This is a genomic window from Duganella sp. BJB476, assembly GCF_003416895.1.
Classification (GTDB): domain Bacteria; phylum Pseudomonadota; class Gammaproteobacteria; order Burkholderiales; family Burkholderiaceae_D; genus Rugamonas.
Genome location: NZ_QVIO01000010.1, coordinates 1 through 57,671, shown reverse-complemented (window position 1 = coordinate 57,671; position 57,671 = coordinate 1). Strand labels below are relative to the sequence as shown.

At 62.8% G+C, this 57,671-nt stretch carries 50 protein-coding genes and 2 tRNA genes (1 of these 52 running past the window's edge); 37 read left to right on the top strand and 15 right to left on the bottom strand.

The window, feature by feature from the left end:
- Positions 1-1,829, top strand: partial view of a DUF3141 domain-containing protein gene (locus D0T21_RS28720; RefSeq protein ID WP_116993395.1) — the 3' portion only. The gene continues 409 nt to the left of window position 1, outside the view; 1,829 of the gene's 2,238 nt are visible here — the last part of the coding sequence; its start codon lies off the left edge, out of view; it ends in the stop codon at positions 1,827-1,829.
- Here the strand turns inward: D0T21_RS28720 and D0T21_RS28715 are convergent, their stop codons facing one another.
- Positions 1,830-2,300, bottom strand: a complete 471-nt coding sequence (locus tag D0T21_RS28715) for a GNAT family N-acetyltransferase (protein WP_229211676.1) — start codon at positions 2,298-2,300, stop codon at positions 1,830-1,832. It lies immediately after the preceding gene.
- 35 nt (positions 2,301-2,335) lie between these two features.
- On the opposite strand from D0T21_RS28715, the gene D0T21_RS28710 reads away from it, so the two are divergent.
- From D0T21_RS28710 to D0T21_RS28685, 6 genes are all read left to right on the top strand, one after another.
- Entirely contained in the window at positions 2,336-2,911 is a 576-nt protein-coding gene (locus tag D0T21_RS28710) for a helix-turn-helix domain-containing protein (protein ID WP_116993445.1), read from the top strand.
- A gap of 34 nt (positions 2,912-2,945) precedes the next feature.
- On the top strand, positions 2,946-3,971 hold the full coding sequence (dusA, locus tag D0T21_RS28705; protein WP_116993396.1) for a tRNA dihydrouridine(20/20a) synthase DusA: 1,026 nt from the start codon (positions 2,946-2,948) through the stop codon (positions 3,969-3,971).
- Between the two features lie 347 nt (positions 3,972-4,318).
- Positions 4,319-6,067 (top strand): methyl-accepting chemotaxis protein, encoded by a 1,749-nt coding sequence (locus D0T21_RS28700; protein ID WP_199538609.1) that lies wholly within the window; start codon positions 4,319-4,321, stop codon positions 6,065-6,067.
- Between the two features lie 102 nt (positions 6,068-6,169).
- On the top strand, positions 6,170-6,508 hold the full coding sequence (locus tag D0T21_RS28695; protein WP_116993398.1) for an energy transducer TonB: 339 nt from the start codon (positions 6,170-6,172) through the stop codon (positions 6,506-6,508).
- Between the two features lie 66 nt (positions 6,509-6,574).
- A complete protein-coding gene (locus D0T21_RS28690) occupies positions 6,575-6,922 on the top strand; it encodes an energy transducer TonB (RefSeq protein ID WP_116993399.1) in 348 nt (115 codons plus the stop codon).
- Positions 6,923-7,061: 139 nt separating this feature from the next.
- On the top strand, positions 7,062-7,433 hold the full coding sequence (locus D0T21_RS28685; RefSeq protein ID WP_116993400.1) for a hypothetical protein: 372 nt from the start codon (positions 7,062-7,064) through the stop codon (positions 7,431-7,433).
- A 14-nt stretch (positions 7,434-7,447) separates the two neighbouring features.
- Here the strand turns inward: D0T21_RS28685 and D0T21_RS28680 are convergent, their stop codons facing one another.
- Genes D0T21_RS28680 through D0T21_RS28670 form a run of 3 tightly spaced genes read right to left on the bottom strand, consistent with a single transcriptional unit; the run spans position 7,448 to position 11,292 of the window.
- A complete protein-coding gene (locus tag D0T21_RS28680) occupies positions 7,448-9,010 on the bottom strand; it encodes a hypothetical protein (RefSeq protein WP_116993401.1) in 1,563 nt (520 codons plus the stop codon).
- A gap of 13 nt (positions 9,011-9,023) precedes the next feature.
- Positions 9,024-9,692, bottom strand: coding sequence for an ABC transporter permease subunit (locus D0T21_RS28675; RefSeq protein WP_116993402.1), 669 nt, complete (start codon positions 9,690-9,692; stop codon positions 9,024-9,026).
- Complete coding sequence (locus D0T21_RS28670; protein ID WP_116993403.1) at positions 9,685-11,292, bottom strand: transporter substrate-binding domain-containing protein; 1,608 nt, start codon at positions 11,290-11,292, stop codon at positions 9,685-9,687. The genes D0T21_RS28675 and D0T21_RS28670 overlap by 8 nt, the downstream gene beginning before the upstream one ends.
- A gap of 162 nt (positions 11,293-11,454) precedes the next feature.
- Between D0T21_RS28670 and D0T21_RS28665 the strand changes: the two genes are divergently transcribed.
- The 22 genes from D0T21_RS28665 to tssA all read left to right on the top strand — a co-directional run bounded on the left by D0T21_RS28665 (position 11,455) and on the right by tssA (position 40,767).
- Positions 11,455-12,093: a hypothetical protein gene (locus D0T21_RS28665; RefSeq protein WP_116993404.1), complete on the top strand. Its 639-nt coding sequence runs from the start codon at positions 11,455-11,457 to the stop codon at positions 12,091-12,093.
- Positions 12,094-16,134, top strand: a complete 4,041-nt coding sequence (locus D0T21_RS32310; RefSeq protein WP_199539644.1) for a hypothetical protein — start codon at positions 12,094-12,096, stop codon at positions 16,132-16,134.
- A gap of 255 nt (positions 16,135-16,389) precedes the next feature.
- A complete protein-coding gene (tssB, locus tag D0T21_RS28655) occupies positions 16,390-16,923 on the top strand; it encodes a type VI secretion system contractile sheath small subunit (RefSeq protein WP_116993405.1) in 534 nt (177 codons plus the stop codon).
- A gap of 49 nt (positions 16,924-16,972) precedes the next feature.
- Positions 16,973-18,466, top strand: a complete 1,494-nt coding sequence (tssC, locus tag D0T21_RS28650) for a type VI secretion system contractile sheath large subunit (protein WP_116994595.1) — start codon at positions 16,973-16,975, stop codon at positions 18,464-18,466.
- Between the two features lie 86 nt (positions 18,467-18,552).
- The gene (locus D0T21_RS28645; RefSeq protein ID WP_116993407.1) at positions 18,553-19,038 is read left to right on the top strand and encodes a type VI secretion system tube protein Hcp; all 486 of its coding nucleotides are present in this window, start codon (positions 18,553-18,555) and stop codon (positions 19,036-19,038) included.
- A gap of 72 nt (positions 19,039-19,110) precedes the next feature.
- Complete coding sequence (gene tssE / locus D0T21_RS28640; RefSeq protein WP_116994594.1) at positions 19,111-19,569, top strand: type VI secretion system baseplate subunit TssE; 459 nt, start codon at positions 19,111-19,113, stop codon at positions 19,567-19,569.
- A 25-nt stretch (positions 19,570-19,594) separates the two neighbouring features.
- A complete protein-coding gene (gene tssF, locus D0T21_RS28635) occupies positions 19,595-21,346 on the top strand; it encodes a type VI secretion system baseplate subunit TssF (protein WP_116994593.1) in 1,752 nt (583 codons plus the stop codon).
- Positions 21,334-22,350, top strand: a complete 1,017-nt coding sequence (tssG, locus tag D0T21_RS28630) for a type VI secretion system baseplate subunit TssG (protein ID WP_229211675.1) — start codon at positions 21,334-21,336, stop codon at positions 22,348-22,350. Before tssF ends, tssG begins: the two co-directional genes overlap by 13 nt.
- A gap of 5 nt (positions 22,351-22,355) precedes the next feature.
- Entirely contained in the window at positions 22,356-25,040 is a 2,685-nt protein-coding gene (gene tssH / locus D0T21_RS28625; RefSeq protein WP_116993446.1) for a type VI secretion system ATPase TssH, read from the top strand.
- The gene (locus tag D0T21_RS28620; protein WP_116993411.1) at positions 25,037-27,028 is read left to right on the top strand and encodes a type VI secretion system Vgr family protein; all 1,992 of its coding nucleotides are present in this window, start codon (positions 25,037-25,039) and stop codon (positions 27,026-27,028) included. The genes tssH and D0T21_RS28620 overlap by 4 nt, the downstream gene beginning before the upstream one ends.
- Before the next feature lies 1 nt (position 27,029).
- Positions 27,030-27,767 (top strand): toxin-antitoxin system YwqK family antitoxin, encoded by a 738-nt coding sequence (locus D0T21_RS28615; RefSeq protein WP_116993412.1) that lies wholly within the window; start codon positions 27,030-27,032, stop codon positions 27,765-27,767.
- Positions 27,767-28,153 carry a DUF4280 domain-containing protein gene (locus D0T21_RS28610; protein ID WP_116993413.1) on the top strand — a complete coding sequence of 129 codons (387 nt, stop codon included), beginning with the start codon at positions 27,767-27,769 and terminating at the stop codon, positions 28,151-28,153. The genes D0T21_RS28615 and D0T21_RS28610 overlap by 1 nt, the downstream gene beginning before the upstream one ends.
- 22 nt (positions 28,154-28,175) lie before the next feature.
- Entirely contained in the window at positions 28,176-28,430 is a 255-nt protein-coding gene (locus D0T21_RS28605) for a hypothetical protein (protein ID WP_116993414.1), read from the top strand.
- Positions 28,427-29,335 (top strand): ABC transporter substrate-binding protein, encoded by a 909-nt coding sequence (locus tag D0T21_RS28600; RefSeq protein WP_116993415.1) that lies wholly within the window; start codon positions 28,427-28,429, stop codon positions 29,333-29,335. Before D0T21_RS28605 ends, D0T21_RS28600 begins: the two co-directional genes overlap by 4 nt.
- A 9-nt stretch (positions 29,336-29,344) precedes the next feature.
- The gene (locus D0T21_RS28595; protein ID WP_229211674.1) at positions 29,345-30,631 is read left to right on the top strand and encodes a dicarboxylate/amino acid:cation symporter; all 1,287 of its coding nucleotides are present in this window, start codon (positions 29,345-29,347) and stop codon (positions 30,629-30,631) included.
- Positions 30,632-30,639: 8 nt separating this feature from the next.
- Positions 30,640-32,064 carry a cation:dicarboxylate symporter family transporter gene (locus D0T21_RS28590; protein WP_116994592.1) on the top strand — a complete coding sequence of 475 codons (1,425 nt, stop codon included), beginning with the start codon at positions 30,640-30,642 and terminating at the stop codon, positions 32,062-32,064.
- 10 nt (positions 32,065-32,074) lie between these two features.
- Positions 32,075-32,581: a hypothetical protein gene (locus tag D0T21_RS28585; RefSeq protein WP_116993417.1), complete on the top strand. Its 507-nt coding sequence runs from the start codon at positions 32,075-32,077 to the stop codon at positions 32,579-32,581.
- An 18-nt stretch (positions 32,582-32,599) separates the two neighbouring features.
- Positions 32,600-33,925 (top strand): type VI secretion system baseplate subunit TssK, encoded by a 1,326-nt coding sequence (tssK, locus tag D0T21_RS28580; protein ID WP_116994591.1) that lies wholly within the window; start codon positions 32,600-32,602, stop codon positions 33,923-33,925.
- A gap of 10 nt (positions 33,926-33,935) precedes the next feature.
- Entirely contained in the window at positions 33,936-34,703 is a 768-nt protein-coding gene (locus D0T21_RS28575; protein WP_116994590.1) for a DotU family type IV/VI secretion system protein, read from the top strand.
- Positions 34,704-34,728: 25 nt separating this feature from the next.
- A complete protein-coding gene (locus tag D0T21_RS28570; protein ID WP_373995382.1) occupies positions 34,729-38,880 on the top strand; it encodes a type VI secretion system protein in 4,152 nt (1,383 codons plus the stop codon).
- Positions 38,881-38,904: 24 nt separating this feature from the next.
- Positions 38,905-39,540, top strand: a complete 636-nt coding sequence (locus tag D0T21_RS28565) for a formyltransferase family protein (RefSeq protein ID WP_116993421.1) — start codon at positions 38,905-38,907, stop codon at positions 39,538-39,540.
- Between the two features lie 12 nt (positions 39,541-39,552).
- Positions 39,553-40,767: a type VI secretion system protein TssA gene (tssA, locus tag D0T21_RS28560; RefSeq protein WP_116994588.1), complete on the top strand. Its 1,215-nt coding sequence runs from the start codon at positions 39,553-39,555 to the stop codon at positions 40,765-40,767.
- Positions 40,768-40,771: 4 nt separating this feature from the next.
- On the opposite strand, the gene D0T21_RS32810 is transcribed toward tssA, so the two are convergent.
- Complete coding sequence (locus tag D0T21_RS32810) at positions 40,772-40,897, bottom strand: hypothetical protein (protein WP_020705285.1); 126 nt, start codon at positions 40,895-40,897, stop codon at positions 40,772-40,774.
- A gap of 127 nt (positions 40,898-41,024) precedes the next feature.
- Complete coding sequence (locus tag D0T21_RS28555; protein WP_116993423.1) at positions 41,025-41,477, bottom strand: hypothetical protein; 453 nt, start codon at positions 41,475-41,477, stop codon at positions 41,025-41,027.
- 178 nt (positions 41,478-41,655) lie between these two features.
- Here D0T21_RS28555 and D0T21_RS28550 point away from each other — a divergent pair, with 178 nt between their 5' ends.
- Entirely contained in the window at positions 41,656-43,167 is a 1,512-nt protein-coding gene (locus D0T21_RS28550; protein WP_116994587.1) for a mechanosensitive ion channel family protein, read from the top strand.
- 72 nt (positions 43,168-43,239) lie between these two features.
- Here the strand turns inward: D0T21_RS28550 and D0T21_RS28545 are convergent.
- The 4 genes from D0T21_RS28545 to D0T21_RS28530 form a co-directional block, all read right to left on the bottom strand.
- Positions 43,240-43,315, bottom strand: a tRNA-His gene (locus D0T21_RS28545).
- A 113-nt stretch (positions 43,316-43,428) separates the two neighbouring features.
- Positions 43,429-44,268, bottom strand: coding sequence for a glutamate racemase (murI, locus tag D0T21_RS28540; protein WP_116994586.1), 840 nt, complete (start codon positions 44,266-44,268; stop codon positions 43,429-43,431).
- The gene (locus D0T21_RS28535) at positions 44,268-45,797 is read right to left on the bottom strand and encodes a fumarate hydratase (RefSeq protein ID WP_116993426.1); all 1,530 of its coding nucleotides are present in this window, start codon (positions 45,795-45,797) and stop codon (positions 44,268-44,270) included. Before D0T21_RS28535 ends, murI begins: the two co-directional genes overlap by 1 nt.
- Positions 45,798-45,824: 27 nt before the next feature.
- Positions 45,825-46,451, bottom strand: a complete 627-nt coding sequence (locus D0T21_RS28530) for a YqhA family protein (RefSeq protein ID WP_116994585.1) — start codon at positions 46,449-46,451, stop codon at positions 45,825-45,827.
- Positions 46,452-46,675: 224 nt separating this feature from the next.
- On the opposite strand from D0T21_RS28530, the gene acs reads away from it, so the two are divergent.
- The 3 genes from acs (at position 46,676) to D0T21_RS28515 (ending at position 50,351) form a co-directional block, all read left to right on the top strand.
- A complete protein-coding gene (gene acs / locus D0T21_RS28525; protein WP_116994584.1) occupies positions 46,676-48,664 on the top strand; it encodes an acetate--CoA ligase in 1,989 nt (662 codons plus the stop codon).
- 168 nt (positions 48,665-48,832) lie between these two features.
- Positions 48,833-48,923 (top strand) — tRNA-Ser (locus D0T21_RS28520).
- Positions 48,924-49,088: 165 nt separating this feature from the next.
- Entirely contained in the window at positions 49,089-50,351 is a 1,263-nt protein-coding gene (locus tag D0T21_RS28515) for an integrase arm-type DNA-binding domain-containing protein (protein ID WP_116994583.1), read from the top strand.
- A 20-nt stretch (positions 50,352-50,371) separates the two neighbouring features.
- Here D0T21_RS28515 and D0T21_RS28510 read toward each other — a convergent pair whose 3' ends face one another.
- Genes D0T21_RS28510 through D0T21_RS28500 form a run of 3 tightly spaced genes read right to left on the bottom strand, consistent with a single transcriptional unit; the run spans position 50,372 to position 52,571 of the window.
- A complete protein-coding gene (locus D0T21_RS28510) occupies positions 50,372-51,049 on the bottom strand; it encodes a hypothetical protein (protein WP_116994582.1) in 678 nt (225 codons plus the stop codon).
- A 2-nt stretch (positions 51,050-51,051) separates the two neighbouring features.
- Positions 51,052-51,468, bottom strand: coding sequence for a hypothetical protein (locus tag D0T21_RS28505; RefSeq protein ID WP_116994581.1), 417 nt, complete (start codon positions 51,466-51,468; stop codon positions 51,052-51,054).
- A 2-nt stretch (positions 51,469-51,470) separates the two neighbouring features.
- The gene (locus tag D0T21_RS28500; protein ID WP_147328205.1) at positions 51,471-52,571 is read right to left on the bottom strand and encodes a hypothetical protein; all 1,101 of its coding nucleotides are present in this window, start codon (positions 52,569-52,571) and stop codon (positions 51,471-51,473) included.
- Between the two features lie 313 nt (positions 52,572-52,884).
- On the opposite strand from D0T21_RS28500, the gene D0T21_RS28495 reads away from it, so the two are divergent.
- Entirely contained in the window at positions 52,885-53,061 is a 177-nt protein-coding gene (locus D0T21_RS28495) for an AlpA family transcriptional regulator (protein ID WP_116994579.1), read from the top strand.
- Positions 53,062-53,267: 206 nt separating this feature from the next.
- Positions 53,268-54,200 carry a hypothetical protein gene (locus D0T21_RS31915; RefSeq protein ID WP_147328204.1) on the top strand — a complete coding sequence of 311 codons (933 nt, stop codon included), beginning with the start codon at positions 53,268-53,270 and terminating at the stop codon, positions 54,198-54,200.
- 218 nt (positions 54,201-54,418) lie between these two features.
- On the opposite strand, the gene D0T21_RS28490 is transcribed toward D0T21_RS31915, so the two are convergent.
- A complete protein-coding gene (locus D0T21_RS28490; RefSeq protein WP_116994578.1) occupies positions 54,419-54,661 on the bottom strand; it encodes a helix-turn-helix domain-containing protein in 243 nt (80 codons plus the stop codon).
- Between the two features lie 124 nt (positions 54,662-54,785).
- Between D0T21_RS28490 and D0T21_RS28485 the strand changes: the two genes are divergently transcribed.
- Positions 54,786-55,415: a hypothetical protein gene (locus D0T21_RS28485; protein ID WP_147328203.1), complete on the top strand. Its 630-nt coding sequence runs from the start codon at positions 54,786-54,788 to the stop codon at positions 55,413-55,415.
- 61 nt (positions 55,416-55,476) lie between these two features.
- On the opposite strand, the gene D0T21_RS31910 is transcribed toward D0T21_RS28485, so the two are convergent.
- Entirely contained in the window at positions 55,477-55,872 is a 396-nt protein-coding gene (locus D0T21_RS31910) for a hypothetical protein (RefSeq protein ID WP_147328202.1), read from the bottom strand.
- 486 nt (positions 55,873-56,358) lie between these two features.
- On the opposite strand from D0T21_RS31910, the gene D0T21_RS28480 reads away from it, so the two are divergent.
- Positions 56,359-57,591 carry an integrase arm-type DNA-binding domain-containing protein gene (locus tag D0T21_RS28480; RefSeq protein WP_116994576.1) on the top strand — a complete coding sequence of 411 codons (1,233 nt, stop codon included), beginning with the start codon at positions 56,359-56,361 and terminating at the stop codon, positions 57,589-57,591.
- The last annotated feature ends 80 nt before the right edge of the window (positions 57,592-57,671 follow it).

The window sequence follows — 57,671 nt, the reverse complement described above, 5'->3', positions numbered from 1 at the left end:
TGCCGCAGCCGGTGCCGGGCCAGACCATCGAGGACGTGTGCCGCGCCGAGGCGCAGTTCATCGCCAAGGTGGCCGAGCTGCATCCGCTGGCCGACGGCAAGCCTGCGCTGATCGGCAACTGCCAGGCCGGCTGGCAGATCATGATGACCAGCGCCCTCAATCCCGACCTGGTCGGCCCGCTGGTGCTGGCCGGCGCGCCGCTGTCGTACTGGGCCGGCGTGCGCGGCAAGAACCCCTTGCGCTACCTGGGCGGCGTGCTCGGCGGCACCTGGATGACGGCGCTGGCGGGCGACCTCGGCAACGGTATTTTCGACGGCGCGCAACTGGTCGCCAACTTCGAGAAAATGAATCCATCGAACACCTTGTGGAGCAAGAACTACAACGTCTATTCGAAGATCGACACCGAGGCCGAGCGCTTCCTGGAATTTGAAAAGTGGTGGGGCAATCCGGTGCTGCTGAACGCCGGCGAAATGCAGTACATCGCCGACTCGCTGTTCGTCGGCAACCGCCTGAGCGACGCCGCGCTAATGGACAGCAACGGCCACCGCATCGACCTGCGCAATATTAAATCGCCGATCGTGGTGTTCTGCTCGTGGGGCGACGACATCACGCCCCCGCAGCAGGCGCTGGGCTGGGTGCTGGACCTGTACGAGGACGACGCCGCGCTGGTGGCCGGCGGCCAGACCATCATCTACTCGATGCACCAGAGCATAGGCCACCTCGGCATCTTCGTCTCGGCCTCGGTGGCCAACAAGGAGCACGAGGAATTCACGGCGGCGATGGACATGATCGACATCATGCCGCCCGGCCTGTACGAAGCGGTGTTCCTCGACAAGGACGAGGAAATGCTGCAGGCGGAAATCGCCTCCGGCGACATGGGGGCGGGCGACTACGTGATGCGCTTCGAGCGGCGTGGCCTGGATGTGCTGCGCGCGCTGGGCGGCAACGATATCGAAGACGAACGCCGCTTCGCCACCGTGGCCCGCCTGTCGGAAATCAACACCGGCCTGTACCGTACTTTCGCCAGTCCGCTGGTCAAGTCCATGGTCACCGAATCGAGCGCCGAACAGCAGCGCGAGACGCATCCGCTGCGCCTGCGCTACCGCATGTTCTCCAGCAAGAATCCTTTGCTCGACGGCATCCCGGAGATGGCCGCCAAAGTGCGCGCCGAACGCCGTCCGGTGGCGGCGGACAACGTCTTCATGCAGATGCAGGAAGCGATGTCGCAGCAGATCGTCGATGCGCTGGACCGTTACCGCGACCTGCGCGACCAGGCCACCGAAAAAATCTTCCTCGACATGTATGGTTCGCCCTTGCTGCAGGCGCTGGTGGGCTTGCGCACCGACGGCGGCCGTCCGCGCCGCATCGGCCGCGACATCGCGCGCGAGGCCATGCTGAACGCGCACCGCGCGGCGGCGGCGCTGAAGACAGCCGAAGGCGGCGTCACCGAAGCCATCATCCGCGGCCTGCTGTATATCTACCGCAGCCCGGAAATGAGCGCCGCCGACGAGCGCGCCTTCGCCACCATCCGCCAGCTGCGCCTGCGCACCTCGGACGACAAGGAGCTCAGCGTCACGCACTTCAAATCCATCTTGCGCGAGCAGTACCTGATGTTGCAAGTGAACGAGGAAGCGGCGGTGCGCGACCTGCCGCTGCTGCTGCCGGACGATCCTGAAGCGCGCGCGACGGCGCTGGCCATCGTGCGCCAGGTGGCCGGCGCCACCGGCACCTTGACCGGCGACGGCGCGGTGCGGCTGAAGCGGATCGCGGCGATGTTCGAGGCGCGCCCGCCGAAGCTGGCGGTGGTGGGCAAGAAGAGCAAGGCGTGATCAGCGGTCGAGCGGCTTGCGCATGAAGACGCTCAGCGGATCGTCCGGATAATCGCCGTAAGGGCCGCAGCGCTGGAAGCCGTGGCGCTCGTACAGACCCAGCGCTTCCGGCTGGGACGGGCCGGATTCCAGCACCAGCTGCGGACAACCCTGGTCCCGCGCCGCCTGTTCCAGCAGGGCCAGCACGCCGCGCGCCAGTCCTTGCCCGCGCGCGGCGGGCTGCACATACATGCGCTTGATCTCGCCATATTCCGGCGTCAGCACGACGGCGCCGCAACCGACGATGGCGCCCGCGGCATCGCGCGCCACCGCAAATTTGACATGCGGCTGCATCAGCGACGGCAAATCCAGCGCGTACACGCTTTCCGGTGGATAAAGGCTCAGCTGATAGGCGTCGAGGTCGGTAATCAGGGCGATGACTCCGGGCTGGTCGGGGGATTCAAAGGCGATCTGCATAGTGGCGTCGGGCATTTTAATGGATATGGAAATCCAGTATAATGGATTTCATGGATATCAACAAACTCATTGCCAGCCGCCTGCTGGCCTTGCGCGACAGTCGCGGGCTGTCGCTGACGGCATTGGCCGAGCGCAGCGGCGTGAGCCGCTCCAATATTTCACTGATCGAGCGCGGCGAAAGCAGCGCCACCGCCACCGTGCTGGACAAGCTGGCCGGCGCGCTCGGCGTCACGCTGGCGGCCTTGTTCGAGGCGGGGGAGGGCGAGCCGGCCGCGCCGTCGCCGCTGCAACGGGCCGCCGACCAGCCGGTGTGGACCGACCCGGCCTCCGGCTATGTGCGGCGGCAACTGTCGCCGGCCGCGCGCTCGCCGCTGCAGCTGGTGGAGGTGGTGTTCCCGCCGGGCCAGCGCGTGACCTACGAGCAGGTGGTGCGTGATGCCGACGTCCACCAGCAAGTCTGGCTGCTCGACGGCGTGATGGACATCAGCGCCGGCGACCAGCAATGGCGGCTGGAAGCGGGCGACTGCCTGGCCATCCGCGAAGACCAGCACATCAGCTACGCCAATCCCGGCAAGCGGCCGGCGCGCTACCTGGTCGGCCTGGTGACGCTGCCGTTTGCGATATAATGTCGACCCCCAAGCGATTCCCATAGTTGCCGCCATGACCATCATCACCCTGCCGACCACCGACACCGCGCCCGTCAAAGCGAGCCGCCGCCTGTCCGTCGCGCCGATGATGGACTGGACTGACCGCCATTGCCGCGTGTTCCACCGTCATATCAGCCAGCACACCTGGCTGTACACCGAGATGGTCACCACCGGCGCGCTGGTCTATGGCGACGTCGAACGCCACCTGCGCTTCAACGATGAAGAGCATCCGGTGGCGCTGCAGCTGGGCGGCAGCGATCCGGCCGACCTCGCCACCAGCGCCAAGCTGGGCGAGAAGTGGGGCTACGACGAAATCAACCTCAACTGCGGTTGCCCGTCCGAGCGCGTGCAGAAGGGCGCTTTCGGCGCCTGCCTGATGGCCGAGCCGCAACTGGTGGCCGACTGCGTCAAAGCCATGCGCGACGCCGTCAGCATCGACGTCACCGTCAAGCACCGCGTCGGCATCGACCAGACCGAAAGCTACGACTTCGTGCGCGACTTCGTCGGCACCGTGGCCGAGGCCGGCTGCAAGACCTTCATCGTGCATGCGCGCAACGCCATTCTGAAGGGCCTGTCGCCCAAAGAGAACCGCGAAGTACCGCCGCTGAAGTATGAATTCGCCTACCAGCTCAAGCGCGATTTCCCTGACTTCGAAATCATTATCAACGGCGGCGTCAAGACCGAAGCCGAGATCGACGAGCATCTGCAGCACCTGGATGGCGTCATGCTGGGCCGCGAGGCCTATCACAACCCCTTCGTGATGGCCGGTTTCGACCAGCGCTACTACGGCGACGCGCGCGCCCCCAAGAGCCGCGAAGAAGTGCTCGAAGCGATGATCCCCTATATTCAAGCCCAACTGGCCCAGCACGGCGCCCGCGGCTTGAAGCTCAACACCATCACCCGCCACATGCTGGGCCTGATGACCGGCCTGCCCGGCGCCCGTGCATTCCGTCAGGTTCTGTCCGACTCCAAAAAACTCGCCCTCGGCGACGCCGATTTGCTGCGCGAAGCCGCTGCCCGCCTACGTATTGCTGCGTAGTTCACAGCATAAACTGGCGTTTCTAGCAAACAATATATTGGACTGTTGGTATTTCCACGCAGAAAGTTCGTTTGCGTATTTTTTAGGCGGGTTTTGCTTGCTTTGAGGCAAAATTTGCATCTATAATTCATGAATATACACACATATCCACCTTTATTTCACGTTTGTATAGTGCGGTAAAACTACATGCATGCTGCTGGTGGAGCCGCAAGTTTTTGCATTCGCAGTCATTGTTTGCTACTGTCATAGATATTACCTAGCAGCAAGGGCCGGGTGGATGGTGTCGTGCACGAGACGAGACTTTCCAGGGCACTCTTATCAACTGTGTCATTTACGAAGAAGACGAAATGAATTTAGCAAAAATGAAAGTCGGAACGCGCCTGGGTCTTGGATTCGCGCTGGTTCTGTTATTCCTGGTGGCTGTGACCACCGTGGGTATCTTCCGCATGGCACAGATTCAGGATCGCCTGGATCACGTGATCACCGTGAACAACGTGGTGTCCCGTCTGGTGGTCGACATGCGTTCGAACGTGGGCGACCGCGTGACCTCGCTGCGCATCCTGACCCTGATGACCGATGCCGGCGACATGGAACCGGAAATGAACCGCATCAAGGAACTGGCTGGTAAGTACGCCGATGCACAGAATAAACTGAGCTCGCAGTTCGCCACCGAAGCCAGCGCTGAAGAAAAAGCGCTGCTGGCAACGGTCAAGGAGCAGGAAGCGATCGCCATGCCGGCCATCGCCAAGGCGTCCGAACTGTGGCTGGCCAACAAGGCCGAAGAAGCAACCAAGGTCCTGATCAAGGAAATTCGTCCGGCCCAGAAAAAATGGATGGCCGCACTGGATCAACTGGGCGCGCTGGAAGACAAGCTGAACGCGCAAGTGCAGACCGACGCCGCCGCCGGCTTCTCGGCTGCCCGCAGCTTCATGATCATCCTGGGCGTGCTGGCCGTGGCGATTTCGGTCGCCGCCGCTTACATCATCACCCGCGGCCTGCTGAAACAGCTGGGCGGCGAGCCTGACTACACCGCCTCGATCGCCGGCAGCATCGCCAACGGCGACCTGTCGATCGCCATCGACACCAACGGCAACGACAAGGACAGCCTGCTGTCCGAGATGAAGGAAATGCGCAACAGCCTGGTCGACATCGTGGGCCAGGTCCGCTCCGGCACCGAAACCATCGGCACCGCTTCGCGTGAAATCGCCGCCGGCAATATCGACCTGTCGTCGCGTACCGAAATGCAGGCCAGCTCGCTGGAAAAAACCGCCTCGGCGATGGAAGAACTGACCTCGACCGTGAAACAGAATGCGGACAATGCCCGCGAAGCCAATCAACTGGCTTCGGCGGCGTCGGACGTGGCGATCAAGGGCGGCAAAGTGGTGTCGGAAGTGGTCAACACCATGAGCTCGATCGACGCTTCGGCCAAGAAGATTGTGGACATCATCGGCGTGATCGACGGCATCGCCTTCCAGACCAACATCCTGGCGCTGAACGCGGCAGTGGAAGCGGCCCGTGCCGGCGAACAAGGCCGCGGCTTCGCGGTGGTGGCGTCGGAAGTGCGCAACCTGGCCCAGCGTTCCGCTGGCGCCGCCAAGGAAATCAAGATGCTGATCGACGACTCGGTGGAAAAAGTCGGCGCCGGCACCAAGCTGGTCGGCCAGGCCGGCGTGACGATGGACGAAGTGGTGGCCTCGGTGCGCCGCGTGACCGACATCATGAGCGAGATCGCCAACGCCAGCCAGGAACAGAGCGCCGGCATCGAGCAGGTCAACCACTCCATCATCGAGATGGACAGCATGACCCAACAAAATGCCGCGCTGGTGGAAGAAGCCGCCGCCGCAGCACAAAGCTTGCAAGACCAGGCCGCCGAACTGTCGCGCGTGGTCAGCATCTTCAAACTGGTGGAAGGCGAGGAGCGCGTGTCGGCTCCGGTGTATCAGCCTGCCGCCGCCAAGGCGGTGATCAAGCCGATCGTTGCCCGTGCTCCTGTCAAGAAACTGGCCTCCGCGCCGGCGCCTGCCGCAGCAGCCAAACCGAAGAAAGTCGCCTCGGCAGCTAGCGCAGCCGGCAGCGATGAGTGGGAAGAGTTTTAAAACTTTGCCGCAGTCTGCCGTCGCGCTTTTGCGCGGCATGTAGGTCCGCTGTGGGATTCGATAAACCAGTCTTTAATAATAATTTAGTTGGGAAATTGTAAAATGAATAAGTTTTCGACCAGTGTATTCGCCGCCGTCATCCTGTCCGCCGCTTCGACCGCCTTCGCCGGTGAAGTGCCAGCATCGCTGGATGCCAAGAGCTGCAAGGCTGAATACCCTAAAGCATCGCTGCTGAACGAAGAGCAGGGCGATGTCACCATGTCCTTCCTGGTGGCTGCCGACGGCAACGTCGTCGAGTCCAAAGTTGAGAAGTCGAGCGGATACAAGAACCTGGACAAGGCCACGGTCAAAGCCCTGAGCGCTTGCAAGTTCAAGCCGGGCACCAAGGATGGCGCAGTGGCCCAGACCTGGACCAAAGTCGACTATAGCTGGAAGCTGTAATCAGTGTCAACCGGGCTGCGCGGCTTCGCGCGGCCTGAGTGCCGGATATCTACACTTGGGGAAATCATGTCTACAAATAAGCGTTGGTTGAGTGTGATCGCAGCAGTGCTCGTTTCGAGCGCACCGGTAGCGTTCGCTGCCGAAGTCCCGGCCAGTTTTGATGCCAAAACCTGCAAGGCCGAATACCCGAAAGCGTCGTTGATGAACGAAGAGCAGGGCACGGTGTCGATGTCTTTCCTGATCAAGGCCGACGGTAGCGTGGCCGATTCCAAGATCGACAAGAGCAGCGGTTTCAAGAACCTGGACAAGGCGGCGATCAAGTCCCTGAGCGCTTGCAAGTTCAAGCCGGGCACCAAGGACGGCGCCCCCGCCGAAACCTGGACCAAGGTCGACTATGCCTGGAAGCTGGATTAATTCCCCCGGAGTATCAAAAAAAGGAAGCGCATGCGCTTCCTTTTTTTTCGCCTGTCACAACCGTTGTAACAAGCTGTAATCGGGCTCCGGCGGCGGCGAACTTCCTTATATAGTAAACTCTGAAACTAGGAGGAGTGCCATGAAAACCATCATCGCCGTTGCCGCCGCAGTGGCGGCCTTGTCAGGCTGCGCCGTCCAGCAGCCCGGCTATTACGCCACCACCACCCGGGTCCAGGATCCGTACCAGTGGCACACCGTGGCGGTCGCGCCGTCGGACCGCGCTTATGCCAGCGGTTCGTCGACCACCTACTACGAGGATGCTCCAGCGCCGAGCTCGCGCGTGGTCTACGCCGAGCCGGTCTACACCACCACCTACATCCAGCCGGCGCCGGTGTACTACGCGCCTGCGCCTGCCTACTATTACCCGCCGGTCAGCATCGGCCTGGATTTCTCGTTCGGCCACTGGTGCTGCGGCGGCCGCTGGGGCGGACGCGGCTACCACCGCCGCTGATCGATCGCCGGTTCTCAGCCCACGTACTTGTGGGTTGCGACCCGGGCGTGGGCCGGCGCCATGCCGGCTTTTTTCTTGAGGTATAGGGTCAGGCCTTCCTTCAGCTTGTCCATGCCGCTTTTCTCCACAAACATCCCCTTGTTCTGCCGCACCGGATCGAGCACGTAGCGCGATTCGGAAATGAAGCGCGCGCACTCCGTCAGCAGCGGATCCAGATGCTGGCGCTTGTTCTGCTCCCATTGCGCCATCCAGCCATCCTCGATGATGTTGTTGCACAGGATGTTGAGCACGCTGCTGGTGCTGTTGTTGGCCAGGTAGTAGCAGCCCAGCAGCGGCGACACCAGGAAGATGTTCGAGCTCAGCGCGTCCATCGCCGAGTTGCTCAGGATCAGGTTGACCTTCTTCATCTCCTTGTAGCGCGCCCCCATGATCATGATCTTCTGGCAGGTGGTGGCGATCGCGCTGGCGGCCGCCACGGCCGGGCCGGTCACGCCGCCCAGGTCGGCGAACAGGCCGGCGGTGGACACCGCCAGCTGCGTGGTCTGGATCGCCGCCAGCGCCGCGTGCTCGTTGCGGCTGGTGCGCAGCAGGTCGGCCACCGCGTCGCAGGCGTCGCGGGCGTCGCCCGGCAGCAGGAAGCCGCGCTGCACCGTGGTCTTGCGCGCCTTGTGCCAGTCCATCGCCGCCGTGCCCCAGTTGCCGGCCGCCTTGGCGCCGGCCTTGACCTGCTGCACCAGCGGCAGGGCGGAGCTGATGAAGTCGGCCATGAACTCCACGCCCAGCTCGGCCAGGATGACGTTGATGTCCAGCGAATCGAACAGCTCGAACAGCAGCCGCAGCACCTTGTCGAAGCCCGGCACCTTGAGCATGGTCGGGAAGTCGAAGCCGGGGATGTGGATCTTGCTGAAATCGATCTCGCCCAGGTTGATGTTCGGCAGGTCCAGCGTGGGCAGGTTGACGTTGGGCAGGCTGATGTCCGGGATGGCCAGGTGCGGCAAGCTGACGTTCAGGTCGATGTTGAAGAAATCCGGGAACAGGTCGCGGATGCGCGGGAAGGCCACGTCGAAATCGATGTTCAGTATTTTGCTCAGGTCGAACAGCAGCGAGGGCATGTTCAGCTCGGGGAACGTCAGCCCGATCTTGAACACCAGCGCGCGCAGGGAGATATCCGGCAGCAGGTCCTTGAACTTGATCAGGCCCTTCAGGTTCAGCCGCACCGTCGGCAAATTAAAGCCGGGAATGGCGCCCAAGCGGATGTTGGGAATCAGGTTGATATCGAAGTTCGGCAGGCCGATGGCGGGTATCCTGAAATCGACCAGCCCGCGCAGGTCCAGTCCCTTGAACAGGTCGATGTTCAGCTGCGGCACGCTGAAGTGCGGCACCGCCACGCCGGGTATCGCCCCCAGTTTCTTCTTGCAATCCTTGGCATCCTTGGCCAGCGTCTTGGCGTCTTCCACCCGGCTCTTGGCGCGCAGTTGGGTGCCGTTGAACATGGCCCTCAGCGATTCCTTGCGCTCACGCTTGATGTGCATGAAGGCTGCTTGCAGTGCTATCTCTTCGTTGAAAGTGAGTGGCATGACGGAACGCTCCTCAAGATATCTGTGCGTGGGACTGCATTAGTTTGCGATGGATGCCGGCCATCAGGGCCGACGTCTTGAAGCGGCCGATCAGCGCGGTGAACACCAGCGAGGTGATGACAAAATAAAAACTGCAGTAAATATACACCGGTACCATGACGCTGGTGCCGGTGGCGGCGATCACGGTGTTGCAGCGGCTGACCAGTTCGCTCACGCCCACCAGCGACGAAGCGCTGGAGGCGATGAAGGAAATCAGGAACACATTGATCCAGGTGGGAATGAACAGCAGCGCCGCGCCGATGTCGCCGCGCTTCCAGGCACGGTGCGCCACCACCAGGCTCTCGGAGGTGAACGACAGCGGCGCCGCCGACAAGCCGATCACCGCCTTGACCCACTGCGGTATATGCAGCGTGACGTCGCTGCCCGGCAAGGTGAACTCGGCCGGCAGCACGAACACCGCGTAAAAGATCAGCGCCAGCGTCGGCACGCCGCGAAAGAAGGTCGACACTTGCTCGGCAACGACGGCGGTGCGGCCGTGCCGGGTCACGCGCAGCCAGGCCAGGCCGGCGCCCATCAGCGAGCCCAGCGCCACGGCGCACACCGCGATCAGGATATTCCACAGGAAGCCCTGCAGCAGGAAGGGTGTCCACGTCAGCAGGAAGGCCAGGGTCTCGTTATTCATGGGTCGGCAGCCAGGTTTTTTCCACGTAGTTGAAGATGCGCGTCCACAGGCTGGTGATCAGGTAGAAGGTGATCAGCAACACCGTCATGGTCACGAAGATATTGCCCTTTTCCGCGATCAGCAGGCTGCTCGCGCTCAGCAGTTCCGGGATGGCGATGGCCGAGGCGATCATGGTCTGCTTGGTCAGGTTGATCAGCGCCTGCTTGACCGGCCAGCTGGCATACTGCGCGGTGGGCGCCAGATGGTTCAGCCGCAGCCGGTAGCAGGCCTCGGTGGTGCGCACATGGGCGGCGGCCTCGAGGAAGGCGCGCATCACCATGCCCGCCGTGTAGTAGCCGGAGCAGAACGCCGCCACCGCGAACGCCGGCAACTTGACGCCGAACTGGTACATGGTCCAGCTGCCGAAGCCGAAGAAGATCAGGTACATCATCAGCAACGGCGGCGTCAGGCGGCCGTAGGCCATGATGGCGTGGATGGCCTGCGTGCCCCAGCCGCCGCGGCCGTCGACCGTGACCGCGGCCGCCACGCCCAACGCCAGGCTGACGCCGACGCCGGCGGTAATCAGCAGCATCGTATAACCGACGCCTTGCAGGAACTGGGTGCGGTCGTAGGGGTCGTAGACGAAGTTCAGGTCCACGCCCAGCTGCTCCTTGATCCACAGCCCCACCGCTTGCACACCGGCCGCATCGGTGCTCGACACATTCTCGGCGCTGCGGCAGGCGGCGATCCAGTTGCCGCTGCTGTTGCGCACGCACTTGTAGAGGCCGCCCTGGTCGCGCTCCGACCAGATCGCCTTCTGCGCCGTCAGCCATGAGGTGGAGGCGATGCCCCACCGATTGTTGGCCTCCAGCAGCCAGCCGGTGCGGTGCAGCTCGGCCAGGATATTGCCCAGCGCCAGATCCAGTTCACTGCCGCGCTCATCGCGCGCGATGAAGATCGCCATCGGCGTGATCAGCGCGTTCGGCAGCGGCATGGTGTAGCCCTTCCACTCGGGCAGCTTGCTGGTGTTGGCCAGCGCCGCCGTCGCGTACAGGAAGCCCGAGCACTGGCCGTCGCGCAGCGCCAGTTGGGCGTCGCGCACGGTCTTGTAGTTTTGCAGCTCCAGCAGATAGCGCTCGCTCATCGGCTTGTTGAAGTAACTGCCTTGCACCGCGCAGATGGTTTCGTGGCGTATCTTGGGCCAGGCGTCGACCGCGTCGCCCGGCTTGAACAGCACGTTGACGCTGGTCTCGTTGTAGCCCGGCTCGATGGCGGTGGCGATCTTGCGCCGCGCCGGCGTGTCGCCGACGGTGGAGATCAGGATGTCGACATCGCTCAGCTCCAGTTTCTGAAACCGGTTCTCGGTGGTGATGCTGACTTTTTTCAGGGCCACGCCGAGGCGCTGGGCGATCAGGGCGGCGATGTCGCTCTCGAAGCCGATCACCTCGCCCTGGGCGTTGAGTGAATTGAAGGGGCTGAAGTCGGTCTTGACGCCGACCCGGATCACGCCTTTCTTGCGGATGCTGTCCAGCGCCGGGCTGTTGCCGGCCGCCTGCGCCGTCAGCGCCAGGAGCAGCAGACCGATGAGACCCAGTACTTTAAAAAAAGCGCTTTTCCACATTGTCGTTTTCTCTGGGCCGCAGACCGGGGTTCATGCTACCCGAGGCAGGCTCATCGCGCAACGACGGCGCTGCCGACTGTGGCGTGGCGGGGGCTGGCGGCCGATTGCGTTATCAAGCTGCCCATGTTATTGTCAATCGACACTTGTCCTCCCGAGACATCCATGCTGCATCCCCTGGCCAGCTTATGGCGCCATTCCAGCCGCGTCACGTTCTACGAATCTGGCGGCCAGGCCGGGCAGTCATTGCTGCACAGCGGCGCGCCGACGCCGGGGGCGCGGCGGCGTTTCTCCTCGTCCGACGACGCCTGCACCTACCTGCGCTTCTGGCTGGGCGAACCGGCCGCGCGCGCCGAACTCAAATGGATATTGCAACGCTCCGGTCCCTCGCTGGCGGGCGCCCACGGCGGGGCCGACGGCTGGCTGAACGCGCTGGCCGGCCGTCTGATGAGCGGCGCCGTGATCGTGCTGGAAGAGCTGAGCCGGCAAGCCCAGCCGGGGCGGCTGGTGGCGCCGTCCACGGCGGCCACGTCGGCCGCCGCGCTGTCGGCCCTGCCGGCGCTGAGCGCGGCGCCGGCCATCCCGGTGGTGCCCGACCTGCTGCCGGCGCTGGAGGACATCCGCATCGAAGGCGCCGAGGTGCTGCCGGAGCTGAACCAGGCGCTGGCCGAGGTCAACGCGACCATCTCGACGGTGGGTTCGGCCTCGCTGTCGCTGGAGCCGGCGCCGAGCAAGGTGGCGGCGATCAAGACGGCGCTCAGCGACGCCACCTCGCGCACCACCTCCACCCTGGGGGTGCTGTAGATGAAAGTCATCGACCACTCCATCGAGGTGCTGCCGCAATGCCCGGTCAACATCGCCAAGGCGGTGCAGAAGGCGGCCGACACCATCGTCGACCAGGGCAAGATCTTCGCCACCGAAGTCACGGCCACCGCCACCTCGCTGAACCAGGACATGCAGAAGGTGGCGGAACAGATGAAGGCCATCCCGGACCTGCTCAATCCGCAGCCCATCATCGACTGCTGCACCGGCGTGTTGGAGCAGGCCGCCAGCGACCTGCGCAAGCTGGCCAACGACGCCGCCGCCATTCCGCAGCGCCTGCTGGCGCAGACGGCCGGCGTGCAGAAGGTGGTCGATTCGGCCAACGGCGCGGTCGAAGCGATGAGCACCTTGCTGCCGGAACTGTCCGGCCTGGTGCCGGACTTCGGCGCGCAAATGACCTTCTTCAACAGCTTGCCGGGGCGGGGCCAGGCGCTGGCCGAGCTGGCCAAGCGCACCGGCGTCATGGTCGAGCAATACGGGCGCGATCTGCTGCCGCTGTCCAAGCAGTTGCAGCAGCTGGCCACGATGCAGGGCGGTCCCGGCGCCGGCAACGACGCCATGCAGGCGGTGCTGGCGCGCGCCGAACAGCTGCAAAACGACAGCCTGGCGCAGGTCAAGGCGCTGCGCGCTACGCTGGACGGCAACGTCGGCGATCTCGATACGGCGATGCAGGACGCCACCGCGCAGGCCACGCAAACCATCAGCGGCATCTCCGACCTGCTCAACGAGAAAGGCAATGCGCTGCTGGCGCCGTTGCAGGCGCAGATCGATCTGGTGGACCAGCTCAACAGCGCGCTGGGCGACGAAGCGAGCAACTGCGATGCGCTGTTCGATGAAGCGTCGTCGCAACTGAGCCACTTGAGCGACATCCTGATCAAGCCGCTGGCCGCCGCGCGCGCGCAGGTCGACGCCGTGATCGACCAGCTGGCCGCGGCGGCGGCCACGGTGGACGGCATGGTGAAGAAGGCGATGGAGCCGCTGGACGCGCTGGAGCGGCGCGTGGAGGCCATCAAGCAAGCCTTGCAGGAAGTGCTGGACGCGGTCCGCGCCGAGGTGGAGAAGGTGCTGCAACTGATGACCGAGCTGGACGGCGAGGCGGAAAACGCCAAGACCGTGCTGCGCCAGTTGCCGGAGAATTTCGTCCCCGTGCGCACCATGATCGCGGACGCCATCGCCATGCTGACGCAGGTGAAGGACAACATTCCCGTATTCGTTTCCGAGGCCAACAGCACGCTGGACGCCGCCTCCAGCGAGCTCGATCAGGCCGACGGCCTGTGCACCAGCGCGATAGAAATCTGCACCCGTTACATGATGAAGGCGCCGCCGTTAATGATGGCGCGCACGCTGTTCGTCGGCGTCAAGGCCATGATCCCCGGCGTGAAGACGGCGATCGCGGGCGCGCGCACGGCCGTGAAGACGGCGGGTGACCAGGCCACCGGCCTAATGGAGCGGGCCATCACGCTGGTCGATTCCCTCAACCCCTTGCTGGACCAGGCCATCGCCAAAGTGCAGGAGGCCATAGACGCGCTGGTGAAATTGCTGGAGCAGATGCAGGCGGCCTTGCAGCAAGTGTCGGACGCCGCCGAGAAAATCCCGCCGCAGATGCAGGAGCAGTTGGACAAGGCCGGCGCGGCGCTCCAGCAAATCCTGGACAAGGTGCGCGCGGCCGCCGAGCAGTGCCTGGCCAAGCTGCAATGCGAGCCCTTGGTCAAGCGTTTGCAGCAGGAACTGTCGGATTTGCTGGACCGTACCTTCAAGCCGCTGGAGGCGCAGATCCAGGCCGCCGGCGCGCCGTTGCAGAACGTCCTGCAGCAGGGCAAGGCGGAGGTTGGCAAGGCGGCGGCGATGGCGCAGGATGGCTTGGGCAAGCTCAGCGCGGCATTGGCGTCGGTGAAGCAGCAGGCCATGCAGCCATTGCAGAAGCTGACCGATACGCTGACCTCCGCGCGCGGCCAGGTGGATTCGGTGAGCGGCGCGGCGCGCCAGCAGGTAAAGCAGGCGGCGGACCAGGCCTTGTCGTATGTGGACCAGGCGTCGCAGGCGATCTCCGGCTTGAACATCCGGGCGGTGGGCGACCAGATCGCGCCGTATGCGCAGTTCTACGACGACGTGGCGGGCACGTTCAGCCAGGTGCAATCGCAGGTGCAGAGCGCCGCCGATGTGGCCGGAAAAGTGAACAGCTGGAAGAGCGATGCGCAGCAGTCGGCCAATGATCTGCTGGATCGCGTGCGCCAGGCGGCGGACGAGGCGAAGCAGGGCGCGAGCGAGGTGCAGACGGCGGCCGACAACACGGCGTCCGGCGCGCAGAGTGCGGGCGAGTCCATCGTGGATAGCCCGGTGTCGGAGCAGGTGCAGGCTTCGTTCGACGGCATGAAGCAGGATGCCGAGGGCGTGGCGGCGGAGTCCGATGCGGCATTGGCGGACATGTCCGGCTCGCTGGACGATGCGCAGAAGGAATCGGAAACGGCGACCGATCCGTATGTGCCGGATACCGACGCGATGCTGGCCGATGTGAAGGCGGAGGCGGACAAGGCGGAGCAGGCGGCCAACGCGGCCAAGGAATCGGAGCAGGCGTTGGCGGCACAGGTGGTCGCCAGCGAGAAGGACGTGGGCGCAGCGGCGGACGATGCGGCATCGCGCACGACGGCGATGAAGGATGAGGCGCAGGCCGGCATCAACAAGACGGTGGCGCAGGTGGAGGCGGTGCAAGCGCAAGTCAACGCGGCGCGCGCCGAGGCGATCAAGGCGGAGTCGATAGTCGATGCGGAAGTGGTCAAGCACGGCGGCACGTCAGCGAACGCCGATGCCAAAGCCGCCGCCGCAACCGACGCTGCTGCCGCAACCGACGCCGCCGCCACGACCGCCGGCGCCACCGACGCTGCCGCCCCGACTGCCCCGACCGCCGCGCCCGACGCAACCGCGCCCGACGCCGCCAAGTCCGCCGCCACCAGTGCCACCAGCGCCACCGCCGCTTCAGGCGCAGCGCCAGCCGATGCCGCGAAGGGCGACACCGCCGCAGGCGATGCGACGTCCGCCGCTGCCGCCCCAACCGGATCGGCCGGTGAGGCCGCGAGCACGGCGGCCAAAGCGCCCGCAGACAAAGATGCCGCCAGCGCGCCAGGCACTACCGCCGCCGACGCCAAACAAGCAACTGACGACAAGCCCGCAACCGCAGACGCGCCATCTGCCGAAGCCTCCACCGCAGCTGCGCCGAAGTCCGAAACACCAGCCGGCGATACGCCAGCAGCGGACGCCCCCAAAGCCGCCGCGCCAACAGGCGATATGCCAGCAGCGGATGCCCCCAAAGCCGCGGCACCAACAGGCGAGCCACCTGCTGCGGACGCGCCCAAAGCCGCCGCGCCAGCAGCCGATGTGCCAACGGCCGAAACGTCAGCGGCCGACGCAACGAAATCTACTGCCGCGCCAACCGCCGCCGCGAAAGCAGACGCCGCCAAACCCGATTCCGTGCCAGCCGCTGATGTCGCGGCTGCAGCACCGGCAGCAGCTCCCGCCACAGCAATTCCGACCGCGACGGCATCCGCACCAACGATCGACCCTGCCAAACCGCCTTCGTCCGCAGCGCCGGTGCCGCGTCCGAAAGCCGGAGCTGCAATGCCTGCGGACACAGATGCCGTGACTGGCAAGATGCCAGCGACTGCCGACGGCATGACAGCGCCATCTATCCCGCCTGCGGCCGCCGCAAAAGAACTCGACCCACTCGCCGCCGCCCGCGAGAAAGCGGCAGCAAGCAAAGCCGCCACCGATGCCGCCGCCATCGCCAAAGCCGCCGCCGAAAAAGCCGCCGCCGCCACCGAGGCCGCCGCCAAAGCCAAGGCCGCCGCCGACGCCGGCAGCGCCGCCGCAGCCGCCGCCGACAAAGCGAGCTCAGCAAAAGCGCTGGCCGACAAGCTCAACGCCGCAAAAGAAGCCGCCGCCAAACTCCCTGCCCACGATCCGAGCGCGGCGCTACAAAACTTCAAGGATGCAATCCCCCCACCGCCAACCACGCCGCCTGCCAGCTGACTACGACGTCACGAATTTGTCACATTGATGTTCCTCCACTTCGTGGCGAAAATATAACGCGCCAAATTTTGAAAAAGCTTGTGAGTGAAAGAATTTACATTTAATATCAATTGAGTATCGGAAATCTTTGTACCTATCAATTACGTTGCGGCTCCGCGAAATGGTGGTAACACGAGAAGTAGCTTAGTGCTCAGTCCGCCTGTTTTTGAAATAGATGTATCGTCGGCCGCTAGTCACCATAATGTGAGGATGTGAATGTCAGATAGCTTACAAAAATGGGTAGGACGCAATCGTCCCCCTCGTGTGCAAATCACGTACGACGTCGAAATTGGTGACGCCACTGAAAAAAAAGAGCTGCCCCTGGTGGTCGGCTTGTTGGCCGATCTGTCCGGCCAGCCGCTGGTGCCGCTGCCCAAGCTCAAGGCCCGGCGCCTGATCGAAATCGATCGCGACAACTTCAACGAAGTCATGGGCAAGATCTCCCCGCGCCTGGACCTGTCCGTGCCGGACACGCTCAAGGGCGAAGGCAATCTCAAGGTGGAACTCAACTTCACCGAGTTCGACCACTTCCATCCCGAATCCATCGTCACGCAAGTGCCGCGCCTGGCCAAGCTGCTGGAAGTGCGCCAGCAATTGCGCGACCTGTTGGGCAAACTCGATGGCAACGATGAGCTCGATGCGCTGCTGGAAGACATCGTCCAGAACACGCAAGAGCTGAAAACACTCAAGGACCAGGAACCGGCCGCCGACGCGGCGCCGGCGGCGGACGCGGAAGCGACCCCATCCTGATAGCACGCCCACGCGTGCTTCCCCTCATCGTTTAAGAGAGAGCTAAATCATGGCTACTAGTCAATCCGCCAAGGGCGGCGCCAAGTCGACGGAATCCGCCGGCGAGCTGAGCTTACTGGACCGCATCGTCCAGGAAGGCAAGATGGCGGTCGAACCGTCGCAAAACGCCTACGCCAAAAAACTGCTGGGCCAGTTCGCCACGCAGGTGCTGGACGAAGGCATGAAGACCGCCCCCGACAAGGGCGTGGTCGCAATGATCAACGAACGCGTGGCCGAGATTGACCGCATCCTCAGCGACCAGCTCAACGCCATCATGCACCACGAGGAATTCCAGAAACTGGAAGGCTCCTGGCGCGGCCTGCACGACATGGTGTACGGCACCGAAACCAGCACCACCCTCAAGCTGCGGCTGCTGAACGTGTCGAAGAAGGAACTGCTGAAAGACCTGGAGAGCGCGGTCGATCACGACATGAGTGTGCTGTTCAAGAAAATCTACGAAGAAGAGTACGGCACCTTCGGCGGCGCCCCGTATTCGGTGCTGATCGGCGACTACTACTTTGGCCGCCATCCGCAGGACGTGGCGCTGCTGCAGCGCCTGTCCAAGGTGGCCGCCGCCGCGCACGCGCCGTTCATCACGGCCGCCGCACCGTCGCTGTTCGACATGACCGAGTTCACCGAGCTGGGCGTGCCGCGCGACATGTCGAAGATCTTCGAAAGCGCCGAGCTGGCCTCGTGGCGCGGTTTCCGCGAATCGGAAGACTCGCGCTACATCGCCATGGTGCTGCCGCGCTACTCCGCGCGCCTGCCGTACGGCGCCAAGACCAACCCGGTGGAAAGCTTCAGCTTCGAGGAAGACGTCGACGGCCGCGACCACAGCAAATACCTGTGGGCCAACTCGGCCTACCAGCTGGGCCTGCGCATCACCGACGCCTACGCCAAGCACAGCTGGACCACCGCGATCCGCGGCGTCGAAGGCGGCGGCAAGATCGAGGGCATGACCGCCCACACCTTCAAGACCGACGAAGGCGACATCGTGCTCAAGTGCCCGACCGAAGTGGCGATCACCGACCGCCGCGAGAAAGAGCTCAATGACCTCGGCTTCATCGCCGTGGTCAACTCCAAGGGTTCGGACTTTGCCGCCTTCTTCGGCGGCCAGACCGTCAACAAGCCCAAGCTCTACAACCTCGATGCGGCCAACGCCAACGCGGCGCTGTCGTCGCGCCTGCCTTACGTGCTGGCGGCCTCGCGCTTCGCGCACTACATCAAGGTCATCATGCGCGACAAGGTCGGCAGCTTCCAGACCCGCCAGAGCGTGGAGAACTACCTGAACTCGTGGCTGAGCGGCTACGTGCTGCTGAGCCCGAACGCGACGCAGGGCGAGAAGGCCCGCTTCCCGCTGTCCGAAGGCCGGGTCGACGTGACCGAGAAGCCGGGCAAGCCGGGCGCCTATTCGGCCACCGTGTTCCTGAAGCCGCACTTCCAGATGGAGGAACTGACCACGTCGATCCGCCTGGTGGCCGAACTGCCGGCCGCCGTCGGTTGATGCCCGGCCAGGCTACACACACTACACTGATGTCCCCGCCCATCCGGCGCAAGCGCCGGGTGGGCCCATAAAATTTGGAGCCAGCAATGTCTGACGTACTCATTTTGGATTTGGGCACCACCATCAAGGGCAACTGCATGGTGACCGGCTATGCCGACAAGGTGATCGTGCTGTCGTATTCGCACAGCGCCTCGATGCCGCTGCAAATGGACGCTTCGAACACCGAGCGTACCTCCGGCCGTCCGGTATTTTCCGAGATTTCGTTCTCGAAAATGTCCGACCTGTCGACCACGGAAATGTACAAGGCCTGTACCCAGGGCACCAAGATCGGCGTCGCCAAGCTGCACGTGGGGCGCGTGGAAAACGGCAAGTACATGAATTTCTTCACGTACGAAATGACCAACGCCATGATCTCGAACATCAGCACCTCCGGCGGCGGCGGCATTCCATCGGACTCGTTCTCGATCAGCTTCACCAAGATTAAGTGCGACTACACCCAGCAGCAGTCGGATTCGACCGCGAAGGGCACCGGTACCTGGAACTGGAACCTGGAGACGATGAAAGCGGATTGATGCGGCATTGCGGCGGGCGTCCACGGGGGCCCGCCTGTCGTCCCATCCTGACCGCTGCTCGTATAGAAAACTATGTCTAAAGCCATCACGGCGTCGCTTGTGCCCCTGTTTGACCGGTTGACCGGCGTGCTGCACGCCTCGCCGGACGGCAGGTTGCTCGATGGCGGCGGCTTGCAGCACTCGCTGCAACTGGACCTGATGCGCTTGTTCAACGTGCGCAATGCCCTGACCATCCGCGCGTATCTGGAAGGCGATCCCACCGTGCTCGACTACGGCCTGCCCGACATGCTGGGCCTGTCGCCGCAATCGGACCAGGACCTGTTCATCTGGTCGCAGGTGCTGGAGCGCAGCCTGGCGCTGTACGAACCGCGGCTGTCGCACGTCAAGGTGGACGTCACCGCCGATCCGGCCAAGCCCTTCGCCGCGCGCGCCGCGATCGCCGCCGTGGTGTTGCTGGGGCAGCAGCTGTGTCGGGTCAATTTCGACGTCGCGCTCGATGCCCGTTCAGCCGCAATACAGGCGGCCGCATGACGGTCGGGCAGCGGGAGGCCATGCCGTGAGCGACGATATCCTGGAATACTACCGGCGCGAACTGTCCTATCTGCGCACCCAGTCGGCCGACTTCGCCACGCGCTATCCCAAGGTGGCGCAGCGGCTGGTGCTGAGCGGCGGCGAATCGGCCGATCCGCACACCGAACGCCTGATCGAATCGGTGGCCTTCCTGACGGCCCGCGTGCATCGCGACCTCGACCGAGATTTCCCCACCATCGCCGGCGCCATGCTGGACAATCTGTGCCCGAGCCTGACGCAGCCGGTGCCGGCCATGACGGTGGTGCAGATGAAGCTGGACTCCTCGCAAGGCAAGGTCATGGCCGGCATGCCGGTGGCGCGCGGCGCCATGCTGTCGACCACCGCCGCCAGCGGCGAGAACTGCCGCTTCCAGGTGGCCTGGGGCACCACGCTGTGGCCTTTGAGTGTGGCGGCGATCAAGATGGAAGACACGCGCACCCTGCGCCTCGACCTGCGCTGCGACACCGGCCTCGACGTCTCCGAACTGGAACTGGACCGCCTGCGCCTGCACCTGTCCGGCGACCTGATGACGACGATGCCGCTGCACGAACTGCTGATCAGCGGCCTGGAGCGCATCGAACTGCTGGCCGGCGGCGGCCAGCTGCACCGCCTCGGCCCCAACAGCCTGAGCGAAGTGGGCTTCGACGAGAACGAAGCGATCCTGGCGCAACCGGCGCACGCCCATCCGGCGTATGCGCTGTTGCAGGAATACTTCGCCTTCCCGCGCAAGTTCCAGTTCTTCGACCTGAGCGGCCTGCGCGGCTTGCTGGGGCGGGGCGAGGGCTTCTCGCTGCGCTTCGTGTTCAACCGCAGCGCGCGCGTGCTGTCGCAGCTGAGCGCCGACAACTTCCTGCTCGGCTGCGTGCCGGCCGTCAACCTGTTCCCCGTCACTAGCGAGCCGATCCGCCTGCACCGCCGCCATTACGAATACATCCTGGTGCCGGACTACCAGCGCGAGGCGGTGATGGAAGTGCACTCGGTGGTGTCGGTCACCGCCTCCGACCCGCGCGCCGAACGGCCGACCATCATCCCCAGCGTGTTCGCCGAATCGTCCGCCGATGTCGAGGATGCCAAGGTGTTCTGGTCGCTGCGGCGCGAGGTGAGCATGCGCAAGGGCATCACCGGCACCGACGTCTACCTGAGCTTTGTCGACCGCACCGACGTCCACAGCACGCCGGACGAGCCGGTGGTGTACGCGCAACTGCTGTGCACCAACCGCGGCCTGGCCGAACAGATCGCGCCCGGCACCCGTTTCTACGGCGAAGGCATTTCCACCTCGACCGACATCCGCGCGCTGTACCAGCCCAGCGCCCAGAGGCCGCCGGTGATGGAAGCCAAGGCCTTGTGGTCGCTGGTGGCACTGCTGAGGCTGAACCACCGCTCGCTGGTGGACGGCACCACCGGCGTCCAGACCTTGCAGCAGATGCTGATGTTGTTCGCAGGCGACAGCGCACGCGACCAGGCGCAGGTGCGCGGCGTCAAGAGCATGGCGGCCTCTGTGGCGACAGCGCGCCTGGGCACCGACACCTGGCGCGGCCACTGCCGCGGCACCGACATCGTGCTGGAGTTCGACGCCGACGCCTTCGTCGGCACCTCGCCGCTGGTGCTGGCCGGCGTGCTGTCGCGGTTCTTTGCCTTGTACACCTCCGCTAATTCCTTCGTCCGCCTGGCCGTCACGCGCGGCGGCGAACCGTGGATGCAGTGGCCTGCCATGAGTGGACGCCAATGTCTGATCTGATGACGCTATTGCGGGACGACCCGCATGCCTTCGATCTGTTCCAGGCGATCAGCATCCTGGAGCGCAGCGAACCTGCGCGCGCGCACGTCGGCACCTCGGTCGGCATGGATGAAGCGTTGCGGCTGTCGGCGCAGGTCGACCTGGCGTTCGCGCCGAGCGACGTCAGCGGCCTGAATGAAAGCAAACAGCCCGGCCCGCCGCTGACGCTGAAGACGCCGGTGCTGACGCTGGCCGGTTCGCAAGGCCCGCTGCCGATGCCGTTCACCGAGCTGCTGATGGAACGCCGCCGCGCGCGCGACATGTCGGGCCTGGATTTCCTGGATATTTTCAACCAGCGCCTGCTGGGCTTCCTGTACCGCAGCCGTCGCAAGCATCACCTGGCCTTGAGCACGGACAGCATCAACCACGCGCCCATCGTGCGCAGCCTGGATGCCTTGTCCAGCCTGGGCCGTGCCGAAGGCGTGCGCGGGCCGGACGGCCAGCAAGCCTGGCTGCGCCACGCGGGCCTGCAGGGCGCGGCGCCGCGTTCGATGGTGTCGTTGCTGGCCGTGGTGCGCGACCGCATGGGCGTGCATTTCAGCGGCAAGCAGTTTGTCGGCGGCTGGCATGCGCTGGCGCCGTGCGACCGCGCCAGGCTGCACGATCAGAGCAAGCCGGCGCCAATGACGGCACGACTGGGCATGGGCGCCAGCCTCGGCGCGCGCGCATGGGACCAGGGCGCGGGCATGGCGCTGGACGCGCCGCCGCTGCAACCGGCGCAGTACGCCGCCTTGCTGTCCGGCGCAAAAAACAACTCCCTGCTGGGCTGGCTGGTGGCGCGCCATCTGCAACGCGACATCCAGGTGCGGCTACGGCTGGACCTGGCGGTGCAGCCGCAAACGCGCCTGAGCGCCAACGGCGAACTGCCGCCGCGCCTGGGCCTGAGCAGTTGGCTGTGCAGTCCCGGCCCTTCGACCGCGCGGCACCAGCCGGCGAACTTCCTGCTGGCGACGGAAGAGGATTGAGCGGCATGGAAATCGACATCCGCACCTTGCTGTCCAAGCTCAACCCCGAATGCAAACGGGCGATGGGGCATGCGGCCGAGCTGTGCGTGAAGCAGACGCAGTACAACGTCGAGCTGGAGCATCTGCTGTTCACCTTGCTGGAAGAGCGGACGCCGGATTTTGTGGTGGTGCTGCAACGCTTCGGCATCGTCGAAAGCGCGGTGACGGCGCAGCTACAGCGCAGCATGGATGGCTTCAAGCGCGGCAACGGCCGCACGCCGGCCTTGTCGCCGCACTTCATCCCGCTGTTCCAGGAGGCGTGGCTGCTGAGCTCGATGCTGCTGGGCAGCCAGCAAGTGCGTTCCGGCACGGTGCTGCTGGCGATGCTGGAAGTGGACAGCCTGCGCGGCATGCTGATCGAGAGCGCGCCCGAGTTGCTGAAGATTCCGCGCGACCAGTTGAAGAAGGACTTGCCGTCGCTGCTGGCCGCTTCGTCCGAGGATGGCGGCGTCACGGGGGCGCCGGCCATCGCTCCGGCCGCTCCGGTGGGCGCGATGCCGACGCCGCAAAGCGCGAGCGGCGCCACGCCATCGCTGGACCAGTACACGGTGGACATGACGGCGCTGGCGCGCGCCGGCCGCATCGACCCCATCCGTGGCCGCGACGCCGAGATCCGCCAGATCATCGACATCCTGCTGCGCCGCCGCCAGAACAATCCCATCCTGACCGGGGAGGCCGGCGTCGGCAAGACCGCCGTGGTGGAAGGCTTCGCCCAGCGCATCGCCGCCGGCGCGGTGCCGCCGTCGCTGGCCAATGTGGTGGTGCGCACCTTGGACCTGGCGCTGCTGCAAGCGGGCGCCGGCATCAAGGGCGAATTTGAAAACCGCCTCAAATCGGTGATCGCCGAAGTACGCGCCTCGGCCACGCCCATCATCCTGTTCATCGACGAAGCGCACCAGCTGATCGGCGCCGGCGGCAGCGAAGGGCAGGGCGACGCCGCCAACCTGCTCAAGCCGGCACTGGCGCGCGGCGAATTGCGCACCATCGCCGCCACCACCTGGGCCGAGTACAAGAAATACGTCGAACGCGATCCCGCGCTGGCGCGCCGCTTCCAGGTCGTCAAGGTGGAAGAACCGACCACCGACGCCGCCATCGGCATGTTGCGCGGCATGGTCGCCACCTTGGAAAAACACCATGGCGTCGAGATCCTCGACGAAGCCGTGACCGACGCCGTGCGCCTGTCGCACCGCTACATTTCCGGTCGCCAGTTGCCGGACAAGGCCATCAGCGTGCTGGACACGGCCTGCGCCCGCGTCGCCATCGGCCAGGCCGGCGCGCCGCAGCAGCTGGAGGCGTTGGAACACGACATCGTCCTCAACAGCGAAGAGCTGCGCATCGCCCGCCAGCAGCACGCGCGCGGGGAGGACCGGGCCGCCGCCATCGGCAAGATGGAGATTCAGCAGGCGTTGTTCCAGGCCCGCCTGGAGCGCCTGAAGGAGAAACTGGCCGAGGAACGCCGCGCCGTCGATGAAATCCTGGTGCTGCGCCGCGAAATCGCCGCCGCGGCGGACGACCACGCCTCGCTGGCCGACGAGGAACGCATCTCGCGCGGCGACCAGCTGCAGCGCCTGCAAAAAGGCCTGGAGGCGATCCAGGACGACGAGCCGCTGGTGCCGGTGTGCGTCGATTCGAAGATCGTCGCTGGCGTCATCTCCGGCTGGACCGGCATCCCGGTCGGCAAGATGCTGGCCGACGAAATCCACACCGTGCTGCAACTGAAGGAGCGCCTGGAGGACCGCGTGGTCGGCCAGCCGCAGGCGCTGGACGCCATCGCCCGCCGCGTGCGCACTTTCCGCGCCGAGCTGGACGATCCGAGCAAGCCGGTCGGCGTGTTCCTGCTGGTCGGTCCCAGCGGCGTCGGCAAGACCGAGACCGCGTTCGCGCTGGCCGACATGCTGTATGGCGGCGAACGCAATATGGTCACGATCAATATGTCGGAGTTCCAGGAGGCGCATTCGATCTCCAGCCTGAAGGGCGCGCCGCCCGGCTACGTCGGCTATGGCAAGGGCGGCGTGCTGACCGAGGCCGTGCGCCGCCGTCCGTACTGCGTGGTGCTGCTGGACGAAATGGAAAAAGCCCATCCGGACGTGCTGGAGCTGTTCTTCCAGGTGTTCGACAAGGGCACGATGGAAGACGGCGAAGGCATCACCATCGACTTCAAGAACACCCTGATCCTGCTGACTTCGAACGCGGCGCAGGACGTCATCACGCAAGCCTGCGCCAACGGCAAGCGGCCCGATGCGACCGAGCTCATCGAGCAGCTGCGGCCGGCCCTGCTGCGCCAGTTCAGTCCGGCCTTCCTGGGGCGACTGGTGCTGGTGCCGTACTACCCGCTGGGCGACGAGCAGATCAGCAACATCGTCGACCTCAAGCTGGCCAAGCTGGCGGCGCGCTTCGCCGAGAACCACAACGCCCGCTTCACCTGGGACGACCGCGTGACCGAAGTGATCACCGCCCGCTGCACCGAGGTCGACAGCGGCGCCCGCAACATCGACTTCATCCTGACGCAGACCGTGCTGCCGCTGCTGTCGTCGCTGGTGCTGGAGCGCATGTCGATGCTGAAGCCGTTCACCGCCATCCACATGAGCGTGGGTGCCGATGAGCACTTCGCCTACGCCTTCCGCGACCATCCGCTGCGAGGCCAGCCATGAGGACCGGCTTCGAACAACCCGGCGGCCTGCTGACGGTGTCCTCGCCGTTCGGCGACAACGACCTGTTGCTGGACGCGGTCGAAGGCAGCGAAGGAATTTCGGAGCTGTTCAAATTCAACCTGCACATGCGTTCCGGCAGCACCAGCCTGAGCGCGGCCACCGTGGTCGGCAAGACCATGACGGTGACGCTGGACGTCACCGGCGGCACCAAGCGCTACATCACCGGCATGGTGTCGCGCTTCATCCAGAGCGGCTTCGACCAGGACTTCGCCACCTACGAGGCCGAGGTGGTGCCCATGCTGTGGCTGCTGACCCTGTCGCGCGACCGCAAGATCTACCAGGCCAAATCGGTGGCGGACATCGTCAAGGCTGTGCTGGGCGATTTCAGCATCACCTTCGACGACAAGCTGACCCAGACCTACGACCCGGTCGACTACGTCGTGCAGTACGACGAAACCGCGTTCGATTTCATCTGCCGGTTGATGGAGCAGGCCGGCATCTTCTATTTCTTCACCTTCAGCAGCAGCGCGCACACGATGGTGCTGGGCGACGCCTCGTCCAACTTTGCCGATTGCGCCGGCGCGGCGGCGGTGCGCTTCTTCCCGCGCACCGGCATGAACAACGCCATCGACACGGTGTCGCGCTTCGCGCACGAGAACACCATCGCGGTGAAGAAGGCCACCGTCAACGACTACGACTTCATCAATCCCAGTACCTCGCTGGAAGGCACGCATTCGGCCGCCGGCGGCAGCGGCGCGGTGTACGAGTTCGCCACCGGCCACCTGGCGGCGGCCGCCGCCACGGCGATCGCCCAGCTGCGCGTGGAGGCCAGCCAGGTCAACGCCGAAGTGCTGCGCGGCGACAGCTTCTGCTATCCGTTCAGCGCCGGTGCCAAGTTCACGCTGTCCGAGCATTTCGTCGAAGCGCTCAACGCCGCCTTCGTGCTGCGCCGCGTGCACCACACGGCGCGCGACGACATGTACACCAATTCCTTCGAGGCGTTTCCGGTGACGGTGCCGTTCCGCCCGCCGGTGCAGACGGCCCGCCCGCGCGCGGTCGGTTGCGAGACGGCGCTGGTGGTTGGTCCCAGCGGCGAGGAAATCTGGACCGACAAGTACGGCCGCATCAAGGTGCAGTTCCCGTGGGACCGCGACGGCGCCAAGGACGACAAGAGCTCGACCTGGATGCGGGTGGCGCAGTCGGTGGCGGGCAAGGGCTTCGGCGCGCTGTTCCTGCCGCGCGTGGGGCAGGAGGTGGTGATCACCTACCTCAACGGCGATCCCGAGCGGCCGCTGGTGACGGGCTGCGTCTATAACGGCGAGAACGCCACGCCGGCCGAACTGCCGGCCAACCAGACGCAGACCATCATGCGCACCTGGTCGTCCAAGCAGGGCGCGGCGGGCAACGAACTGCGCTTCGAGGACAAGAAGGATTCCGAAGAGCTGTACATGCACGCGCAGAAGGACATGCTGACCGAGATCGAAAACGCGCTGACCACGACGGTGAAGAAGGGCGCGGAAATCCATACGCTGCAAGAGGGCGACCGCACCGTCGATGTGCAGAAGGGCAAGGAGACCCACAACGTCAAGGGCACGCGCGAGGTCACGGTGACCGGCGACGAGACGCATACCAACGCCGCCAAGTTCACCCACAAGGTGACGGGCGACTACGCGCTGACCATCGACGGCAAGCTGACCATCACGGTGACGGGCGACATCAGCATCAAGTCCAGCGCGGCGGTGACCGAGGAATCCGGCACCACCTACGGCATCACGGCGGGCACGGCGCTGACGGCCAAGGCGGGCACGGCCCTGACCAACCAGTCCGGCACCGAGCTGACCAACAAGGCCGGCACCAACATGACCAACCAGGCGGGCGTACAGATGGACAACAAGGCGCCCGTCATCAACAGCAAGGCCGACGCAACCCAGACCGTGGAGGCCGGCGCGATGCTGACCCTCAAGGGCGCCATGGCCAAGGTGAACTGACATGACGACCGAAACCGACCTGCCACCAGAACCGCTCGCCGCCGCGCTTGAGCCTCCCCTTGCGCCGCAACTGTTCGAAACAAAGGGCGACGGCGGCCAGGTGCTGCAACGCGCGTGGCTGCGCGACGGCGTGCTGCACGGCCCGTTCGAACAGTTCAGCGCGCAGGGCCGCACCTTGATGAAGACCCATTTCGAATCCGGCAAGATGCACGGCGCCATGGCGGTGTTCGCGCCGGACGGCAAGCTGGTGCAGCAATCGCAGTTCCAGCACGGCGTGCCGCACGGCCTGATGGAAACCTATGTCAACGGCCGCTGCGTCGCGCGGCAGATGATGGTGGACGGTGTGGCGGCCGGCCAGTCGCTGTCCTACGACGAGGCCGGCCACCTGACCGCGCGCCTGAACATGCTCGACGGCCAGATCCACGGCCCGGCGGAATTTTTCTTCGAAGGCCTGCGGGTGCGCAAGTCGCACTACAAGGCCGGGCTGATGGACGGCGAATCCACCGACTACGACGCCCAGGGCGGCGTGGTGCAGACCTGCACCTACCGCGCCAACCTGCTCAATGGCCCGCTGCGCCGCTACTGGCCGGACGGCGAGCTGATGGAAGAAGTGATCTACCGCGATGGCAAGCCGGTCGGCTCGCCGGCGCGCTTCGACCCCAAGGGCAAGCGCACCGACAACGCCGCCGCCACACCCGCAATTCTGGACCGGCTGCAAAAGCTGGTGAGGGGGAGCTGATGGGACAACAGGTCTGCATGGGCGCGATGCTCAAATGTTCGTTCGGCGTGGCGCCGGGCACGTTGATGGTGCTGCCGGCCAACGCCGTGCTGACCGCCGTCCCCGACGCCAACATCATGGACAACAAGCCGATGGCGAACATCCTGCCGTTCGGCATGTGCCAGTCGATGGCCAACCCGATGGTGGCGGCGGCCACGGCGGCGGCGTTGGGCGTGCTGACGCCGATGCCGTGCATTCCGGCCACCACCGCGCCGTGGGTGCCGGGTTCGCCGACCGTCCTGATCGGCAATATGCCGGCGCTGAACAATTCGTCGAAACTGATGTGCATGTGGGGCGGCGTGATCGCGATTAACGCGCCGGGCCAGACCACCGTTTCCATTCCCTGAACCCCTCACCGCGACCGCCACCATGGAATACCGATTCAGCCTTACTCCCCGCCTGATCGCGCTGGCCATCTTCTCCGGCGTGGCGATGTTGGTGCTGTTGTTTGCCCTGGGCTACCAGGTTGGAATGAGCATGGCTGCGCGCCCCGCGCCGGCCGTGGCCGACAACGCGGCGAACCGCGCCCGACAACAGCTGAAGGGCAAGATCACCGGCGACGCCGCCGCGGCCGCCGCGCCCGTGACCGAACGCGTGAATGCCGCGCAAAAGGCCGCGCAATGAGCCGCCGCCGATACCTCGCGCTGATGCTGGCCGTGCTATGCCTGGGCTTGAGCCAGTACGGCGCCGCGTGGGCGCAGGGCGGGCAGAAGGCGCGCGCCGCCGCAGCCGCCAGCACCAGCGCCAGCGCCGCCGAGCCGGACCGCTCGCCGCTGGTCAGGGTCGCCGATGGCCGCATGCTGGCGCCGGACATCGCCCGCATCGTCAATCACGGCGAACTGGTGGTCTCCATGCTGGCCACGGACAATCCACCCTTTTTCTCCGTCAAGAATGGCGACCTGGTCGGCACCGACATCGACCTGGCGAAGCTGATCGCCACCGAGCTGGGCGTTACGCTGCGCTTCGACCGCAGCTACAAGACCTTCGACAGCGTGGTCGAGGCGGTGGCGCTGGGCAAGGTCGATATCGCCGTCAGCCGGCTGGGACGCACGCTCAAGCGCGCGCAGATGGTGCACTTCTCGATCTCCTACATCAAGCTGGGCCATGCGATGCTGATCAACCGCATGCGCTTCGCCCAACTGGCCGGCGACCGCTCGCTGCCGCAGGTGGTGCGCGACTACACCGGCACCCTGGGCGTGTTGGCCGGCTCCTCGTGGGAGGAATTCGGACGCCGCAATTTCCCCAAGGCCAAGCTGGTCAGGTATCCCACCTGGCCCGACCTGATCGAGGCGGCCAAGAAGGGCGAGGTGACCGCCGTCTACCGCGATGAAATGGAAGTGGTGCAACTGATGCGCGAGGAGCCCGGCCTGGCGCTGACCTTGCGCACCGTCACCTTCAGCGATCTGGAGGCGCCGCTGAGCGTGGTGGTCGGCATCCGCGACCTGACCTTGCTGTCCTTCGTCAACGAGCTGATTGCGCAGCGGGCCGTGCAGCCCACCGCCGACAGCGTGCTCAAAGCCCTCAAATAAGGAAACCCCGTGGACGCTCCGACCAGCATGCAGCGCTTCCAGCATTGGGCCCTGAACCCGTGGACCGTGGTCGGCTGCGTGCTGGCCGGCGGGCTGCTGGGCTGGGCGTGGCCGTCCATGTCGCGCTACCTGGGCGTGGTGGGCGTGGTGTATGTCGACCTGCTGAAGATGATCGTGCTGCCGTTCATGATCTCGGCGGTCATCTTCAGCCTGCAAAACCTGTACCGCGACGGCGGCGCGGCGCGCATCTTCAAGCGGGTGGTGGTGGTGTTCATCAGCTTCTCGCTGATCGTGGCGGTGACGGCGACGCTGTGCTCGGTGCTGGGGCGGCCGGGCGGCAACCTGCCGGCCGAGACCCGCGCCGCGCTGGGCAAGATCATCAGCGCCGACGGCGACAGCAGCAATACCGAGATGGCGCTGCGCGAGGAGGAGAAGCCGCCGCACCGCACCGACCTCAAGGACGTGCTGCAGTCGCTGATCCCGCAAAACATCTTCGCCTCGCTGGCCAATGGCGAAACGCTCAAGGCGCTGGTGTTCGCGCTGCTGTTCGGCTTTGCCGCCGGCCAGGTGCCGAGCCGCATCTCGGGCGGCCTGCACCAGGCGCTGGAGACCATCTACCACGCCTGCCAGACCTTGACGCGCTGGGTCAACCTGCCGATCCCCTTCGTGCTGGTGTGCATGGCGGCCAGCCAGGTGGCGCAGACCGGCCTGCAGCCGATCGCGGCGATGGCCGGCTTCGTGATCCTGTTCCTGCTGGTGTCGGGCCTGCTGATGGGCATGGCGATGGCGCTCATCAGCCGCCGCGCCAGCGTGCCCTACGGCGTGGTGATGGCGGCCATGCGCGAGCCGTTCGCGCTCGGCGTGGCCACCAACAACAGCGCCACCTGCATGCCGGCCATGGTCAGCGGCCTGGTCGAGCAGCTGCAGTTCGCGCGCGCGCGGGTCGAGCTGCTGGTGCCGCTGAGCATCTCGCTGCTGCGGGTCGGCGCGGTCGCGTATTTCGTCTGCAGCACCCTGTTCATCGCCGCGCTGTACGGGCGCTCGATGTCGGTGCTGGACCTGGGCGTGCTGGTGCTGGTGTCGGTGCTGTCCGGCTTTGCCTCGGCCGGCATGGCGGGCGTGGTGACGGTGTCGCTGGTGGGCACCATCTGCAGCTACCTGACCTTGCCGTTCGAGGCCGCCTTCATCCTGCTGATGGCGGTCGATCCGATCTGCGCCATGGCGCGCACCGCCGTCACCGTGATCTGCAGCTGCGCCGCCGTGGCCAGCATCTGCGCCGAACCCGTCAAGCTCTAGCGCCCATCATGCAGACCCTCGTCAAACCCGCCATGTTCCAGATGAAGGACATCTTCCAGCATCCGGCCACGCTGCTGGGCGCGATGCTGCTGGGCGGCTGGATCGGCACGCTGTTCCCCGGCAGCGCGGCGCTGCTGGCGGCGCTGTCGCTGCTGTACCTGTCGCTGATCCAGATGGCGGCGCTGCCGTTCGTGATCCTGGCGGTCTACTTCGGCTTGCAGCGCCTGCCGTCGGAGCCGGGCTCCGGCGCGCGGCTGGCGCGGCTGGCGGCCATGGCGCTGCTGGCCATGCTGCTGTGCGCGGTGGTGGGCGTGCTGGTGGCCAGCGCGGCCGGCGCCGGCGCCGGCATGACGGACGCGCAGACGGCGGCGCTGGGCAAGCTGGCGCTGCGCTCGGAGTCGCAATTCACCATGGCGCTGCGCGACAGCGGCGACGGCCCGGCGGAACTGTGGGACATCGGCACGCTGGTGCCGGACAATTTCTTCGGCGTGCTGGCCTACGGCTCGCTGCCGTCGGTGCTGGTCGGCGTGCTGTGTTTCGGCGCCGCGGTGTCGGTGCAGGACCCGCACCGCTCGGCCCAGCTCAGCGGCATTTTCGAGGGCATGTACCGCGCGCTGGAATCGCTGGTGAACCGCATCAACACCCTGTTGCCGGCCGCCGCCTTCGTGCTGGCCGCGTCCGCCACCGCCAGCGCCGGGGTCGAGGCCATCATACTGCTGGGCGGCTTCCTCGGCGCCTTCTTTGTCGCCGTGTTCGCGCTGTGCGCGGCGGCCATCGCCCTGATCTGCTGGAAGCTGAAGAAGTCGCCGTGGCTGGTGCTGCTGGCGCTGCGCGAGCCGATCACGGTCTGCCTGTTCTCGCCGGTGGCGGTGGCGGCGGTGCCGGGCTTCATCCAGGCCATGAGCGTGCGGCTGGGCTTCAGCCGCGGCATGGTGGAACTGGTCTCGCCGATCGCGCCGGTGTTCATCAAGGCCGGCGAGGCGACCTTCTTCGCGGTGCTGGCGATCTTCCTCGCCAACCTGTACCACCATGGCTTGACGGCGACCGAGATCGCCTTGATCTGCGGGCTGTCCTGGACCGCCGCGCTGTGGTCGGTGGGCATTGCAGGAGTGAAGTCGGTGCTGCTCGGCGGCTTCGTGGTGGCCTCGCTGGGCCTGCCGCTGGAGGCCGTGTTGCCGGTGTTTCTGCTGATCGAAGTGTTGTGCGAGGGACCAAGGAATTTACTTTCCTTTCTTGTATCATCGGCTCTGATTGCCTTGGTAGCGGATGGTCTGTATATTAATAACGAGCAAGATTCCGAAGTGTGGCACCCGTCCACGCTGAAGCTCGTCTTCACCCGCAAGCAAGCGCTGTCCGTGTTGTTCCTGATGTTGATCGCTCTGTTCACAGTGTTTTGCGCCGGCGTGGGCTATGGCCTGCGCAAGGCCTTTTGAAGACTGACTTATGCAACTGAAGATGACCTCGATCCCTCGCCGTGGCGTGCTGATGTTTATGCTGCTGGGCCTGCTTGCGGGCTGCGGCGCCACGCGCGCGCTGTTCGGCCCCAGCATGGCCTCGCCCGGCTGGAAGACGCTGACCCTGCGCGCCGCCGACGACGCCAACAGCAACAGCGCGGTGGCGGTGGACGTGGTGCTGGTCAAGGACCAGGCCGTCCTCGATTCGCTGCTGACCATGCCGGCCTCGAAATGGTTCGCCTCGCGCGCGGAATTGCAGCGCACCTTCCCGGAAGCGCTGACGGTCTACCCCTACGAGCTGGTGCCGGCGCAAACGATCAAGTTGAACGATAAAAAGTGGGGCGACCAGAAAGCCTGGGCCGCGCTGGTGTTTGCCGGCTATGCCAACGCCGGCGAGCACCGCGCCCGCCTGTTGCTGAACGCCTCGGGATATGTGGTGCAACTCAACGCGCAGGGCTTTGTGGCGACCGAGCCCAAGCCCGGCGCAGCACAGTAAGTTTATGGAAGCCGCTCAATGACCGTACCTCAACTTTCAGATCGCATCCAGTGGCACGAAGGCATGTTGCTGACGCCACAGCACTTCCAGCAGGAGGGCGCGCGCCTCGACGCGTTGCTGGCCTGGCAGTCGATGGCGACCAATCCCTACGGCTGGGGCGTGCGCGAGCTCGTCATCGACGAGGCGCTGCTGACCACCGGCCTGCTGCGCATCCAGCAGCTGCAGGCGATCCTGCCCAACGGCATGGCCGTGACCTACGACAGCGCGCTGGCGCAGGGCCTGCCGCTGGAGCTGGACCTGGCGCCGTGGGCGGAGGCGATGGCGCAGCAGGACTTGTCGGTGTACCTGGTGGTGGGCAACACGCGCTCGCTGCGCCAGCCCGGCCAGCCTGCCATGTTCCGTGGCGTCGAGAGCCCGACGGTGGAGGACGAGGTGTCGCAGGCGCTGCCGGCCGACGTGCCGCGCATGGCGGTCAACCTGGCGCTGGCGGCCGGGCCGGTGCCGTCGGCCGCCTACACCGCGCTGCGGCTGATGACGCTCAACAAGGGCAACGAGATCGTGCACCGCGGCGCCTACCTGCCGGCGCTGCTGGACCTGCCGGCCGCGTCGAGCGTGCTGCAGCGCGCGCAGCAGCTGGCCACGCACATGCGCAACAAGGCGGTGTTTCTGGCGCGCCAGACCGCGCAGCCGTCGTCGCGCACCGAGGACCGCATCAATATGCTGGAGCAGAAGGCCCGCCTGTCGAGTTTGATCCTGAACCTGCCGGTGCTGGAAGCCTTGCTGCGCAGCCCGGTCGTGCATCCGCTGCCGCTGTACCTGGCGCTGTGCGCGCAGCTGGGGCCGCTGGCGACCTTGCGTCCCGGCGCCGTGCCCATCATGCCGCCGGCCTACGACCACGCCGACAGCGGCCCGGCCTTCGACGCCGTGCTGAGCGCGCTGACCGACCTGGTGGGCGAGGTCAGCCAGGAATGGAAGACCTGCGTGTTCGGCTACGACGGCCAGGCGTTCTCGCTGGCGATGCAGGCCGACTGGATCGGCACGCGGCTGGTGATCGGCCTGCGCGGCCAGCCGGACCGCGAGGCCACGCAATGGATGGCGGGCGCGGTGGTCGGCTCGCAGACGGTGTGGACTTCGCTGACCGACCGCCGCGTGCTGGGCGCGGCGCGCACCCGCATCGACGCCGCGCCCGAGCTGGGCTTGCGCGCCAGCGCCGGCTACACCTTGTTCAGCGTGGAGGTGTCGGACGAATTCATCGTGGCCGATCAGGCTTTGTTGATCAGCAACGCCAATGAAAGCCTGCTGGCGCAGCGCCCGCAGGAAGTGGTGTTGTTCATAAAGGGATGATGCCGTGAGCATGCTATCTAACAGTGCAAGCAATGCCTCGTCGGCGCCGGCCTGGAGCGGCGCCGCCAGCGAGGGCGTGGACCTGGCCTCGGTGCAGTTCCGCGATTTTTACGACGTGCTGTCGCGCTCGGCGCAGGCGGCCACGCGGGTGGGCGAGGGCGAGGCCAAGTCGGCCGCCGAGGCGCTCAGCCGCCAGCTGTGCCAGCTGATCGAGCTGCAGTCGCTGGAGGCGCGCCGCATCGTCGGCAAGGCCGGCATGGAGGCCGAGGCGCAGGGCCGCTTCCTGAAGGCGGCGCTGGCCGACGAGGTGCTGCTCAACACCGAATGGGCCGGGCGCAATCATTGGCGCCATGTGCTGATCGAGACCACGCTGTTCAAGTCCAGCTTTGCCGGCGAGCGCGTGTTCGACGACCTGGACCAGCTGCTGCGCGAGCGCGAAGCGTCGCGCCGCAACGTCGGCCGGCTGTACCTGTATTTGCTGTCGCTGGGCTTCCAGGGCCGGTATCGCGGCCAGAAGCAGGACAAGATCGCCGAGTACCGGCGCGAGCTGTTCCAGTTTGTGTATCTGCGGCCGGCCGACCTGCAGGGGCGCGACCGCACGCTGTCCGAGCAGGCGTATGCCAGCACGCTGTCGCACCTGGCGGCGCGGCGCCTGCCCAAGTTCAATCGCAGCGGGCTGATGTTCGTGCTGGCGCTGCTGATCCTGCTGGGACTATCTGAACTGCTGTGGTTGTGGCAATCGTGGCCGGTGCGCGCCGCGCTGTCGGCAACCGTGTGACCTAACCTTACGGGATGAGCGCATAGTGTTGAACTTCTTGTCAGATAACACGGCCATAGCCACCTTGCTGGTGCTGACGCTGCTCGTCATGCTGCTGTTCGCCATCGTCATCTGGGCGGCGATGAAGGGCGCGGAAAAAGCCGACAAGCCGGCCGACCAGAAGCCGCGCCAGATCAGCGCCGACTCGCTCAAGCAATCGTTCCGCGTGGCGGTCGAGCTGATCGAAAACAACATCGCTGCCCGCTCGGAACGCTACAACCTGGCGTGGACGCTGGTGCTCAACGAGGGCGGCGCCGGGCGCGAACTGCCGCTGCTGCAGTCGGGCCTGCAAAGCGCGCTCAGCGCGGACAGCACGCTGACCGCCGGCGCCCAGGGCATCAACTGGAACTTCTTCGACCAGGGCATCGCGGTGCAGCTGCACTCGGACTCGCTGGGCACGCCCGACGCCGACGCCTCCGACGCCAGCGCCATGGCCAACACCACCTGGGACGATTTCCTCGGCCTGTGCCGCAACTACCGTCCGGACCGGCCGTTCGATTCCATCGTGGTGGCGCTGCCGGCCAGCGTGCTGCTCGATGTCGAGGGCGCCGGCCAGCTGGACCTGGCCGCGCGCGCCAAGGCCATCCACCGCCGCCTGTGGCTGGCGCAGAACCGGCTGGCGCTGCGCTTCCCGATCTACCTGGCGATCAGCGATTGCGAAACCATCCCCGGCTTCGCCCGCTTCGCGGCCGCCTTGCCGGAGCCGCTGCGCCGTTCGATGCTGGGCTGGTCGTCGCCGCACGAGCTGGTCGCGCCGTTCCAGGCGCAGTGGATCGACACCGCGATGAACGAGATCGGCCGCACACTGTCCGACAGCTGCGCCGAGCTGTGCGCGCTGGAGCCGTCGGACTCGGACAGCAGCGAATATTTCCTGCTGCCCAACCAGGTCGAGCGCCTGCGCGCCGGCCTGAAAATGTTCGCCGAAGAACTGATGCGGCCCAGCGCCTACCACGAACCGTTCCTGCTGCGCGGCATCTATCTGACCGGCGATTGCAGCGACGAGGCCGCGCTGCTGGGCGAAGGCCACGCGCCGGCGGCGGCCGACAACGACGGCTTCATGGCGGTCGAGCCGGCGGCGGCGTCGGCCACCGCCGCCTTGCCCGACTGGGCCGAGCCGTCGCTGGCCGCGGACGCGCCCGCATACCGGGCGGGACGGGACAGCGCGGTGCCGGCCTTCCTGCGCGACATTTTCGAACGCAAGATCTTTGCCGAGGCCGGACTGGTGCGCTCCTCGTCGGTGCATCGCATGCGCCGTCCGGCGATGAACCGGGTGGCGCGCTGGTGCGCCATCGCGCTGCCGGTGGTGTGGGTGCTGGGGCTGGTGTTTTCCACGCTGCGCCTGCACGGGCTGGGCGCCGAGGTGGTGAGCAATCTGCAGGCGCTGAATCACGACACCAGGATGAGCCAGCTGGTGAAAAACAACCATGTGGTGGATGCGCAGCGCAGCCAGCAGCGCGCGCTGGAGGCGTTGGCCAGCATCGAGCAAATTTCCAATGCCCGCCTGTGGTCGGCCTTCATGCCGGGCTCGTGGCCATGGTTCAACGATTTGCAGGACCAGGTGCAGCGGCGCATGGAAAAGAGCTTCGCCGAAACCGCCTTCGACCCGCTGCTGCGCGCGGCCTACACCCGCGTCAGCGAACTGACCGGCAAGCCGCTCGACGCCAGTTCGGGCACCTTGATCATCGGCCGGCTGTGCGCCGCGCCCAAGGGCATGAAGCAGCCCGGCGTGGCCGGCGGGCTGGACGTGACCAGCACGCAGGAATACGCCGCGCTGAGCGCGTATGTGGAGGGCGTTACGCAGCTCGAGCAGGCGGTGCAGGCGATGATGCGGCTCAAGTCGCCCGGCGCCGAGGCGCCCTCGGGCGAGGATCTGGCGCAGGTGGTGAACGTGTTGTTCAACCGCGAGATGAACGGCAACCTGAGCCGCACCGCCGCGCTGTTCAGCACGGTGGCCAAGACCAAGCCGACGCTGGCGATCGAGCCGATGCAGGAAGCCGCGGTCTGTTCGTTCGGGCTGGGCGTCAAGGCCTTGTCCAACCGGCTGTTCCTCAACAACGGTTTGCTCAAGGCTGAACAGGGCGTCAACGACAGCCTGGCCGCGCTGTACCAGGGCGACCCGAAAGCCGAGGTCAATGTCGCGCCCTGGCTGGCGCTGCGCGACGCGCTGCACGCGCAGGAAGCCTATCTGTTGACGGGCACGGGCGGATGGATGCGCGGCGAAAAACTCGACCTCGGCCCGGCCTGGGCGCACCTGCTGCAACAGGTGGAAAGCGCTGCGCTGCTGGGCAAGGACGCGGCCGACAATGCGCGCAGCCAGACCGAGGACGGCTTCCGCTGGTTCAGCGCGCAGTGGGACGCGCCGATGGCGGATGAACGCCATGCGCAGGGGCTGAGCTCGGGACTGGAATGGCTGGACGCCAAGTCCTCGTGGGCCTTCGCGCCCGACCGCAGGGCGCTGCTGGACGCGCTCAACGGCCTGCTGTCGCTGCCGTTCATGAAGTCCAGCCACGTCAGCCGCCTGCCGGAAATGGCGGCCGGCTCCACCGTCAGCTGGGACGGCGCGCGGCTGGACCAGGTGCTGGCGCTGGCGGACGCGCGCAAGCGGGTGCAGGCCGAGTTCCTGCCGAAGTTCCCGATCATGCTGCAGGGACCGGCCGGCCGCCTGGCCGACGCCGCGCTGGCCGACACCGCGCGCGACATCCTGGCCCAGGCCTACCTGGTCTCGGCGCGCGACACGCCGGCCCCGATCAACGAAGCCGACCATGCGAAGGCCTTGCGGGTGCGCGCCTGGCTGCAGGAGAACGGCGGCGCCGGCGTGGCCGAGCATCTGTCCGGCGTGCTGACGCAGGACGCGCTGAGCCGCCTGCAACAGCTGGACGATACGCTGACCCGCGCCGACCTGTTCACGCCGCGCGACCGCGCCTTCCACTCCTGGAACGGCGCCAAGGGGCCGCTGGTGGACGCCTTCGGCGCGTCGGACGTGGGCGGACTGCACGCTTACGTGGGGCAGCAGATCGGCTTCATCGAAGCCGCCGGCAAGAGCGCGGAAGCGCTGCTGCTGCAACTGGGCGGCGCCGCCGCCAATAATCCGTCGGTGCTGCGCTGGCAGGCCACGGTGGCCGACCTGGGCCGCTACAAGCTGAAGAGCCCGAGCAGCAGCCTGACCACGCTGGAGCAGTTCATCCTGTCCGGTGCGGCCGACCTGAGCATCGACAACTGCCTCGACAAGCTGTCGGCGCGCGCGGCCCAGCGCCGCGCCGGCGACCTGTTCTCCGAGCGCATGCAGGGTTTGCAGATGGGGCTGTACATGCGCTGCCGCGACCTGACGCAGACCCGCTACCAGGACACCTGGACCCGCTTCGCCGACGCCTTCAACGCCAGCCTGGCCAGCCGCGCGCCGTTCCGCGCGCTGACGGCCGATGCCGGCGGCAAGGGCGCGCCGGGCGAACGGGTGCCGGCCGATGTCGAGGAAGTGGGCGCGGTGCTCAAGCTGTTCGACCAGGCCCATGTGCTGGCGCTGGCGTCGGACCGCGACGCCACGCGGCCGTCGCCGGCCAGCACGGTGCGCAAGGTCGACGACCAGATGCAGAAGGTGCGCGAATTCCTGGCGCCGCTGTACCCGGCCGAGGAGGGCCAGGCAGCCGGCCTGGACGTGATGGTGGAATTCCGCGCCAACACCGCCGTCGAAAGCGAGGGCAACAAGATCATCGACTGGTCGCTGGCGATCGGCGGCCAGACCGTGCACCAGCGCGACGCGCCGCGGCCGCTGCGCTGGGAGCCGGGGCTGCCGGTGGTGCTGACCTTGCGGGTGGCGCAGGACGGCCCGGTGGTGCCCAAGGCCGAGGCCGGCCATCCCGGCATGACGGTCGACGAGCGCACCGTCAGCTACCGCTTCGACGATCCGTGGGCGTTGTTCAGCCTGGTGTCGGCCTACCGCGAGGCCGAAGCGGCGCCGGCGTCGGGCGCACGCTCGCAGCTGCTCAAGTTTGAGTTTCCGATGAGCGCGGTCGGCGACGGCCGCATCGCCACCCGCGACAGCCGCGCCAAGGTGTATGTGCGGCTGACCGTGAGCGCGGCCGGCAAGCGCGCGCCGCTGGTGTGGCCGCCGGTGTTTCCCGTCAAGGCGCCGGCGTGGTAGGCCGGGTTTTACTGAGGTTTTGCCATGTCATCCTTGCCACCTCTCGTGCGTATTGCCATGTTCGGCAGCTTCCATCGCGGCTTCCACGTGCTGAGCGAACTGCTCAAGGGGCCGCTGGCGCAGCGCGTGCGGGTGGTCGGCGTGGCCACCGACGACGTCGGCTCGGACCACGTCAGCCGTGGGCGCCGGGTGTGGGCCTATCCGCACACGCCGGCCGAGGAGGTGATGGTGGAGCGGCTGGCGCTGTCGCACGGCATCGTGCCGTACAAGGGGCGCGTCAAGACGGACGAGTTCTACCGGCTGTACGAGGACCAGTGGCAGCCGGACCTGTGCATCACCGCCACCTTCGGCCAGCGCATCGACGCCCGCCTGTTCGAGTGGCCCAAGCTGGGCTTCTACAACCTGCATCCCTGCATCGACGACGGCTGGCCGTCGCACTACGCCGGCCCCAATCCCTTCCAGGCGCTGCTGGACAACGGCTCCGACCACGTGCTGATCGCCATGCATGAGATCGACGACGGCTTCGACACCGGGCGGCTGCTGGCGCTGTCGGAGAAGATTTATGTGCCGACCGGCGCCACGGTGGTGGACTTGCACAAGCTGACTTCGCCGCTGGCGGCCAAGTTTTTTGCGCGTCAGCTCGGCAAGATGCTACCGTAGGCGGAACGGCGCATGGCGACTATCAGAGACAATCTGCTCAACCTGGTCGACAAGGCGCGCCACTTGATTTCCGATGACCGTACACCCAGTATCGAGACCCCGACAGCCCCTATGAACGCACCCAGCCTGCCGATACCGCTCTCCCTGATGAGCAAGGAACACCAGGAGGAGCTGGAACAGTTGCTCAAGCCCATAGCCGCCGACCAGCCCAGCGGTCCGCCGCTGCGCTACGATCCGATCTTTACCGAGATCCGGCTGGCGCGCGAGGAGGACGACCCCAGCCTGCCGATGGGGCAGTGGGAGCGGCCGCTGAAGAAGGCCGACTGGCCGCTGATCGAGGCGCGCTGCAAGACCATGCTGGGCAGCCGCTCCAAGGACTTGCAGATCGCCGCCTGGCTGCTGGAGGCGTGGACCCGGCAGTACGGCATCGACGGCCTGTATCGCGGCCTGAGCCTGGTGGACCGGCTGCTGCGTCAGTTCTGGGACAGCCTGCATCCGGCCATCCAGGACGGCGACGCCGACGCCCGCATCGCGCCGCTGGAGTGGCTCAACGAATCGCTGGCGGCGACGGTGCGGGTGCACGTGCCCATCCTGAAAATCAACAGCCGCAAGCCGCCGGCGCAGAGCCTGTCCGACTGGGAGCGCATGACGGCGCGCGAGCTGGCCGGCCTGCCGGGCGAGACCCACGCCAACGCCGATGGCGAGGCGCCGCTGACCCGCATCGAAGTGATCGCTTACGCCCATCAGCGGCTGGGGCGCGAGCTGGCGATCCGCCAGCAAGTGCTGCATCGCTGCCTGAACTGCCTGGAAACCATGCTGGTTTTTGTCGACCTGCAACTGGGCGCGCAGGCGCCGAATCTGTCTAAACTGAAGGGAACGCTGGTGGCGGTGGAGCGCGTGCTGCAGCAACTGGTCCCCGAGCAAAAGGAAGAAGAAATGACGACGCCGGAACAGCCGCAAGGCGGCGAGGAAGGGAACGGCATGGCAACGGCCCTGGCGTTGCCGCCGGTGGCCTTGTCAGGCTGGAAGAACCGCGACGAGGCCTACGCCGCGCTGGGCGCGATCGCCGATTATCTGAGCCTGGTGGAGCCGCACAGCCCGACGCCCTACCTGCTGCGGCGCGCCGTCAACTGGGGGCGCATGCCGCTGCCGGAACTGATGGCCGAGATTATCCGGGAAGAGGGGGACTTGAACCGCCTGGTGAATATGCTGGGCTTGCGCGAGTGAGGATTTAGCGCAGCTGGTAGAGCGAGATGGTTTGGTCTTGCAAGGCGTTTTCCGAGCACAACACGTAGGTCGATGCGCAGGCCAGGCTGAGCAACAACGCGCCGAAGGCGATATGGAGATAGCGTGCCATGACAAACTCCCGAGTTGGGTTGGACTTACAGTAAGTCCAGAATACCCCGGGAGTTGTAGGATGGACATCAGCCGAATGTCCGACGTTTTGTAGGACTACTGCCCGTCTCTATCTTTATGCTAACTTTTTACTTGGTCTTCCAGACGATGAAGTCGTCGGTCGGCGCGGTGTCCATGGCGTTCGACGCTTGCAGCCAGTGTTGCAATTGTTCCGGCAGCTTGAGCTGGATGCCGGTGCCATCGATGTAACCGATCTGCTCGACCATCTTCGGGTCCATCTTGGCCTTGGACACGGTCGGCGCGCCGGCGACCATGCGGTCGTAGGCCTTGCGGGCCTTGTTTTCCCACTTGTGCAGGCTGCTCTCGTCGAAGCGGTTGGCTTCGAAGTAGACGGTCAACGAGCCATCCGGGTTGCCGTAGCCGACGATGCCGGCGCCTTTGCGGATGGTGGTGGAGCTGTTCACGTCAAACAGCGCGGTCGGCACGAACACGGCGGCGCGCCCGTTGACATCGGGACAGCCGACCGGCGTGTCCTTGCTGTAGGTGGCGACTTCGTGCAGGGGTGTTCTCTCTTGGGACATGGCTGGGCTTAATCTGGAAAAGGGGAGGCGTTGCATGCGGATGCACAGACGTTCATTGTAGCGTCAATCTAGTTCCATTAGGCAACAGCAACGCACAAATTTTTGTAACGGTGCACGTTGCGCCTCGGTGGGGATCAGTCCACAATACATGCAAGGTAGCAACGAATGAGGAGCCAGGATGCTGACGATAGATGGCCCGTGGATCAATCCATGGCATGCCGGCCTGGTTGCCGCCGTCCTTATCTGCAGCGTGCTGCAGTTGCTGCTGACCCGCTCCGATCCCGACAGCCCGCACATGTTCCGCCACCATCTGCTGTTCGGCGGCTTGTGCCTGATCCTCAGCCTCTCCAGCAAGCTCATGATCGACATGGGCCAGCGCCAGGCCGCCGGCCTGCTGGAAAGCGCCTCCATGCTCGGCTTCGGCCTGCTGCTGATACGCATTATCGGCCTGACCGCGTTCCGCGTGCTGCTGCCGGCGCTGCGCATGCATCCGCCGCGCATCATGGAAGACATCCTGTTGGTGATCACCTACATCGTCTGGGGCCTGGTGTGGCTGCGCGTGGCCGGCCTGGACTTGAGCGGACTGGTCACCACGTCGGCGGTCATCACCGGCGTGGTGGCCTTTTCGATGCAGGAAACGCTGGGCAATATCCTGGGCGGCCTGGCGCTGCAACTGGACAACTCGGTGCGCATCGGCGACTGGATCAAGATCGACGACGTGCGCGGCAAAGTGGTGGAAGTCCATTGGCGCCACACGGCCGTGCAGACCAACAACGGCAGCCTGATCGTCATTCCCAACAGCGTGCTGATGAAATCGAAAGTGGACGTGTACAGCCGCGAGAGCAAGCCGGAGTTCCGGCGCTGGGTGAATTTCTGGATCGAGAACGGGGTGCCGCCGCAGCAAGTGATCGCCACCGTCCAGACGGCGCTGCGCCAGACCCATATCGAGCATATCTCGTCGGCCCGGCCGCCCGAATGCATCGTCGTCGATTACCGCGAAGGCTTGATACAGTATGCGGTGCGCTATTGGCTCACCCATCCGGGCCACGACGACAGCACCGATTCCGCCGTGCGCATCCATTTCTACAGCGCCCTGCAGCGGCAGAGCTTGTCGCTGGCCCATCCCTGCATGGACATCCGCCTGAACGCCGATTCGGAGCGGCGCTCGAGCATCCGGCTGGCGGCGGAGATGGACGTGCGCAAGCAGGCGCTGGCCAAGGTCGCGCTGTTTTCCGGCCTCACCGAAGAAGAACTGGCCAAGCTGGCCAAGGCGCTGCGCCACACGCCCTTCATCAAGGACGACATCATCACCCGCCAAGGCGCGGTGGCGCATTGGCTGTATCTGCTGGTCGGCGGCGAGGCCGACGTCTGGTTCGAGGCCGAAGGGCAGGAGCGCATCTATTGCGCCACACTCCAGGCCGGCGACGTGTTCGGTGAAATCGGCCTGCTGACCGGCGCGCCGCGCGGCGCCACCGTCACCGCCAGGACCGATGTGCTGTGCTATCGGCTGGACAAGCAAAACTTTGAAACCATCCTGCACGAGCGTCCCGAGCTGGCCGACGAGTTCGCCCGTGTGCTCAGCGAGCGCAACGAGGTGCTGAGCACCATCCGCAGCGACCATGCCGAGCCCGGGCAGGTCCAGCAAGCCAACTACCTGGAGAGCATACGGCGGTTCTTCCGGCTGCATTGAGATAGCGGCCGCCCAAAACAAAAAAGCTCACAAGCACGCGCTTGTAAGCTTTATGTTTTACCGCGAATTCGGTGGGGTGGCTGATGGGGCTCGAACCCACGACAACAGGAATCACAATCCTGGACTCTACCAACTGAGCTACAGCCACCACTGATTTACTTCGCTTTGTCTACTGTTTCGTAGACAGGTGCCGAATTATACAAGCCAGTTTTGAATCCTGCAAATCTAAATGCGTAGTTTCTTCAAAAAATTCCGATTTGCCTAAACATCAACCTTTTCTACTGGCGGATACAGGCCCAGCAGATTGGCAAAGGCTGGCGCCAGGGCGCCGACGTCCGCCGTCGTGTATCCGCGCAGCGAGGCGGGCGCGTCGCCTTCGCCATGCGCCGGACGCAGCAGGCCGGCGGCGCCCAGCAGGCGCACCAGCTGGCGGGCCACGGCGTCGCCGGTATCGATCAGGGTCACGTCCGCGTGGCCATGAGCTTGCAGCACCCGCTCTATGCCCGACTGGACAAAGGGGTAGTGGGTGCAGCCCAGCACCAGCGTATCGGCGCCCTGGTCCAGCAGCGGCGCCACGTATTGCTCCAGCAGCGCGGCGATGGCGGGGGTTTGCAGGTCGCCCAGTTCAATCTGGTCGACCAGGCCGACGCACGGTTGCAGCAGGAATTGCGCCTGGGTGGCGGCGCTGATCTGCTCGCGCAGTTGCAGGAATTTGTCGCCCTTGAGCGTGCGCGCCGTCGCCAGCACGCCGACCTTGCCGCTGCGCGTGACGGCCGCGGCCGGCTTCAGGCCGGGCTCGACGCCCACCACCGGCAGCTCGGGATAGCGCGCCCGCACCGCCTTGATGGCGGCCACGGTCGCGGTGTTGCAGGCCACCACCAGCGCTTTGATGCCGCGTTCCAGCAGGAAGGCGGCGACCAGCAGCGCGCGGTCGACCACGTACTCTTCGGTTTTTTCGCCGTAGGGCGCGTGGCCGGAATCGGCGAAGTAGATCAAGTCTTCCGCCGGCAGCTGCGCCCGGATGTGGCGCAGTACCGACAGCCCGCCCACGCCGGAATCGTAGACACCGATGGGGGCACCGGGAGAGCGGGCGGCGTGCATCAGGCAGTAACGACCGGAACGTTCAGCTGTTCGATCTTGGCTTTCCATTCCTTCGGACCGGTTTCGTGCACCGACGTACCGGCGGCATCGACCGCCACGGTTACCGGCATGTCGACCACGTCGAACTCGTAGATCGCTTCCATGCCCATGTCGGCAAAGCCCAGCACCTTGGCGCCCTTGATCGCCTTCGACACCAGGTAGGCCGAGCCGCCGACCGCCATCAGGTAGGCCGACTTGTGCTTCTGGATCGATTCGATCGCCACCGGGCCGCGCTCGGCCTTGCCGATCATCGCGATCAGGCCGGTTTTTTCCAGCATCATGTCGGTGAACTTGTCCATGCGGGTGGCGGTGGTCGGGCCGGCTGGGCCGACCACTTCATCGCGCACCGGATCGACCGGGCCGACGTAGTAGATCACGCGGTTCTTGAAGCTCACCGGCAGTTCCTCGCCCTTGGCCAGCATGTCCTGGATGCGCTTGTGGGCGGCATCGCGGCCGGTCAGCATTTTGCCGTTCAGCAGCAGGGTCTGGCCCGGCTTCCACGAAGCGACTTCTTCCTTGGTCAGCGTGTTCAGGTCGACGCGCTTGGATTTTTCGGTGTCCGGCGCCCAGCTGACGTCAGGCCAGGTCGACAGCGGTGGCGGGGTCATGTAGGCAGGACCGGAGCCGTCCAGCACGAAGTGGCCGTGGCGGGTGGCGGCGCAGTTCGGGATCATGGCGACCGGCTTCGATGCGGCGTGGGTCGGGTAGGTCAGGATCTTCACGTCCAGCACGGTGGTCAGGCCGCCCAGGCCTTGCGCGCCGATGCCCAGTGCATTGATGCGGTCGCACAGTTCGATACGCAGTTCTTCCAGCTTGTTCTGCGGGCCGCGCTGCTTGAGTTCGAACATGTCGATGTCTTCCATCAGCACTTCTTTTGCCATCAGCATCGCCTTCTCGGCGGTGCCGCCGATGCCGATGCCCAGCATGCCTGGCGGGCACCAGCCGGCGCCCATGGTCGGCACGGTTTTCAGCACCCAGTCGATCAGCGAATCGGAAGGATTCATCATGATCATCTTGGATTTGTTTTCCGAACCGCCGCCCTTGGCAGCGACCTTGACGTCGACGGTGTTGCCTTCGACCAGTTCCATGTGGACCACGGCCGGCGTGTTGTCCTTGGTGTTCTTGCGGTCGAAGTGCGGGTCGGCCACGATCGATGCGCGCAGCTTGTTGTCGTCGTAGTTGTAGGCGCGGCGCACGCCTTCGTTGACGGCGTCGGTGACGGTGCCGGAGAAGCCCTCGAAGCGCACGCCCATGCCGATCTTCAGGAAGACGTTGACGATGCCGGTGTCCTGGCAGATCGGGCGTTTGCCTTCCGCGCACATGCGCGAGTTGGTCAGGATCTGTGCGATCGCATCCTTGGCGGCCGGGCTTTGCTCGGCGTCATAGGCGCGCGCCAGATGCTGGATATAGTCGGCAGGATGGTAGTAGCTGATGTACTGGAGCGCGGCGGCAACGGATTCAATCAGGTCTTCTTGCTTTATGATGGTCATGATGTTCTCGCGTGGTGAGTGGGATGCTTAGTGGGAATCTTGGTGGGTCAGCGTGGTGATGCGGTCGGTGTATGAAATCGCCAGCGCCGACAGCAGGAAAACGACGTGGATCGTGGTTTGCGCGATCAGCGTTTTCGGGTCGTAGACGGCTGCATTGATAAACGTTTTCAGCAAATGGATGGATGAGATGCCGATGATGGCCATCGCCAGCTTGGTCTTCAGCACGGAGGCGTTCACGTGCGACAGCCATTCCGGCTGGTCGGGGTGGCTGTCCAGGTTCATGCGCGAGATAAAGGTTTCGTAGCCGCCGATGATGACCATCACCAGCAGGTTGGAGATCATCACCACGTCGATCAGGCCGAGCACCACCAGCATGATGGTGGTTTCGGTCAGCTTGGCCGGCGCTTCATGGGCTGCGGCGGCCGCGGCCACCGCTTCCGGCGTCGGGGCGTGCACGGCCACGGCGGCGAGGATGTGCTGCAGGGAGGCATCGTTGCCCATGATGGCGCCGATCAAGTCCTTCAGTTCTACCCAGAAATGGAACACATAGACGCACTGCGCCAGGATCAAGCCCAGGTACAGCGGCAACTGCAGCCAGCGCGTCATGAAGATAAAGGCGGGCAGCGGTCGCAGCTTCGGTGGTGGCTTGGTCATTACGGCGGGACTCCTTGAATTGGTGCAGACTAATGAGATAGCCGACATTTTACACGTGCTTCCCAGCAATCGCAGCGGCGTGTGGGTACTACGTATGGTTGATGAAATATTGGTAAAATTGCATAGGGCATTACATCCTCCGCCGGGGATTATCAATCTGTAAGGGCTCAGTAAGCGACGAAGTTTATGTTTATGGCAAACGAATTCAAACACTGGAGACACGTATGAGCAGCACTACCACCCAACAAGGTCCACAGGAATCCCGCGTCTTTACGCCCCCGGCGGAGTTTGTGGCGCAGGCCACCGTAGCCGGCATGGAAGCCTACAACGCGCTGTGCGCGGAAGCGGCGGCCGACTATCAAGGCTTCTGGGCGCGCCTGGCGAAGGAAAACCTGGTCTGGCAAAAGCCGTTCACCAAAGTCCTGAACGAAGACAACGCGCCGTTCTACAAATGGTTTGAAGACGGCCACCTGAACGTGTCGTACAACTGCCTGGACCGCAATCTGCAAAACGGCAACGCCGACAAGACCGCCATCATTTTCGAGGCGGACGACGGCAAGTCGGTCAACGTCAGCTACAAGGAATTGCACGAGAAGGTCTGCAAGTTCGCCAACGGCCTGAAATCGCGCGGCATCAAGAAAGGTGACCGCGTGATCATCTACATGTCGATGTCGGTGGAAGGCGTCGCAGCGATGCAGGCCTGCGCGCGCATAGGCGCCACGCACTCGGTGGTGTTTGGCGGCTTCTCCGCCAAATCGCTGCAGGAGCGCATCATCGACGCCGGCGCGGTGGCCGTGATCACCGCCGACGAGCAACTGCGCGGCGGCAAACACCTGCCGCTGAAAGCCATCGTCGACGAAGCGCTGGCGCTGGGCGGCTGCGACACCATCAAGGACGTGATCGTCTACAAGCGCACCGGCGGCAACATCAACTTCCAGGCGGGGCGCGACCTGTGGCTGCATGAGCTGGTTGCCAATCAGCCTGCCGAATGCGAGCCGGAGTGGGTGGATGCCGAGCATCCGCTGTTCATCCTGTACACGTCGGGCTCGACCGGCACGCCGAAGGGTGTGCAGCATTCGAGCGGCGGCTACCTGCTGTGGGCCGCGCTGACGATGAAGTGGTCTTTCGACATCAAGCCTGGCGATGTGTACTGGTGTACGGCCGACATCGGCTGGGTGACGGGCCACAGCTACATCGCCTACGGTCCGACGGCGGTGGGCGCGACGCAATTGGTATTCGAAGGCGTGCCGACTTTCCCGAACGCCGGCCGCTTCTGGGGCACCATCGCCAAGCACAAGGTCAGCATCTTCTACACCGCGCCGACGGCGATCCGTTCGCTGATCAAGGCGTCGGACGTGGATCCGAAAGTGCATCCGAAAAATTACGACCTGTCGTCGCTGCGTTTGTTGGGCACGGTGGGTGAGCCGATCAATCCGGAAGCGTGGATGTGGTACTACACGCAGGTGGGCGGCGAGAAGTGCCCGATCGTCGACACCTTCTGGCAGACCGAGACCGGCGGCCACATGATCACCCCGCTGCCGGGCGCGACGCCGATGGTGCCGGGTTCGTGCACCTTGCCGCTGCCGGGCATCATGGCGGCGATCGTGGATGAGGCTGGTGTGGATGTGGCGAACGGGCAGGGCGGTATCCTGGTCGTCAAGCGTCCTTGGCCTTCGATGATCCGCACCATCTGGAACAATCCTGAGCGGTTCAAGTCGAGCTACTTCCCGGAGGAGCTGGGCGGCAAGATGTATCTGGCTGGCGATGGCGCGATCCGGAACAAGGATACGGGCTACTTCACCATCACCGGGCGTATCGATGATGTGTTGAATGTGTCGGGTCACCGCATGGGGACGATGGAGATTGAATCGGCGCTGGTGGCGAATCCGCTGGTGGCTGAGGCTGCGGTAGTGGGCAAGCCGGATGATACGACGGGTGAGTCGATCTGCGCGTTTGTGGTGCTGAAGCAGGCGCGTCCGACTGGGGATGAGGCCAAGAAGCTGGCGCTGGAGCTGCGCAATTGGGTGGCCAAGGAGATTGGTCCGATCGCCAAGCCGAAGGAGATTCGTTTTGGGGATAATTTGCCGAAGACGCGTTCGGGCAAGATCATGCGGCGGTTGTTGCGGGTGTTGGCCAAGGGCGAGGTGATTACGCAGGATGTGTCCACGCTGGAGAATCCGGCGATTCTGGAGCAGTTGAAGGAAGCTTCCTGATCAGGTGGTGTCATCCCCGCTAAAGCGGGGATCTATGCTGAGTTTGCCGTAGCTGGACGTTCAAGACTGGCGCTGAAAGTAGCAAAGATGTGGGAGGGGGAAATAATGTTGGTACTCTCTGGAATCTTTGCTATAATTCGCGGCTTCTCCGGAAGGGGAAGATATGCAGGAGAGGTGGATGAGTGGTTGAAGTCGCACGCCTGGAAAGCGTGTATAGGTTCATAGCCTATCGGGGGTTCGAATCCCCCTCTCTCCGCCAGATTATCGTTTCAAGATGTACTAAGTCGTATAAAAACCCGCCTCAGCCCCAGTGTTGACGCGGGTTTTTTGTTCCGCAACGTATTTTAGCATCCATTGAAATCCAGCAACCTTGCACACATAATTGCACACATAGGTACATGGATCAAAAAACTATGGGTACAAAATGCCAAAGCTAGCGACACCTCTCACCGACATCAAGATCAAAGCAGCAAAACCTAAGGACAAGCCCTACCAGCTCGCGGATGGCGAGGGCATGTACTTGGAGATACTTCCTTCTGGTTCCAAGGTCTGGCGGCTCGCCTACAGGCAGCCCAATCGTAAGACTAGCACCCGCCTTACGTTCGACCATTACCCAGCAGCTAGCCTAGCGGATGCCCGGCAGTGGCGAGCAGAAATTCGTAAGATGCTTACGACCGGCGTAGACCCAGCTCAGACGTTCCGAATCGAGAAGGCGGTAGCCGCAGTAGCGTCCGCCAATACCTTTGAAGCGGTGGCCCGCAAGTGGCACGAAAACAAGCTGGAGACATGGCAAGAGCGTACAGCTACCAATATTCTTCATCGGCTGGAGCAGGACGTGTTCCCACTCGTCGGTGGAATGCCTATTGCTGATATCAAAGCTCCGATAATGCTCGATGTGTTCAGGCAAATCGAAAACCGTGGCGCTGGTGAGATTGCAAAGCGCAACGCTCAGGTCTGCAATCAAATTTTCAATTTCGCAATAGCATCAGGCTTAGCCGAATACAATCCGGTCGTACCTGTGCGCAGTGTGCTTAAGCCTCGCGTGAAAGGCGTCCACGCTGCAATTCTCGTGGCTGATCTTCCTGAGTTCTTAAAGGTGTTGGAAAAGAACGAAGCGCGCATGTACCCTACTACTCGCATCTTAATGCGATTGATGATGCTGACATTCGTTCGGACTTCGGAGTTGACGGAAACTCCGTGGTCTGAGATTGATCTCCACAACGAAGAGTGGGTGATTCCTTGGCATCGGATGAAGATGGGCAAGAGGAAGGTCAATCCACGTCAGCTAGACCATCATATCTTTTTGCCGAAGCAGGGCTGGGCGCTACTTCGAGAGCTACATGCTATCACCGGTAGAAATCAGTGGGTGTTTCCAAACCAGCGCGATCCGCAGCGACCTATAAGTAACGGTGCAATTTTGGCTGGTTTGAAAAGACTAGGTTACGGTGGAAAGCATACGGGACATGGTTTCCGCTCGTTGGCAAAGGGTGTCTTGAAGACTTTGGGAAACGATCTAACGAATATTGAAAGGCAACTTGCTCATGCCTCTGGAGAGGCGTACGGCGGATCGTATGATCGCGAGGCATTTCTCACCGAGCGGCGGCACATGATGCAAGAATATGCTGATTATTTGGACAGCATTGCGTCCGGCAAAGTCATCGTTGGGAAGTTCCCCAAAGCGGCATGAACTCAGAGCTGCGCTACGTGTTAGTCAGCCGCCTCGCCTCGCCTCTTTTTGTACTTCGCGGCGGTCCGACCACTCTTATCTTCTGGTAAATGATATAGCGCAATTACATTGTGCCGAATTTTAACTGGCTGCCCGCTTGCGTTGTCCTTGTGGGTAGTTAGAAATGCCATTCCGGGGCGCTTGGTACAATCGGTTCTAGTGAATTCAGGCAGTTTTTGTGCGGCGACATGTTCATCCCACTCTTTTAAGTGCGTGGCTGCATCTGACCGCTTTGTGTATGCGAGCATCCCGCGACTCGCGAATGTCGGGCTAGCGTTGCGATAGCGTGTGGTGAGCTGCAAGAATCCTTCTTGCAGATTGTCTAAGGTCTTGTAGATTTTGGCTTCCCCTATCCAGCTCCATAGGGGGTTGTTGCACTTTACTGTAATGTCTACGTTCCCGCCGTTTGTCGTGCCTTGTGTGGCGCTGTAATTACGCATCTTAAGCATTGAAACGATTGAATGCGTTATCTTGTCTTCGTTGTCGTCGTAGTAATGCTGAGGGTTTTCCTCAAGCGTTGAAATGACTATATCCATTTCGTCATAGAGCACGTCTACGAATTCGTCGTAGGTCGTAACCAATTCTTTCCGAAGGAAATTTCGGGTGTTCGGGTTGCCTGCAATTAGTGCTTCGATTTGGTCGATAGAAAAATCTTTCATGCTTACTCCGCCACCAACGCCGTCTTCGCGAGATCGGAAGGAATAAAGTACATGAAAATTTTGCTACCTATTTCGTCGTCTTCATCGCCTGTAATGGGATTGATCTTGTTATACCTTGCGGCGCGCACCTGCTCAATATCGAGAGGCTTAACGATCTCTTCTTCAATGTACTCAAACCCAGTTTTCAACAATTGCAGGTCTGTACCTGTCAGGTAAGTGATTATGTTGAGAACAACGTTTTGATCTTTGATTTCGGCCTGCCGAGCGATCTCAAAAAATTGTGCAAAGGATATGTGGACCGCATCAGTATGTGCAGCAAGAAAATCGACGATGACATGCCCCGCATCGGCTTCAGGCCTTCCGGCCCAAAGCTCTCCGATGATAGAGTGGGCTGCACTCTTATTTTGCGGGGCATTCATGCTTAGTAGATATAGGTAACTAGGCGATTCAAAGTATGTTCAAACGCGGAAAAGGAAGTAGACGTAACATAACATCCATGAAGAGTTGGCGTCGCCGATGACAACTCACGAATCAAAGCCGCCAATTTTAGCGTGGCAATTGTACTGGGCGTTGTCATTTCGTAGTCTAGAGTTAACTCGTACGGACTGATTTTTTGACCCAACGCATTCATGCCCGCATGGTGAAATTTTTCGTTCCGTAGGTCAACGTTATCTGGGGTCATGCGCTCCTTTTTGATGGAGCCAGTCATCGTTCTGAAGGCAAGGCCCATAACCTTACCTTCAGTACCGTGGTAGTACATCCCAGCTATAGCCGGGAAGAGGTTCTCGGGCGGCTTTGCTCCCATCCCTTTGAATTTCGCTATGTGAAGCGCGCAGGCCGAGAGTACCTTTAGTGGCAGTCCTTCAATTTCGGCCTTCTTTGCTTTAGTCGGAGCCTCAATGCAAACTTCAATCCGTCCAAGGTTCACCCTCAGCGTTACTACATCATAGGCTTGATAGTAGACCTTGCGATATGTCACCAACTTGTCAATGCCATTGTAGGTATCCAGAACGTGTTTCGGCAGTTCTTTCGCCTCATAGGCGTTTTTGTCATCATGCCATCTTGCAGAGCAAAAGATAAGAGAAAAGTCACCGCTATCATGTAGGCGCACCTCGCACAGTTCCGGTTCACTGGAGGCGCTAGCCAGTAGGTCTTGAGGAATTGGAAGCGGGTACGTCGAACCAAAGGTCGGGCTATTTGCTGTAGCCCCTTGGATTTGAGCGGCGATCTGTTTTGCATCATCGTCAGCCACGTCGAAAAGCTGAACGTATCGCTCACCGGTAATGGTGGATTCAGCGAAATATGCCCTCAAAAACTTCCGGTAGCGCTCTCCCTGTGTTGTGCTCTCTGTCGCGTTGGCGATCACGTCGCCCCAGCCCTGACCGAGCGGTAGCTTTTCAACTTTGAGTGCGTCACGCAGTACGGTGAACATGGTCCGTGCTTTTAACGCGGCAACGAGAGCTTCTACTGGAACCGGTTGGGGAGGAGTTGGCTGCGTGGCAGCGACATGCGAATGACCCATGCTTACTTCGACTTTCTACTATGAAGAGATGACGTAATGAGACCCAAAGTCACATGATCGCATATTGGTAAATCAACAGGGGGATTTTCTGATGTGCAATATTTGGTGAGAATTTCCCCGTGGAAATCATGGCTCGTGGCGTCGGTCGCCGGGTACCTCGGCGCAACCGGCCTGCTTCAACAGTTTGCAATTAATTTCAAAAAAACGCCTAAATATCGAAAATATTCCAAATGTTTGACTTCGCACAAATGAGGCGCATATGATTCGCTACACCGCTTATTGGACAGCGGCGGACATTAACGGAAGATGATTTATGGAATCAATAATGCGTTTGCCTGAAGTTCTAGAGATGACCGGGCTTTCTCGCTCATTTATTTATAAGGCAATACAAGATGGGAGCTTCCCAGATCGTGTTTCACTCGGCGTTAGGGCGGTAGGTTGGAAGGCAAGCGAAATAGTAGATTGGGTAAATAATCGAGCTGCAAAGTAATTTGAGGATGCGGATGTCAGTTTGATCCGCGACTGCTTGATGATCCTGCGATGTAGCGTTACTTATCCTAAATCAGCACCACTACATATAACGATGTTTTTCTGTAGATAAGAATCACCACATCGCAGGGGAGTAAAGGAAATCTAATTTTGAATGAAATACCTGCTTATCTCTATAAGAAGGTTAAGTGAGTATGTAGTGAGTATATGTCTTTGCATAATGGTCGAACATCGGTATTTATCGATAAATTTAGCGTGACGTTTTCTGTCCCTAACGAGGGACGTACATGGCAAGATGCGGCGGAAGCGCTATCCCATCTATGTCAACAAGGGTATGTTCTAGTTCCAGTTCGCGGCGAAAGCGCTTATGAACACTACTATGCTGCGTGGCATGCTGTCGTCGAAATTCCCGGTGGTAAGTCCGCAAAGTGTCTAATTCAAGCTTTCCCGAAATCTTCAAAGAAAGGCTATCTACGATTAGAGTGGAACCCGGCGAAGCTGCCTTCTGCTCAATTTAGGGTGATTAAAGATATCCTTGCCGCCTGTATCCCTCGTATAGAGGAGTGGTGGTACACCGTAAAGGTTACGAGAGCAGATCTCACATTTGATCTCCACAATACTCCTATTAGTAGGCTACTTACTTTTTCAGCTAGCGCCGCGACTATAGGGTTACGGAAGAAAGAAAACGAGCGACGACTAAACGCGTATGTGCTTGGTTCAGAAAATAGTGTGAAGCGACTAACTATCTATGATAAAGCTTTTGAGCGGTTGATTCGGCGAGATCGTGAACACCCTCAACGTGCAAAGCGATTATTTCGATGTTGTACTAGAGTAGAGTTTCGCATCAGGAAAATCGGTAACCTTGTCGAAATGGCGGGAATGAAAAATCCGTTATCTACATTTTCAGTTGTTGCTGTTGCTGACGCATATGCCTACTCTGATAACGAAGCTTGGCATAGGTTTGTTCGACGATGTGAGAGTGTGGGGGCGCAAAATGCTTTAAGCGTCCTCGCAGACAGGAAGAGAAGACAACTCTATCGAGAGATATTACGGAGTTTTTGCACGCCGATGTGGTTTGAGCCAAATCAGATTTGGCGCGAAGCGCAAGAGAAAATTAGAAACTTAATTCTGACGAACTAAGATGCGCGGCGGCACTTAATCCTATTAAGGTACGAATCGAATCCCACCTGCAATTCCTTGCAAGAGATTGAAGATAATCGGTAGTGGGATTATTGTGATTATCAAAATCGTGCGTGTAGCGACTTTTTTGTGGTGAAATATTTTTTATTGTTTCGAATCAAATTCTTCGTACTCGCCAAATTAATTTGAAATTGATTTCAAAAGATCGATTTTTCCATTTAAAGTTTCGCGTCAAGCATGAGTTGCGCAACTGAACTATTGAGAGCCTGAGCGATTTTGAAAGCGGTGAGCAACGCAACGTTATTATCGCCACGCTCGACTCTACCTAGATAGCCGCGATCAACCTCGGCTAGCAAAGCCAGCTTCTCTTGGGAAATACCTTGGCTCTTACGTGCTTGACGTACAGCCTCACCGAAGGCGATTAGCTGTGGTGATTGGCGGTGGAGGGAGGGGTTTGGCACCACCCTATCATTTCAGATATGATCCCCTACGATCCACGGTACATGTACCTCAATGATCGTTCTTGCGTCTCCGAGCAGATCAATAAGCGCTGGAGGCGTTCACTACATTTTCCCTCATCATCAAATGAACAAACCTACTCTCATCGCGCTGTTTGCTATCTTGACTACACTTGCAGGTTGTAAAAATAAACTGGATGCCAGTGCTGAAAACTTTCTACAGGCTTTAAATACGACGGGGCGTGGACAGAAGCTAGATGTCTGCGTTGCGAGGAAGGATTCTTGGCGAATGTCTCTGTGGCTTAGCGCTCCACCCGCTATGACTGTTGGTGAAGTGCGCGCTCATGATAAGGAGCTACAGGCGCTGGTTAGTGTGGGAATGCTGCGGGTGAAAGAAGCTAAGCTAGTGCGTGAGAAGACGGACCATTATGTTGATACAGGTAATCAGGTCGAAGTAAAGAGTTATGAGGTTACGGAAGCGGGTCAGAAATTCTACTTGGATATCGGCCTTCACAAAGATCTTTGTTACGCGCAGGCGATTCCGGTCACGATAGTAAAGTGGGAAGGGCCAATGCAGCGCGGATCGCACGAGGTTGTAGATGTGACTTTCAAGCGGAAGGTGGGGGAACTGGCAGACTGGGCTAAAGGTGAGCAATTTAAGGACGTATTTTCGGTGAAGCAGGCTCTTCGTGAAATATCAGAAGACGAAGCGACGGCCACGCTGAAACGTACAAGTGAAGGTTGGGAAGCGCTTTAATTGTTGTGGTGCTAGGGGTTGTTGAATGGATGCCCATGCGCCCCTAGCAGATTTATTTATTTTAGAGTTCGAAGTGCGGTTTGTCCGAACGGTAGACTCGTCCGCGCAGTTTTTGTCGTTTCAGGTCAATTGCAGTAACCCATTCCCAGTCATCCGGGCGCTGTACTCGTAATTTCTGTAAGGCATCATGTGACTGGCCTAGCAGCCCATCACATAAACCTTGAAACGAGACTGGCGCGCCGTCAAGGATCAATTCTCCATATTTAACAACGGCATACTGTGTGCTGTCGCGCTGGCCCGCCGCCCGAAGCATTGTCCCGTTCGGAAGGAACACACCTTGCCAGAGATACCCTACGTTCGGCGGGCCGTAGGTGGCGGTCGTATATACTTTGCAAAGCCGCTCCACAGACTCAATCATGTTTTTAAACATGGATGTCAGATTGTCAGTTCCGTTCATTTCTCGTCCTCTACTAAGGCCGCAATCGGTGGCTACATTTGGTTTGGACCGACCGATGCGGCGAATCGTTGTACTTAGTCCACAAGAAGCAATTTTTTTGCATGCGGGTTTTCCGTTTGCCGCTCTCGATGACGTCGCCTATAGCGCGGCATATAGCAGGAAAATTTTTGCACACATGCTTGTACACATGTAATTGCTTTGCGGTCTCAATGATCGCATGAATGCAGGGTTTCAAGGCATGGTTTGGATTCCCCTCTCCCGCCAAGGATTCAAATTGGGCAGTCTCAGCAAGTCCAAGGAAGTATTAAAAAAGCCGCTTTAGCCCCTGCTACAGCGGCTTTTTTGTATTCTGACGGCTCCCGCTGTCCAGTAACATCCAACACATTAGGGGGCAAGATCTTGCCCCTTTGCCCCCTGCCCCGGAACGCATGCCCCCGAATCCTGGTCTAACTCGCTTTCGGGACTATGCCGATAGGGGAGGCTGCCATGACCAAGAAAAGCGATGCGTTGACTGCATTGCAAGTCAAGAATGCGAAGCCCAAGGAAAAGCCATACAAGCTTTTTGATGGCGGTGGGCTTTATCTAGAGGTTGCTCCGACGGGATCGCGGATCTGGCGCTTGAAGTATCGCCAGCTCAACGGAAAAGAGAACCGGCTAAGCTTTGGCCCTTATCCAGAAATAACGCTACAGGAAGCGCGAGAGAGGCGCCTGGAAGCTCGGAAGCTGCTGCTCAATGGCGTGGACCCAGCCAAGTACCGCGACGACGCCAAGCGCCGCGCAGTTGAACAGGCCGCTAATACTTTTGAAAAGATCGCGCGGGAATGGTACGCCACCAAAGTGCCCACGTGGAGTGCGCGCACTGCGAAGAACATGATCCAGCGGCTTGAGGCCGATATCTTTCCTGAGATCGGCAGCCGGCCCATTGATGAGCTAAAACACCGCGACATCATCATCGCGCTACGTAAAATCGAAGAACGCGGCGCGGCTGAAATCGCCCACCGATTGAAGGCCGTCTGTTCAAAGATATTCAGTTACGCGATCCAATGCGGCCTGACTGACCGCAACCTCGTGGTCGACATGAAGGACGTGCTCAAGACACGCCGGGCTTCTCACTTCGCGGCCATCGATGCCGACGAATTGCCTGCCTTCCTCGGCTCACTTGAACGAAACGAAGCACGTATGTTCCAACCGACTCGCATCGCATTGCGCCTGATGTTGTTGGTCTTTGTTCGAACAAGTGAACTGATCGAAACGCCATGGAGCGAAATTAATCTGGAGAAGTGCGAATGGATTATTCCGTGGCAGCGCATGAAGCGTGGCAAGCTGACCGTCAACCCCGATACCACCAACCATCACGTTTGCCTGTCACGCCAGGCATGCGATCTACTGCGTGAATTGCATGCCATCACTGGCGGGGGGAAGTATCTCTTTCCGAACCAGCGTGATCATAAACGACCAATAAGCAACAACACTATTTTGGTGGCTCTCGAACGCATGGGTTACAAAGGCCGCATGACGGGGCACGGCTTCCGAGCCCTGGCAATGAGCACGATCAAGGAGCGACTAGGATATCGGCACGAAGTTGTTGACCGCCAGCTGGCGCATGCGCCGAAAGACAAGGTTGCGAGTGCGTATGACCGTGCGCAGTTCCTTGCCGAGCGTAGCAAAATGAGTAAGCGTCCGCTCAGCGACGTATTGAGCTCGGCGTCGTATTGCTAGATGATGGCATCACACCGCTGGGAAGCGGAGTGTTTTTCAAACAGATGTGACCTGCGCGGCGCAATGCCAAGGAAGGAAGT

Bases quoted from the DNA above. Each gene is read 5' to 3' on its own strand.
- tssA (WP_116994588.1), top strand. From the start codon at position 39,553: ATGGCGACTATCAGAGACAATCTGCTCAACCTGGTCGACAAGGCGCGC.
- D0T21_RS28565 (WP_116993421.1), top strand. From the start codon at position 38,905: ATGTCATCCTTGCCACCTCTCGTGCGTATTGCCATGTTCGGCAGCTTC.
- D0T21_RS32810 (WP_020705285.1), bottom strand. From the start codon at position 40,897: ATGGCACGCTATCTCCATATCGCCTTCGGCGCGTTGTTGCTCAGCCTG.
- D0T21_RS28685 (WP_116993400.1), top strand. From the start codon at position 7,062: ATGAAAACCATCATCGCCGTTGCCGCCGCAGTGGCGGCCTTGTCAGGC.
- tssB (WP_116993405.1), top strand. From the start codon at position 16,390: ATGTCAGATAGCTTACAAAAATGGGTAGGACGCAATCGTCCCCCTCGT.
- D0T21_RS28505 (WP_116994581.1), bottom strand. From the start codon at position 51,468: ATGAATGCCCCGCAAAATAAGAGTGCAGCCCACTCTATCATCGGAGAG.
- D0T21_RS28680 (WP_116993401.1), bottom strand. From the start codon at position 9,010: ATGCCACTCACTTTCAACGAAGAGATAGCACTGCAAGCAGCCTTCATG.
- D0T21_RS28710 (WP_116993445.1), top strand. From the start codon at position 2,336: ATGGATATCAACAAACTCATTGCCAGCCGCCTGCTGGCCTTGCGCGAC.
- D0T21_RS28675 (WP_116993402.1), bottom strand. From the start codon at position 9,692: ATGAATAACGAGACCCTGGCCTTCCTGCTGACGTGGACACCCTTCCTG.
- acs (WP_116994584.1), top strand. From the start codon at position 46,676: ATGAGCAGCACTACCACCCAACAAGGTCCACAGGAATCCCGCGTCTTT.
- D0T21_RS28515 (WP_116994583.1), top strand. From the start codon at position 49,089: ATGCCAAAGCTAGCGACACCTCTCACCGACATCAAGATCAAAGCAGCA.
- D0T21_RS28620 (WP_116993411.1), top strand. From the start codon at position 25,037: ATGAGGACCGGCTTCGAACAACCCGGCGGCCTGCTGACGGTGTCCTCG.
- tssH (WP_116993446.1), top strand. From the start codon at position 22,356: ATGGAAATCGACATCCGCACCTTGCTGTCCAAGCTCAACCCCGAATGC.
- D0T21_RS28600 (WP_116993415.1), top strand. From the start codon at position 28,427: ATGAGCCGCCGCCGATACCTCGCGCTGATGCTGGCCGTGCTATGCCTG.
- D0T21_RS28550 (WP_116994587.1), top strand. From the start codon at position 41,656: ATGCTGACGATAGATGGCCCGTGGATCAATCCATGGCATGCCGGCCTG.
- D0T21_RS28670 (WP_116993403.1), bottom strand. From the start codon at position 11,292: ATGTGGAAAAGCGCTTTTTTTAAAGTACTGGGTCTCATCGGTCTGCTG.
- D0T21_RS28615 (WP_116993412.1), top strand. From the start codon at position 27,030: ATGACGACCGAAACCGACCTGCCACCAGAACCGCTCGCCGCCGCGCTT.
- D0T21_RS28695 (WP_116993398.1), top strand. From the start codon at position 6,170: ATGAATAAGTTTTCGACCAGTGTATTCGCCGCCGTCATCCTGTCCGCC.
- tssE (WP_116994594.1), top strand. From the start codon at position 19,111: ATGTCTAAAGCCATCACGGCGTCGCTTGTGCCCCTGTTTGACCGGTTG.
- tssG (WP_229211675.1), top strand. From the start codon at position 21,334: ATGTCTGATCTGATGACGCTATTGCGGGACGACCCGCATGCCTTCGAT.
- D0T21_RS28530 (WP_116994585.1), bottom strand. From the start codon at position 46,451: ATGACCAAGCCACCACCGAAGCTGCGACCGCTGCCCGCCTTTATCTTC.
- D0T21_RS28555 (WP_116993423.1), bottom strand. From the start codon at position 41,477: ATGTCCCAAGAGAGAACACCCCTGCACGAAGTCGCCACCTACAGCAAG.
- D0T21_RS28510 (WP_116994582.1), bottom strand. From the start codon at position 51,049: ATGAAAGATTTTTCTATCGACCAAATCGAAGCACTAATTGCAGGCAAC.
- murI (WP_116994586.1), bottom strand. From the start codon at position 44,268: ATGCACGCCGCCCGCTCTCCCGGTGCCCCCATCGGTGTCTACGATTCC.
- D0T21_RS28700 (WP_199538609.1), top strand. From the start codon at position 4,319: ATGAATTTAGCAAAAATGAAAGTCGGAACGCGCCTGGGTCTTGGATTC.
- D0T21_RS28605 (WP_116993414.1), top strand. From the start codon at position 28,176: ATGGAATACCGATTCAGCCTTACTCCCCGCCTGATCGCGCTGGCCATC.
- D0T21_RS28480 (WP_116994576.1), top strand. From the start codon at position 56,359: ATGACCAAGAAAAGCGATGCGTTGACTGCATTGCAAGTCAAGAATGCG.
- D0T21_RS31915 (WP_147328204.1), top strand. From the start codon at position 53,268: ATGTCTTTGCATAATGGTCGAACATCGGTATTTATCGATAAATTTAGC.
- D0T21_RS28575 (WP_116994590.1), top strand. From the start codon at position 33,936: ATGCTATCTAACAGTGCAAGCAATGCCTCGTCGGCGCCGGCCTGGAGC.
- D0T21_RS28535 (WP_116993426.1), bottom strand. From the start codon at position 45,797: ATGACCATCATAAAGCAAGAAGACCTGATTGAATCCGTTGCCGCCGCG.
- D0T21_RS28495 (WP_116994579.1), top strand. From the start codon at position 52,885: ATGGAATCAATAATGCGTTTGCCTGAAGTTCTAGAGATGACCGGGCTT.
- D0T21_RS28715 (WP_229211676.1), bottom strand. From the start codon at position 2,300: ATGCCCGACGCCACTATGCAGATCGCCTTTGAATCCCCCGACCAGCCC.
- D0T21_RS28665 (WP_116993404.1), top strand. From the start codon at position 11,455: ATGCTGCATCCCCTGGCCAGCTTATGGCGCCATTCCAGCCGCGTCACG.
- tssK (WP_116994591.1), top strand. From the start codon at position 32,600: ATGACCGTACCTCAACTTTCAGATCGCATCCAGTGGCACGAAGGCATG.
- D0T21_RS32310 (WP_199539644.1), top strand. From the start codon at position 12,094: ATGAAAGTCATCGACCACTCCATCGAGGTGCTGCCGCAATGCCCGGTC.
- D0T21_RS28690 (WP_116993399.1), top strand. From the start codon at position 6,575: ATGTCTACAAATAAGCGTTGGTTGAGTGTGATCGCAGCAGTGCTCGTT.
- D0T21_RS28500 (WP_147328205.1), bottom strand. From the start codon at position 52,571: ATGGGTCATTCGCATGTCGCTGCCACGCAGCCAACTCCTCCCCAACCG.
- D0T21_RS28645 (WP_116993407.1), top strand. From the start codon at position 18,553: ATGTCTGACGTACTCATTTTGGATTTGGGCACCACCATCAAGGGCAAC.
- D0T21_RS28585 (WP_116993417.1), top strand. From the start codon at position 32,075: ATGCAACTGAAGATGACCTCGATCCCTCGCCGTGGCGTGCTGATGTTT.
- D0T21_RS28590 (WP_116994592.1), top strand. From the start codon at position 30,640: ATGCAGACCCTCGTCAAACCCGCCATGTTCCAGATGAAGGACATCTTC.
- dusA (WP_116993396.1), top strand. From the start codon at position 2,946: ATGACCATCATCACCCTGCCGACCACCGACACCGCGCCCGTCAAAGCG.
- D0T21_RS28485 (WP_147328203.1), top strand. From the start codon at position 54,786: ATGAACAAACCTACTCTCATCGCGCTGTTTGCTATCTTGACTACACTT.
- tssC (WP_116994595.1), top strand. From the start codon at position 16,973: ATGGCTACTAGTCAATCCGCCAAGGGCGGCGCCAAGTCGACGGAATCC.
- D0T21_RS28610 (WP_116993413.1), top strand. From the start codon at position 27,767: ATGGGACAACAGGTCTGCATGGGCGCGATGCTCAAATGTTCGTTCGGC.
- D0T21_RS31910 (WP_147328202.1), bottom strand. From the start codon at position 55,872: ATGAACGGAACTGACAATCTGACATCCATGTTTAAAAACATGATTGAG.